The 57,671-nt window shown below is 34.6% G+C and carries 55 protein-coding genes (2 of these 55 running past the window's edge); 9 read left to right on the top strand and 46 right to left on the bottom strand.

The window, feature by feature from the left end; translation table 11 throughout:
• From Q0845_RS16495 to Q0845_RS16440, 12 genes are all read right to left on the bottom strand, one after another.
• Positions 1-301: the start of an alpha/beta hydrolase gene (locus Q0845_RS16495; protein ID WP_298515484.1), read on the bottom strand. The gene continues 542 nt to the left of window position 1, outside the view; only the first 301 of its 843 coding nucleotides appear in the window; the start codon lies at positions 299-301; the stop codon falls past the left edge of the window.
• Between the two features lie 494 nt (positions 302-795).
• Positions 796-1,656, bottom strand: a complete 861-nt coding sequence (atpG, locus tag Q0845_RS16490; protein WP_298515482.1) for an ATP synthase F1 subunit gamma — start codon at positions 1,654-1,656, stop codon at positions 796-798.
• A gap of 30 nt (positions 1,657-1,686) precedes the next feature.
• The gene (locus tag Q0845_RS16485; protein WP_298515480.1) at positions 1,687-2,022 is read right to left on the bottom strand and encodes a four helix bundle protein; all 336 of its coding nucleotides are present in this window, start codon (positions 2,020-2,022) and stop codon (positions 1,687-1,689) included.
• Positions 2,023-2,102: 80 nt separating this feature from the next.
• Positions 2,103-3,680 carry a F0F1 ATP synthase subunit alpha gene (gene atpA / locus Q0845_RS16480; protein ID WP_298515478.1) on the bottom strand — a complete coding sequence of 526 codons (1,578 nt, stop codon included), beginning with the start codon at positions 3,678-3,680 and terminating at the stop codon, positions 2,103-2,105.
• A gap of 12 nt (positions 3,681-3,692) precedes the next feature.
• On the bottom strand, positions 3,693-4,229 hold the full coding sequence (atpH, locus tag Q0845_RS16475) for an ATP synthase F1 subunit delta (RefSeq protein WP_298515476.1): 537 nt from the start codon (positions 4,227-4,229) through the stop codon (positions 3,693-3,695).
• Between the two features lie 10 nt (positions 4,230-4,239).
• Positions 4,240-4,734: a F0F1 ATP synthase subunit B gene (locus tag Q0845_RS16470; protein ID WP_298515474.1), complete on the bottom strand. Its 495-nt coding sequence runs from the start codon at positions 4,732-4,734 to the stop codon at positions 4,240-4,242.
• A 92-nt stretch (positions 4,735-4,826) separates the two neighbouring features.
• Positions 4,827-5,036: an ATP synthase F0 subunit C gene (gene atpE / locus Q0845_RS16465; RefSeq protein ID WP_114901988.1), complete on the bottom strand. Its 210-nt coding sequence runs from the start codon at positions 5,034-5,036 to the stop codon at positions 4,827-4,829.
• A gap of 52 nt (positions 5,037-5,088) precedes the next feature.
• Positions 5,089-6,156 (bottom strand): F0F1 ATP synthase subunit A, encoded by a 1,068-nt coding sequence (gene atpB, locus Q0845_RS16460; protein ID WP_298515469.1) that lies wholly within the window; start codon positions 6,154-6,156, stop codon positions 5,089-5,091.
• A gap of 137 nt (positions 6,157-6,293) precedes the next feature.
• Positions 6,294-6,680 carry a hypothetical protein gene (locus Q0845_RS16455; RefSeq protein ID WP_298515467.1) on the bottom strand — a complete coding sequence of 129 codons (387 nt, stop codon included), beginning with the start codon at positions 6,678-6,680 and terminating at the stop codon, positions 6,294-6,296.
• Positions 6,681-6,684: 4 nt separating this feature from the next.
• Complete coding sequence (locus Q0845_RS16450) at positions 6,685-6,909, bottom strand: AtpZ/AtpI family protein (RefSeq protein WP_298515465.1); 225 nt, start codon at positions 6,907-6,909, stop codon at positions 6,685-6,687.
• Positions 6,878-7,288: a polymer-forming cytoskeletal protein gene (locus Q0845_RS16445; RefSeq protein ID WP_298515462.1), complete on the bottom strand. Its 411-nt coding sequence runs from the start codon at positions 7,286-7,288 to the stop codon at positions 6,878-6,880. The genes Q0845_RS16450 and Q0845_RS16445 overlap by 32 nt, the downstream gene beginning before the upstream one ends.
• Positions 7,289-7,337: 49 nt before the next feature.
• Entirely contained in the window at positions 7,338-9,866 is a 2,529-nt protein-coding gene (locus Q0845_RS16440) for a hypothetical protein (protein ID WP_367180676.1), read from the bottom strand.
• Positions 9,867-9,940: 74 nt separating this feature from the next.
• On the opposite strand from Q0845_RS16440, the gene Q0845_RS16435 reads away from it, so the two are divergent.
• Positions 9,941-10,096, top strand: a complete 156-nt coding sequence (locus Q0845_RS16435; RefSeq protein WP_298515460.1) for a hypothetical protein — start codon at positions 9,941-9,943, stop codon at positions 10,094-10,096.
• A gap of 7 nt (positions 10,097-10,103) precedes the next feature.
• On the opposite strand, the gene Q0845_RS16430 is transcribed toward Q0845_RS16435, so the two are convergent.
• The 3 genes from Q0845_RS16430 to Q0845_RS16420 are packed head-to-tail and all read right to left on the bottom strand — an operon-like array spanning position 10,104 to position 10,554.
• Positions 10,104-10,226: a hypothetical protein gene (locus Q0845_RS16430; protein WP_298515458.1), complete on the bottom strand. Its 123-nt coding sequence runs from the start codon at positions 10,224-10,226 to the stop codon at positions 10,104-10,106.
• A gap of 41 nt (positions 10,227-10,267) precedes the next feature.
• The gene (locus Q0845_RS16425) at positions 10,268-10,390 is read right to left on the bottom strand and encodes a hypothetical protein (RefSeq protein ID WP_298515456.1); all 123 of its coding nucleotides are present in this window, start codon (positions 10,388-10,390) and stop codon (positions 10,268-10,270) included.
• Between the two features lie 41 nt (positions 10,391-10,431).
• Positions 10,432-10,554: a hypothetical protein gene (locus tag Q0845_RS16420; RefSeq protein ID WP_298515454.1), complete on the bottom strand. Its 123-nt coding sequence runs from the start codon at positions 10,552-10,554 to the stop codon at positions 10,432-10,434.
• 268 nt (positions 10,555-10,822) lie between these two features.
• Between Q0845_RS16420 and Q0845_RS16415 the strand changes: the two genes are divergently transcribed.
• The 5 genes from Q0845_RS16415 (at position 10,823) to Q0845_RS16395 (ending at position 15,262) form a co-directional block, all read left to right on the top strand.
• Positions 10,823-11,698 (top strand): LytTR family DNA-binding domain-containing protein, encoded by an 876-nt coding sequence (locus Q0845_RS16415; RefSeq protein ID WP_298515453.1) that lies wholly within the window; start codon positions 10,823-10,825, stop codon positions 11,696-11,698.
• A 105-nt stretch (positions 11,699-11,803) separates the two neighbouring features.
• A complete protein-coding gene (locus Q0845_RS16410; protein ID WP_298515452.1) occupies positions 11,804-12,475 on the top strand; it encodes a DUF2306 domain-containing protein in 672 nt (223 codons plus the stop codon).
• Between the two features lie 14 nt (positions 12,476-12,489).
• Complete coding sequence (locus Q0845_RS16405; protein ID WP_298515451.1) at positions 12,490-13,659, top strand: aspartyl protease family protein; 1,170 nt, start codon at positions 12,490-12,492, stop codon at positions 13,657-13,659.
• Entirely contained in the window at positions 13,656-14,681 is a 1,026-nt protein-coding gene (locus Q0845_RS16400) for an alpha/beta hydrolase (RefSeq protein ID WP_298515450.1), read from the top strand. The genes Q0845_RS16405 and Q0845_RS16400 overlap by 4 nt, the downstream gene beginning before the upstream one ends.
• A 92-nt stretch (positions 14,682-14,773) precedes the next feature.
• Positions 14,774-15,262: a hypothetical protein gene (locus tag Q0845_RS16395; protein ID WP_298515449.1), complete on the top strand. Its 489-nt coding sequence runs from the start codon at positions 14,774-14,776 to the stop codon at positions 15,260-15,262.
• Positions 15,263-15,419: 157 nt separating this feature from the next.
• On the opposite strand, the gene Q0845_RS16390 is transcribed toward Q0845_RS16395, so the two are convergent.
• Positions 15,420-16,142 (bottom strand): ABC transporter ATP-binding protein, encoded by a 723-nt coding sequence (locus tag Q0845_RS16390; RefSeq protein ID WP_298515448.1) that lies wholly within the window; start codon positions 16,140-16,142, stop codon positions 15,420-15,422.
• Between the two features lie 20 nt (positions 16,143-16,162).
• Positions 16,163-17,638, bottom strand: coding sequence for a DUF5687 family protein (locus Q0845_RS16385; protein ID WP_298515447.1), 1,476 nt, complete (start codon positions 17,636-17,638; stop codon positions 16,163-16,165).
• A gap of 217 nt (positions 17,639-17,855) precedes the next feature.
• Here Q0845_RS16385 and Q0845_RS16380 point away from each other — a divergent pair, with 217 nt between their 5' ends.
• Positions 17,856-18,827: a hypothetical protein gene (locus Q0845_RS16380; protein ID WP_298515446.1), complete on the top strand. Its 972-nt coding sequence runs from the start codon at positions 17,856-17,858 to the stop codon at positions 18,825-18,827.
• A gap of 22 nt (positions 18,828-18,849) precedes the next feature.
• Here Q0845_RS16380 and Q0845_RS16375 read toward each other — a convergent pair whose 3' ends face one another.
• Complete coding sequence (locus tag Q0845_RS16375; protein WP_298515445.1) at positions 18,850-19,626, bottom strand: hypothetical protein; 777 nt, start codon at positions 19,624-19,626, stop codon at positions 18,850-18,852.
• Between the two features lie 43 nt (positions 19,627-19,669).
• Entirely contained in the window at positions 19,670-20,008 is a 339-nt protein-coding gene (locus Q0845_RS16370; protein WP_298515497.1) for a PadR family transcriptional regulator, read from the bottom strand.
• Between the two features lie 146 nt (positions 20,009-20,154).
• Here Q0845_RS16370 and Q0845_RS16365 point away from each other — a divergent pair, with 146 nt between their 5' ends.
• Positions 20,155-21,195, top strand: coding sequence for a ferredoxin--NADP reductase (locus Q0845_RS16365; RefSeq protein ID WP_298515444.1), 1,041 nt, complete (start codon positions 20,155-20,157; stop codon positions 21,193-21,195).
• 86 nt (positions 21,196-21,281) lie between these two features.
• Here the strand turns inward: Q0845_RS16365 and Q0845_RS16360 are convergent, their stop codons facing one another.
• From Q0845_RS16360 to Q0845_RS27905, 6 genes are all read right to left on the bottom strand, one after another.
• Positions 21,282-21,812 carry a zinc ribbon domain-containing protein gene (locus Q0845_RS16360; protein ID WP_298515443.1) on the bottom strand — a complete coding sequence of 177 codons (531 nt, stop codon included), beginning with the start codon at positions 21,810-21,812 and terminating at the stop codon, positions 21,282-21,284.
• Between the two features lie 90 nt (positions 21,813-21,902).
• Positions 21,903-22,943 carry a glycosyltransferase family 9 protein gene (locus Q0845_RS16355; protein WP_298515442.1) on the bottom strand — a complete coding sequence of 347 codons (1,041 nt, stop codon included), beginning with the start codon at positions 22,941-22,943 and terminating at the stop codon, positions 21,903-21,905.
• Positions 22,944-22,971: 28 nt separating this feature from the next.
• The gene (locus Q0845_RS16350; RefSeq protein WP_298515441.1) at positions 22,972-23,577 is read right to left on the bottom strand and encodes a DUF4254 domain-containing protein; all 606 of its coding nucleotides are present in this window, start codon (positions 23,575-23,577) and stop codon (positions 22,972-22,974) included.
• A 111-nt stretch (positions 23,578-23,688) separates the two neighbouring features.
• A complete protein-coding gene (locus Q0845_RS16345; protein WP_298515440.1) occupies positions 23,689-26,586 on the bottom strand; it encodes an SdrD B-like domain-containing protein in 2,898 nt (965 codons plus the stop codon).
• 574 nt (positions 26,587-27,160) lie between these two features.
• Entirely contained in the window at positions 27,161-33,337 is a 6,177-nt protein-coding gene (locus tag Q0845_RS16340; RefSeq protein ID WP_298515439.1) for an SdrD B-like domain-containing protein, read from the bottom strand.
• A 239-nt stretch (positions 33,338-33,576) separates the two neighbouring features.
• Positions 33,577-34,500: a DUF6427 family protein gene (locus Q0845_RS27905; RefSeq protein WP_367180675.1), complete on the bottom strand. Its 924-nt coding sequence runs from the start codon at positions 34,498-34,500 to the stop codon at positions 33,577-33,579.
• A gap of 45 nt (positions 34,501-34,545) precedes the next feature.
• Here Q0845_RS27905 and Q0845_RS16335 point away from each other — a divergent pair, with 45 nt between their 5' ends.
• Positions 34,546-34,773: a uracil phosphoribosyltransferase gene (locus Q0845_RS16335; protein WP_298515437.1), complete on the top strand. Its 228-nt coding sequence runs from the start codon at positions 34,546-34,548 to the stop codon at positions 34,771-34,773.
• Here Q0845_RS16335 and purD read toward each other — a convergent pair.
• The 21 genes in view from purD to Q0845_RS16230 are tightly spaced (at most 57 nt apart) and all read right to left on the bottom strand, a layout consistent with a single transcriptional unit that may run on beyond the window.
• On the bottom strand, positions 34,768-36,039 hold the full coding sequence (gene purD / locus Q0845_RS16330; protein ID WP_298515434.1) for a phosphoribosylamine--glycine ligase: 1,272 nt from the start codon (positions 36,037-36,039) through the stop codon (positions 34,768-34,770). The genes Q0845_RS16335 and purD overlap by 6 nt on opposite strands.
• Positions 36,036-36,806, bottom strand: coding sequence for a glycosyltransferase (locus tag Q0845_RS16325; protein WP_298515431.1), 771 nt, complete (start codon positions 36,804-36,806; stop codon positions 36,036-36,038). Before Q0845_RS16325 ends, purD begins: the two co-directional genes overlap by 4 nt.
• Positions 36,807-36,808: 2 nt before the next feature.
• Positions 36,809-38,215 (bottom strand): undecaprenyl-phosphate glucose phosphotransferase, encoded by a 1,407-nt coding sequence (locus Q0845_RS16320; protein WP_298515427.1) that lies wholly within the window; start codon positions 38,213-38,215, stop codon positions 36,809-36,811.
• A gap of 3 nt (positions 38,216-38,218) precedes the next feature.
• The gene (locus tag Q0845_RS16315; RefSeq protein WP_298515424.1) at positions 38,219-39,205 is read right to left on the bottom strand and encodes a UDP-glucuronic acid decarboxylase family protein; all 987 of its coding nucleotides are present in this window, start codon (positions 39,203-39,205) and stop codon (positions 38,219-38,221) included.
• A gap of 20 nt (positions 39,206-39,225) precedes the next feature.
• On the bottom strand, positions 39,226-40,536 hold the full coding sequence (locus Q0845_RS16310) for a UDP-glucose/GDP-mannose dehydrogenase family protein (protein WP_298515422.1): 1,311 nt from the start codon (positions 40,534-40,536) through the stop codon (positions 39,226-39,228).
• 35 nt (positions 40,537-40,571) lie between these two features.
• Complete coding sequence (locus tag Q0845_RS16305; protein ID WP_298515420.1) at positions 40,572-42,605, bottom strand: nucleoside-diphosphate sugar epimerase/dehydratase; 2,034 nt, start codon at positions 42,603-42,605, stop codon at positions 40,572-40,574.
• Between the two features lie 57 nt (positions 42,606-42,662).
• Entirely contained in the window at positions 42,663-43,796 is a 1,134-nt protein-coding gene (locus Q0845_RS16300; RefSeq protein WP_298515416.1) for an aminotransferase class I/II-fold pyridoxal phosphate-dependent enzyme, read from the bottom strand.
• 2 nt (positions 43,797-43,798) lie between these two features.
• Positions 43,799-44,410, bottom strand: coding sequence for an acetyltransferase (locus tag Q0845_RS16295; RefSeq protein ID WP_298515413.1), 612 nt, complete (start codon positions 44,408-44,410; stop codon positions 43,799-43,801).
• Positions 44,411-44,462: 52 nt separating this feature from the next.
• A complete protein-coding gene (locus Q0845_RS16290) occupies positions 44,463-45,017 on the bottom strand; it encodes a sugar transferase (protein WP_298515411.1) in 555 nt (184 codons plus the stop codon).
• Positions 45,018-45,035: 18 nt separating this feature from the next.
• Complete coding sequence (locus Q0845_RS16285) at positions 45,036-45,713, bottom strand: PIG-L deacetylase family protein (RefSeq protein WP_298515408.1); 678 nt, start codon at positions 45,711-45,713, stop codon at positions 45,036-45,038.
• Positions 45,703-46,656, bottom strand: coding sequence for a formyltransferase family protein (locus Q0845_RS16280; RefSeq protein WP_298515404.1), 954 nt, complete (start codon positions 46,654-46,656; stop codon positions 45,703-45,705). The genes Q0845_RS16285 and Q0845_RS16280 overlap by 11 nt, the downstream gene beginning before the upstream one ends.
• Positions 46,649-47,233, bottom strand: coding sequence for a sugar transferase (locus tag Q0845_RS16275; protein WP_298515400.1), 585 nt, complete (start codon positions 47,231-47,233; stop codon positions 46,649-46,651). The genes Q0845_RS16280 and Q0845_RS16275 overlap by 8 nt, the downstream gene beginning before the upstream one ends.
• Positions 47,234-47,237: 4 nt before the next feature.
• A complete protein-coding gene (locus Q0845_RS16270) occupies positions 47,238-48,479 on the bottom strand; it encodes a glycosyltransferase family 4 protein (protein ID WP_298515398.1) in 1,242 nt (413 codons plus the stop codon).
• Between the two features lie 3 nt (positions 48,480-48,482).
• Positions 48,483-50,360 (bottom strand): alginate lyase family protein, encoded by a 1,878-nt coding sequence (locus tag Q0845_RS16265; protein WP_298515395.1) that lies wholly within the window; start codon positions 50,358-50,360, stop codon positions 48,483-48,485.
• 27 nt (positions 50,361-50,387) lie between these two features.
• Positions 50,388-51,191 (bottom strand): formyltransferase family protein, encoded by an 804-nt coding sequence (locus Q0845_RS16260; RefSeq protein WP_298515392.1) that lies wholly within the window; start codon positions 51,189-51,191, stop codon positions 50,388-50,390.
• 10 nt (positions 51,192-51,201) lie between these two features.
• Positions 51,202-51,729, bottom strand: coding sequence for a hypothetical protein (locus tag Q0845_RS16255; RefSeq protein WP_298515389.1), 528 nt, complete (start codon positions 51,727-51,729; stop codon positions 51,202-51,204).
• Entirely contained in the window at positions 51,722-52,753 is a 1,032-nt protein-coding gene (locus Q0845_RS16250) for a hypothetical protein (protein WP_298515387.1), read from the bottom strand. The genes Q0845_RS16255 and Q0845_RS16250 overlap by 8 nt, the downstream gene beginning before the upstream one ends.
• Positions 52,754-52,756: 3 nt before the next feature.
• Complete coding sequence (locus tag Q0845_RS16245) at positions 52,757-54,883, bottom strand: bi-domain-containing oxidoreductase (RefSeq protein WP_298515385.1); 2,127 nt, start codon at positions 54,881-54,883, stop codon at positions 52,757-52,759.
• The gene (locus tag Q0845_RS16240) at positions 54,880-56,229 is read right to left on the bottom strand and encodes an O-antigen polymerase (RefSeq protein ID WP_298515382.1); all 1,350 of its coding nucleotides are present in this window, start codon (positions 56,227-56,229) and stop codon (positions 54,880-54,882) included. Before Q0845_RS16240 ends, Q0845_RS16245 begins: the two co-directional genes overlap by 4 nt.
• Before the next feature lie 9 nt (positions 56,230-56,238).
• The gene (locus Q0845_RS16235; RefSeq protein ID WP_298515380.1) at positions 56,239-56,769 is read right to left on the bottom strand and encodes an acyltransferase; all 531 of its coding nucleotides are present in this window, start codon (positions 56,767-56,769) and stop codon (positions 56,239-56,241) included.
• Positions 56,753-57,671: the 3' portion of a hypothetical protein gene (locus Q0845_RS16230; RefSeq protein WP_298515377.1), read on the bottom strand. Its footprint extends 209 nt past the window's final position; the window shows 919 of its 1,128 coding nt (coding positions 210-1,128); its start codon lies off the right edge, out of view; it ends in the stop codon at positions 56,753-56,755. Before Q0845_RS16230 ends, Q0845_RS16235 begins: the two co-directional genes overlap by 17 nt.

Genomic DNA, 57,671 nt, shown 5'->3' with positions numbered 1-57,671 from the left:
GTTTTTGTAGTTTTTTACGAGCTACATATGTTGAGATATCGTTTTTAATCGTTTCCAACCATGGTGCTTTAATTGCTGGAACATTTCCGAATCCTGCAAAGGTGAATACATGACATTCATGCGTTTTGGAGAGTTCTTTTACCGTTTCGTTCCAAACATCGCCTGTACAACTGAATCCTGGAAATAATAATACAGGATTTCCTTTTCCTATAACTTCTACTTGAAATGCAGTTTCTTGTGATTGCGCTGTGTAACTCACTAAAATGGTTAGAATAATGAGGATTTTTCTAAAGGTTTTCATACTGTTTGTTTTTTTGATTTTCCCTTTAGATGCAGTTTTTTGAAAATGTTACAGAAAAAGTTTTTTAACTTTTTCAGATTGCTTCGCTATTAGATGTTAGACCGCTTTGCTGTTAGATGTTAGTTTTTGTTGATTTGCTTTTATTTCTGATCGTCACTTCGAGTGAATTTGCAAAGCATATTTGTATCGAGAAGTGCTTTGAAGTAATAGGTTTTCATAGTGCTTCTCGATATAAAATTTTATACTAAAATTTCACTCGATCTGACGGTTGGGAAACTATTTGAAACGTCATTGCGAGAATTTCATAGAAATTTGTGGCAATCTGTTGGTTTCAAACACTAGTTTAAGGTATGATTTTGGCAGATTGCTTCACTGCGTTCGCAATGACGTTTCACACAATAATGAAAACAAAAAACCTCATGTTTCCATGAGGTTTTGTATGATATGATCATCTCGACTACGCTCTATGTGACACGCAGAAAAGAATGTGGATATTAGTTATTCAACGCTTCTGCTCCACCAACGATTTCTAAGATTTCGTTTGTAATAGCTGCCTGACGTGCTTTGTTGTATGTCAACGTTAATGAGTCTCTCAATTCTCCCGCATTGTCAGTTGCTTTGTGCATTGCTGTCATACGCGCTCCGTGCTCACTTGCAAAAGAGTCTCTGATTGCTTTGTACAATTGTGTTTTTAATGACTTCGGAATCAATCCTTCAACGATTTCTTCTTTTGATGGCTCAAAAATGTAATCTAGTTGAACATTTTCATCTGATTCAGCTGGTACAATTGGTAAAAATTGTTCCGTCATTACAATTTGTGTCGCAGCATTTTTGAATTTATTGTATACAAGCTCGATTTTATCATACGATCCTGCTTCAAATAATTCCATCAATTTATTAGCGATTTCTGCAACATTATCAAACGTTAATTCATCAAAAACATCACTACGATTTTCAATAATCGTGCTTGTTTTAGATAAGATATCGTTTCCTTTTTTACCTATCGTCAATACATCTACTTGCTTTCCAGCATATGCAGTATTGATGAGGTTGTTTGATTGCTTGATAATGTTAGAGTTAAATGCTCCACACAATCCTCTATTAGATGTAATAGCTACTAATAATACTTTGTTTACTTCGCGTTGTTCTGCAAATTTACTTCCGCTATCTGCATCTAAGGTTGCGCTTAAACTTTGTAGTAATTCTGTAAGTTTGTTTGCATACGGACGCATCGCTGTGATAGCGTCTTGTGCTTTTTTCAACTTTGCAGCCGATACCATTTTCATAGCACTCGTAATCTGCATTGTTGATTTTACAGAACTAATTCTATTACGTATTTCTTTTAAGTTTGCCATTTCTTCAAGTTATGAGTGTAAAGTACTGAGTTATGAGTTTTTTACTATCGCTACTAAAATTCTAATTAACTCTTCGCACTTATTCATCATTTCTTTTGGTACTTCTCTTCCTGTAGCTTCTAATATTTCCAACCAGTATTTGGTTTCGTCAGCTTCTTTAAGAGCTATTCCAAATTTATGTTTAAAATCTTTTTTACTAACTCCTCTTTGTGCTTCTCTAGTATTTGCTCCAATACTGGTTCCGCTTCTGAGCAGTTGTGAGGCTAGTTCGTAGTCTTTTTTTGCTTTTAATTGATCACAATATTTAACAATATTACAAGCAAATTCAAAACTCTTTTTTCGTATCGGACTGTCCTCTAATGACATTTATATTATTGTCAGTCGGAGTTTAGAATTTGTGTTTGAAATAAACTCTAAACTCCTAACTTTTAACTGTTAACTATATCTTAGTTATATTTCGCAGACATCTCTTTACAAACCGTTGTTAACGTATCTGTAACTTCGTCTGTTAATTTTCCTGATTTTAACGTATCTAAAACACCTCTGTGCTTCGCGTTTAAGAACTCGATGAAATCTCTTTCGAATTCTTTTACTTTGTTAACAGGAACGTCTTTTAATAAGTTCTTAGAGCCTGCGTAGATAATAGCAACCTGATCTTCTACTGTGTATGGATCGTTTTGTGCTTGCTTTAAGATTTCTACGTTACGCTTTCCTTTTTCAATTACGTTTAATGTAGCTGCATCTAAGTCAGAACCAAATTTCGCGAATGCTTCTAATTCACGGAACTGTGCTTGGTCAAGCTTTAATGTACCTGCTACTTTCTTCATTGATTTAATTTGAGCCGAACCTCCTACACGCGATACCGAGATACCTACGTTAATTGCAGGACGCACACCTGAGTTGAATAAATCAGACTCTAAGAAAATCTGTCCATCCGTAATCGAAATTACGTTTGTTGGAATATATGCTGATACGTCACCTGCTTGTGTTTCAATGATTGGTAACGCTGTTAACGATCCACCACCTTTTACGATTGGCTTTAATGATTCTGGTAAATCATTCATGTCTTTTGCAAGATCATCATCAGCAATAACTTTAGCCGCACGCTCTAATAAACGAGAGTGAAGGTAGAAAACGTCTCCAGGATACGCCTCACGTCCTGGTGGACGACGTAATAATAACGATACCTCACGGTATGCAACCGCTTGTTTTGATAAATCATCATACACGATTAATGCAGGACGACCTGTATCACGGAAATATTCTCCAATTGCTGCTCCAGCGAATGGTGCATATACCTGCATTGGTGCAGGATCTGATGCGTTAGCTGCTACAATTACTGTATAAGCTAAAGCTCCTTTTTCTTCTAATGTTTTTGCGATCGCTGCAACTGTTGACGCTTTTTGTCCAATAGCTACATAGATACAAAATACAGGTACACCAGCATCATAGAATTCTTTCTGGTTCAAAATTGTATCTAAACATACAGTGGTTTTACCTGTTTGACGGTCACCAATTACCAACTCACGTTGTCCTCTACCTACTGGAATCATTGCGTCAATAGACTTAATTCCTGTTTGTAATGGCTCGTTTACTGGTTGACGGAAAATTACTCCAGGTGCTTTACGCTCTAAAGGCATTTCATATAAATCGCCTCCGATTGGTCCTTTTCCATCAATTGGGTTACCTAACGTATCAACTACACGTCCTACCATTTCTTCTCCTACCTTAATAGAAGCAATACGTTGTGTACGTTTTACAATAGCACCTTCTTTAATTTCTTTAGAAGGTCCTAATAATACCACACCAACATTGTCTTCTTCAAGGTTCAATACGATACCTTCCATTCCTGTTTCGAATTCTACTAATTCTCCATATTGAGCGTTAGCTAATCCGTAAACACGAGCGATACCATCACCTACTTGTAGTACAGTTCCAACTTCGTCAAGAGAAGCAGTTGCTTCAAATCCTGAAAGTTGTTTTTTTAATATTGCTGATACCTCAGCAGCTTTTACTTCTGCCATTTTATTTAGTATTTAATTTTGAGAGAAAGTTCGTTTTAATGTATTCAACTGGTTTGCGATGCTTGCGTTGTATTGCAAATCGCCCACACGTAAAATGAATCCACCGATAATACTTTCGTCGATTTTGTTTTCTATTGTTACTTCGTTATTCGTAAGATCTTTCACCTTAGCTAGTACTTTGTCTCTTAAATCATCTGTTAAAGGAATTGCTGTCGTTACTACGGCAACTTGTTTTCCTTGCAATTGATCATATAAGTGACAATATTGAACAGCTATGTTGTCTAATAAGTTAATTCGTTTGTTAGACACTAACATATCTATTACTCCTTCAGAGATTGAATGCATTCCTGTAAAGATTTCTTGTAAAACTGTTTTTTTAGTTTCAGACTTTACAATAGGACTATTTAGCATTAATCGTAAATCTTTGCTGTTTTCAACAGTTTTTACGATGCCATCCATGTCTTCCGCTACAGCTTCTCCTGCATTTTGCTCTTGTGCTAATGCTAAGATAGCTTTTGCATAACGTATTGCTGCTCTAGATCCTGCCATTGTATTTTGATTAGTTTAATGTAACATCACCAAGCATTTTATCAACTAATGATAATTGCTTGTCTTTGTCTGCTAATTCTTGACGCACTACTTTTTCTGCAATTTCTACAGAAATGTTTGCTACTTGATTTTTCAATTCAGCTAAAGCAGATTGTTTTTCGCTTCGGATACTTTCTTGTGCTTGTGCAATCATTTTATTTGCTTGCTCTTGCGCTTCTCCTTTAGCATCGGCGATCATTTTTTCTTTGATCTCACGAGCTTCTTTAAGCATTGCTTCTCTTTCTGCACGTGCTTCTTTTAATAACTTTTCGTTATCAGCGTGCAAGTTTTGCATTTCCTTTTTTGCATTCTCTGCTGCTTCTAAAGCATTTTTGATAGAGTCTTCTCTATCTTTTACAGCTCCTAAGATTGGCTTCCATGCTGCAGTTCTTAGAATTACAACTAACGCTAAGAAAGCAAGTGCTACCCAAAATACCAATCCAATTGCAGGTGTAATTAAATCCATAGTACTTTATTATTTATCTTTTTTTTTAAATTTTAATGGTAATAACTCTTGTAGTACCAACCGTACTACAAGAGTTATGTTTTTCAGTTAGATTATCTAAGACCTAATAATGATACTACGATACCAAACATTCCCGCACCTTCGATAAATACTGCAGCAATAATCATTGCTGTTTGTATTTTACCTGCTGCTTCTGGTTGTCTAGCCATAGCTTCCATTGCTTGTCCACCAACTTTTCCGATACCAAGACCAACTCCTAATACTGCAAGTCCGGCTCCTAATGCTGCGATACTACCAATCATAATAATAAAATTTAAAAATTAATTCTTTATGTTTTTGTTTCTTATATTCTTTCTAGTGATGTGCTTCTTCTACAGCCATTCCAATGAATAATGCTGTTAAGAAGGTAAATATGTATGCTTGTACAAAGGCTACCACGAATTCTAATATCATAATAAATATTGCCAATAGCATAGATGGTGTTCCTGCCCATTGGAAGATAAATATTAATGATACTAAACTTAAGATGATAATGTGTCCTGCAGTAATGTTTGCAAATAAACGAATCATTAATGCGAACGGCTTTGTAAAGATTCCAATAAATTCAATTGGTGCTAAAATTAACTTCATTGGCGTTGGAACACCTGGCATCCAAAAGATGTGTTTCCAGTAATGTGCGTTACCGCTAAAGTTTACAATTAATAGCGTTAATACTGCCAATACCATTGTTGTAGCAATATTCCCTGTAAGGTTTGCTCCTGTTGGTACTAAACCTAATAAGTTGTTTACCCAAATAAAGAAGAACAAGGTTAATAAGTACGGTACATACTTCATGTACTTTTTCTCATTAATTAATGACTTCGCTATGTCATCTCTTACGAAAAGAATTAGCGGCTCCATTAATCCTGTAAATCCTGTTGGAACTTTTGATTTTTTGTATGATCTAGCGATTCTGATGAATATGAATAATATCAAGATAATTGATATAAACATTGACGCTACGTTTTTAGTGATAGAGAAATCTAGTGGCTTTACACCATTTAAGATGTGCTTTTCGTCATCTAACTTCACAGAAGTTTCACCGGCATTTAATTGGTAAATTTTTCCGTGATTTCTAACGAAATTCATTCCGTTTCTTGTCACAATCTCTTTACCTGAATCATCGTGATGAAATGCACTAGACATGAAAGTTACGAGACCATTGTCTGTATATAATATTACTGGTAGCGGAATTGATACTGAATCATCACCTTCTCCCCATAAATGCCATTCGTGCGAATCAGCAATATGATGCATGATCATTTCTACTACATTAAATTCTTTTTCTTCTCCCTCTTTTGTACTTCCACTTGCTGTTGCGAATAGTGGTAGTGCAAAAAGCACTGCTAGAATTAAATTCTTGATAGATTTTTTAGCTATCATATTTATTGTATTATATATAAATATATGGTTCCTAAATTTCGGTGCAAAGGTAAGTTTTTAATTAACAATACAACGTTAATAACTATTTTTTTTTCGATTCCCTGAAAAGTTTTTTTTAAACAATCTTAAGAAGCCCTTTATTTTTGGTTTATGAGCTTTAATACGTAGTATGCTTCAAAGGCAAGGTATAAGAAGTACGGGATAAAAAAGGCCAATACATTTTCAATATTAAAGTAGTCTTTGTTCTTGAAATAAGGCACTAAAAATAAAATCCCTGCGAGCATTTTTAGAAAGCTTCCTCCTAAGAATGCTAATGCCGCTTTTTCTGCAAAAATGGTTTTTATATATGCTACTCCAACATATAAAATAAATGTGATTAGAAATAAAAAGAGATGTATAGCCCAAGGAGCATAATAAAATGTTTTTTCAGGCAGTACAAATGAGTGCAATAATTGATGTATCGCGAAAAGCGAAATTGCAAATATGGAAAAGTGTGTAAGAAATTTGAGTACGTTTTGTTTCACCCTTTTAGTCTTTATTAAATTTTTTGAGCTGTCGTATGACTTGCCACATGGACAAACTTACGAATACTAAAGAACATACAACGGTAAAAAGTTGGTGCTTGTTAGGATATTTTTCATCAAGCCACATTCCTAAATACACGCCAAGTCCAATGACAACCGCCATTTGAAATGCAATTCCCGTGAATTTTACGTAGCTTTTAAGCGGTTTTATCGGCTTTTTTTTCGTCACTTGTTTTGAGTTCTTTGATTCCTGTTTTCATCGCACAGGTAGCATTAAATGTAGCTCCTGGCTCTATGGATAACTTACTAACGGTAACATCTCCTTCTATAATTGCAGAACTTTTTAGTGTAAGTAGGTTTGTTACTACCAATTCTCCTTCAAAACGTCCTTGAATGTCTGCATTGGCACAGGTTACTTTTCCTGTAATAACTCCACTTGGACCAATGACAATTTTCCCAGTAGTTTCTACACTACCTTCAAGTTTTCCATCAATTCTAAAATCTGCTTTTGAGACGACTTCACCTTTGATACTTGTCGATTTTCCAATTCGATTTGACTGTCCGCGTGTGGTTTCGTTATTGCGACCTTTTTTTGATTCTGAAAACATGGCTTGGTTAGTTTGAGGGATTATATGTTAGTTTATAATTGTTGGGCTATTATTTGATTTCGTCTATGTTTTTGTGAATTTGTACTGTTTGATAGTTTTGAGCAGACATGATGATATTTGGCTTTTCAACTTTGTACGGCAATCCTGTTTCCAATAAATCCTCCACAGTAACCGCAGCTAATTTGGTTTTGAAACCATGAATTACCACAAATTGCTGACTTCTACTATATACATCTCTAGAAATAGACAGCGAATTGTACCCTTTGTCTTCCATCATTTTATTGATGGTTTTTTCGAGCGCATCCATAGCTTCCGATTCATTTTTTTGAAATGTATAAATGATTTTGAAACTCGTAGACTCATCATCTTTCGCAACTGCTTTGTTGGCTATTTTGGGCAAAGAAGTATTGATGATTTGTTGAGCACGTTTTCCTTCGTCATTGTTTGGGTAATTCAGCGCTACATAGTTTAGTGCATCTTTGTAAGCGTTAAAACCATCTAATCGTGCAATGATGACAGCTTTGAGCATTTCAAATTTTGGCACTATTTCTTCTCCAGTAAATTGCTGAATGTATTTTTCAGTATCGTTTAACGCGCCTTCAAAGTCTTGTGTTGCAAACTTTTTATAGGTGTTTGCGTATAGACTTTCTGGACTGTTTTCGTCAGAGGCAATGACATCTTGCGGATTGCGTAAGATTTGTGCATAACGACTATCTCCATGATTGCTTAGGATATCATTTTTCCATTGGTTTGCCTTAGTTGGTTGCTCTAAAAGCGTGTAAATTTTATACAGATTGTACTTTGATGGAAGAATTAATTTTTCTTCAGGTTTGTTCTGTAATAATTGCTCCAATCGGTTCGCAGCCAATTCGTATTCTTTGAATTTTTCTTTATAGATCAATCCTAATTGGTAATATGCAAAGTTGCGTTCTTTCCCGATACTGTCAATTACCTTTTCATCAGTTGGAATTCTATCTGTATACAGTGCTACTGAGTAAATGTCTGCTTCTTTTACTGCGCTTCCTCCTTCTGCTGTTGCAGATTCTGCACTTGTTTTCACAACCACATTTTTATTATACAAACGCCAGTTGTCTTCTAAAGCACGATCGCCCCAACGTTTACGGAATTCGTTTTTACCATAAGCAACCGTTGTTTGATTGTAAAAGTAAAATTCATCATTCCCGTTTCTTGGACCTTTGCCACTTCTGCTTGATGCAAATTCGTTATCTGCAAAGCTTTGTTTTTGTTCTTCCAGCTTTTTCTTTTCTTCTTCGGCAGCTTTTAACTTGTCAATATAGTCTTGAAAATATGTAATGCGTTCTTCTTCAGAGAAATTTACCAGCGTGAGAATACTATCATTCACTTTTGCCACATCTTCGTATGCAATTACATCTTCAAGATTGGCTCTTTTCTTTTCAATTCTTCTGAATTTGCGCGTATTCTTTTTTAAATTCAACAAGGTACTATCGTAATATTTTCCTGCGTCTTTGTAATTGGCTTCATCAAAACGTAAAGCAGCAATATTTTCATAATCTAATGCTTTTAGATGTCTGTCTGTTTTTACTTTACGAACTGATTTATTGAAATATTCTTCAGCCAATTTTAAAGAATCTTGCGATAAGTGATATTCCCCTAATTGACGATAAATTTTATCTAAAAATGGTCTGTTTTCACGATCTTCCGCTAAGTCGTTTAGCATTTCTAAAAACTCTTCTTTGTTTCCTGTTTCTAGGTCAAAGTTTCTCGCTTTTTCAATTTTCGCATTGATCATGTACACGCGTGGCGATTTCCTATTCAACGCAATAACTTTATCAAAAGCAATATTTGCGCTGTCTTTGTGTCCTAATTGGTTGAACAATTGCCCAATGATATAGTTGTAACGCCCTTGTTCTTCTCGAATTTTAGTAGAAGCTGCTGCACGTTTTAAAACTTGTACGGCACTGTCTTTATGTTTTAGATTGATATATGCCTGACCTAATACTGCATTGGCATCTGCATATTCTTGATCTTCTAATTTTTCAAACTTTAACAATCGTTTCAAATTGGCAATGGCAAATTCTTCATTTTCCAAACGAAGGTGTGTCTTTTCGCGCCAAATTTTTGTTTGATTCATTTTATCACTATCCGGATATTCGCCTATGGTATAGTTGAAAGCTTCTAAAGCAGGAATAAATCGCTGATCAAAATAACGTGCCTTTCCAAGTAATAAATATGCTTCGTCCATTTGCGGATTGCGCTGACGACCTTTGATATCCATGGAATGTTTCTGAATGGCTTTTACTGCTTTTTCTTCCGCTTTTTCGAAGTTCGGATTTTTTCCACCTTGTCCCGGAAGCGTTAAATCATCCAGTATTTCCATGCGTTCTATAGGAAGAATTTCCCAGTAATTATCAATATACGCATTCATCAATGCTTCTCTTCCTTCTTCAAAGGCAACTTTTCCATTGAATAATACATTGTATTTTGTAGTGACAGAATGGAAATTTCTGTTGATGAATGTATCTTTTTTGGTAGAACAGCTAAAGAGTAAAATCCCTAGTACTGATACTATTACCGATGTATATAATGCTTTTCTCAAGGTGATTTATTTAGTAATTGTAAAACTAAAATTTAACGTGTTTAGTATACAGGAAGGTAAAAATACATTTCTTTTTGAAAAATTTAGTAAAATCTGCGATAAACTCGCGTTTTTTGGGTATTCAAACCATAGAAAATGCTACAAAAGAAAAAAGATTGCCTTTTTTAGAGCAATCTTTTTATTTTTTTGAAAGCAATTATCTTTTAAATATCATGCTTTCACCAATGTAATACGACATTAATCCATATCACCTGTACCATCGTTTTGTTGCACAGCTGTAATAAGATCGCCGCCTGTAATTTTAGCAGTTAGTGTTTCCGCTACTTCATAATGATCTTTTAATGCTTTTAATGTTTTCATAGTTTATAGTTTTAAAATTTGTGTGATATATAAACCTACTGTTAATCTAAATCGTCAGATCCATCATCTTTTTGGAGTCCTCTTATAAGATCGCCGCCTGTAATTTTTGCTATTTGTTTTTTATTTAATTCGTGATCCTTTTTTAATTGCTCTAATGTTTTCATAGTTTATAGTTTTAATGTTTGTGTAATGCATAAACCTACTGTTAATCTAAGTCGCCAGATCCATCATCTTTTTGGAGTTCTCGTACAAGATCGCCGCCTGTAATCATTATTGTTAATTTAGTATTTACTTCATACTGTCCTTTTAACTCTTGTAGTGTTTTCATAATTGCTTTTGATGTTTGTGTGATTTATAAACTTACGATTAATCTAAATCATCTTCCTCTTCATTATTGACAAGTCCTCTTATAAGATCGCCACCTGTAATGAGTGTTGCAAACTTAGTTTCTATTTCATATTGGTTTAATTTCTGTAGTGTTTTCATAATTGTCATGTTTTAATTTCTTTAATTAATGAAGTTTTAGGCATATATATTGTGTTAAGACTGATAATTTTTTGATAAAAAACCATCTTCTTGGCTAACTTTACCAACAGATGCAAAATTTTCTTAAAAAACCACACCCGTTTATCTTTAACACCTATAGTGTTGCTATTCCTGGTATGGCTAGTTTTTTGATTATTTTATTGTTAGCTCCGCTAGATTTTAAAGAGATTGAACTTACAGAACGAATTGTGTATGCGCTTTGCATTGCCAGTTTTGTGTCTATTATTATTTTTTTGACGGTGAAATTGCTACAAAAACTGTTTCCATCATTTACTCAAGAAGATACTTGGACGATTGGGCGTGAAATTTTGCTATTTTTAATTGTGATTTTACTAATTATTCTTGGAATTTTCCTAAGTATATTCACTTTATATGGCGCCAATCAATCTGCTTGGCAAGTGTTCGCAAAAACAACATTTATTTCTTTGTCTATTAGCTTCTTCCCTATTATAGTTTTGGTATTGTTTGAACAATATCGTCAGCAAAAAATACAATTTGCTTATGCGCAACAATTGACACAATCGCTCAAAGCTGAAAATAAAAAGCTGCAAACGGCAACACAAAAAACAAGTCCTTCCAATCCGGTATTTCAACTAAAAGAAGAAAATGGAAAAGTAGCATTGTTATTACACGCTTCAGAAATTGTTTGCCTACAATCCGACGGAAATTATGTTGAAGTTTTTTATGAAGAGCATCAAATCATTACCAAAAAACTCATCCGAAATCGACTAAAAAACCTAGAAGAACAATTGCCCAAAACGATTTTTTTTAGATGTCATAATCGCTTTGTAGTCAATGGAAATTATATTCTTCATATCGAAGGAAATGCTAGAAATTTAGAACTGAGTTTGCGCGGACTTGCTATAAAAATTCCTGTATCGCGTAGCAAGGCAAAACAAATTTCAGCGTTCATTCAAGCTTTGTAATCACCATTCTTCCCAAATACGTCCCAAACGCACCAAAGTCAGTATATAAAAGACTTTGTTCTTGGTTTAGTTTGCACATTTGTCACATCAAAAAAACAACAAACCATGGAAAAAGCAATTCAATATATACTGTATTTGCACATTTTAGTTGGCAGCATTTCCCTTATTTCTGGCGCCATCTCTATTTTTAGTACGAAAGGAAAAACATGGCATCGCCAATCGGGTAAACTTTATTTTTACGCCATGACCGCTGTCTTTGTAACAGGAATTGTGATTGCTGGTTATAAGATGAATCACTTTTTGTTTTTAATCGCGTTTTTAAGTTACTACAGTGTTTTTTGTGGTGTGCGAAGTTTGAAACTGAAAAAACTTCACAAAACACAGTTGCCAAAATGGTACGATTGGTTTGCTGGAATTGTAAACACCTTGGCAAACGCTATATTTTTAGGTTTGGGCTTGTATTACCTACTTTCTGAAACGGTTTCCACAGGCGCTGCCTTGCTTACTATTGGTTTTGGAATTGGCGGCTTGGTCATTTCCTATACCAATTTGAAACCGTTTATCATTCGTCCAAAAGAAGCTTATCATTGGTATATGTCGCATATCGGAAATATGATGGGCGGTTATATTGCCACTTTTACCGCATTTCTATCTACAATTGTAACACGCTACGATTTAATGAATCCGTTTTTAGCTTTTGCATTGCCTTCATTGATTGGAATTCCACTGTTGATTTTTTGGCAGAAAAAGGTGGAAAAATCATTTACCAAACGCTAAAATTCTACCTCATCATGAAGTTTTATTATTATTATTTCCTTTTCGGGATATTTCTCTTATTGATGAATTGTAGTGCATATCGTCAATTGCGATTGGAATCAGGTGCAGCGCTACAAACAGATAAAGACATCCATCAAATTCCATTTGATTATGTCAAAGGATTGATCGTCGTAGAAGCCAATCTTCAAGAAAAAACAACTACACATCGGTTCATTTTTGACACAGGTGCTTTTAATAGTAAAGTGGAAGATGGTTTGGCGGAAGATTTACAGCTTCCTACAAAATCCAAACAATTAAACGGAACAGCACAAGGAATTCGCCAGACTATTGAAATGACTGTTGTAGATTCTATTTTGTTAGAAGATTTGACTTTTTATGGAATTGCCGCTGGAAAATTAAAATATGCGTCAACATCGTACAGTCCGTGTATTGCTGAAAATGGAATTATTGGTGCCAATCTTATTAAGTTGGCCAATTGGAAAATTGAGTATCAAAATAAACTCTTATTTGCTTCAAAGAACACCTTGTTTCCTCCTGAAAACACAAAGCATCATAGTCTGGATTTTAAAACTTCCTTTTTGTCTGGAATTCCTAAAATAAATATCATGATTGAAGGAAAACTGATCAAAAATGTACTATTTGATGTTGGTTATAATGGCGGATTGGTCATTCCGAAAAAATATGCAGCGTTGTTCCCAAATGTAACTTCCAATCTCTATATTGATCAATCTACTTCGGGCATTTTTGGAAGCAATCGCGATACTTTACTTGTAAAAGAATTGAATGTGCAACTTTCAGATTTTGAGACTCATATTCCTGTACAGTTTTCTTCGCTGAATAAAGCGTTGTTGGGCAATGATTTTCTAGAACATTTTACCGTTTATCTCAATTATGCTGAAAACAAAATTGTGCTACAACCTATTGAAAATGTCAAAATTGAAAAAGAACGCAACTTTATTCCAGGCATCCTTAACGATTCCCTTTGGATTGTGAATAGAACCGTTCCGAATTCGGCATTACATATGGGCGATACTTTAAAAACCATCAATGGATACATTCCCAAAAATCTATTTGCATCACATTGTGATTACTTTTTAAATATTTCAAAACTACTCAACCAAAACACACTATTTATTGAAACAAATCATCAAAAAATTATTCATCTTAATCAATCAAAAAAATGAAACGAATTTTATTAATGTATGTACTTCTACTCGTCAATCAATTTGTATTTGCGCAAAAAGTAAAAGACTTTTTTTATGTTGAACCAGAAGCCAAGAATCTTCCTGTATTTGTAAGAGGAAATTTGAACAATGAAACCATTTTACTATTTGTTCAAGGTGGAACCGCAGAAAATGGTATTGATTTTGGACGATCGGATTATCCGCGATGGAAAACATCTTTGGAAACTAAGATTGCCATTGCATATTTTGATCAACGCGGTTTAAATAAGTCTGTAAAAAAGATTGATACGACCATGATCAATTCGACACAAGTTGCCAAAGATATCATTGCGATTGCAAAAGAATTACAACAAAGATATCAAGCAAATATCTATTTGTTTGGACATAGTACTGGCGGACAAGATGTACTAGATTGTTTGGCAAAATTTCCAAAGGAAACACAGTTTATAAAAGCGGGTATTGCATTTAATGCACCTATTACAAGCGATTTTTCTCCAGAACGGTACACGATATATCGTCCTCAATATTTAAAAAATATAGCCGCCGATTTTATTTCACGTGATCAACATACCGAATATTGGAAAGAAGCATTGGATTGGATGACGAAAACAGATTCTATTCATAATCCTGACATTTCAAAACGATGGAATACGTATGTTGATGCTGCATTTACAGAAACCAAACGTAAAACGGGATTGGGAATGGCTTTGAAGGTTATTTTTTCACGACCCTACAATCCGATTAAATATTTGAATGAAAAAGACAATAAACTTGTTGGAGACATTTTGTGGGAAGCACAACGCAATGTAAACCGTTGGAAATTGATTCCGCAAATAGAACACAGAGTTTTGCTACTTACTGGAAAATTTGATGCAATTGCTGTACCTGAAGAATTGATGGAAGCACAAAAATTAATGAAAAAGGTCGAAGTAATTATTTTGCCTAATTGTGGACATCGCTCGTTTTTAGATCAGCCAGAGCTTTTTGAAAATGAAGTTTTAAAGTTTATAGGTATCAATTGATTTTTTAACACTTACACAATGTATGCTATTCCCATAACTATTTGATTTTTAGATTATTTAACTTAGAACATTAACCTAAAAAACCAAAAGTCATGAAAAAACTTAGTTACTTATTTGTGTTATTATTCTTTGTATCGGCATGCCAGACGGATACTACGGATACTGAAGCTATTGAAAACGAAAGTATTGAACTGAAAAGTATTCAAAACGAAAAATCAATTATGGAATTGCTCCAAAATATTCCTGAAAATTTTAAAGAAAATCCAGAAGAATATTTGATACAACAGCTAAACACTATGACGAAGAGTAGTGATAGTGATAATGATGATGATAGATATGGCTGCGTAACTATTAGTGGTGGAATTGCAATTATAGACGATGGTTGCACAATTACAAGTGGTATTCCTGAAAATTTTAAAGATTGCGATCGAAAAGGCGTACGATATTTAGCATGTGGAGTTAATATCGACAATCCATTGTGTATTATTTGTGCTGTAAAGTTTATTATGGAATGTGATGGCCGTTTATTTGATGTTTACGGATATAATATTATTTGTTTCCCTGGTCAAGAACCTGTTTGAGAAATTTGACTTCACTAAACAGTGTACTTCGACTGCGCTCTTTTTCGATTTGGATTCCTGCCTGCGCAGGAATGACAAAGTAGAAAAACACCAAACCTGCATATTGAGGAAACTCGAAATGCAGGTTTGATGTTTTTTTGTTGTGAGAACGCTCTAGCTATTCCTCCTCTGTAGTAACTACTGCAGAACCCGAAAAGAACATTTCAAGCTCTTTTAGCGTTTCTTCTGAGGTTACAATGTCTTTGACAACTTCGCCTTTGTTGAGCACCACAATTCGGTCTGAAACTTCGGTAACGTGCATTAAATCATGACTTGATACTAATACTGTTACTTGGTTGTCTTCCGATAGTTTTTTGATGATTCCTTTGAGTCGAATTTGCGTTGTTGGATCTAAGTTTGCAAAAGGTTCATCTAAGATGATGATTTCAGGATTTCCGATAAAAGATGCTACAATTCCTGCCTTTTTTTGATTTCCTTTACTAAGATCGCGCAGGTATTTTTTCTGATTGAGAATTTCACCGTGAAAGAAATCTTCAAATTGTGATAATAAAGCATCTACATCTGCTTTGTTTTGTCCGCGCAAGTCACCAATAAAGTAAAAATATTCTTCTGCCGTAAGGTATCCAATTAGGAAACTTTCGTCAATAAATGATGATGTATATGGTTTCCAAGCTTCACTTTCATGTACTTTGATTCCGTTGCTATCAATGTATCCTGTTGTAGGCTGAATTAAATCTAATAATAGACTGAAAAGCGTTGTTTTTCCGGCTCCATTGTTTCCAACCAAGCCAAAACTTTGCCCTTTTGGAATTTCTAGCGAATCTATTTTAAGTACTGTATTTTGTCCGTATGTTTTTGATATATCTTGTATTGTGATCATTTTCGTAAGTTTAGTTGTTATTATTTTTCGTCAAACGCTGCAACGGTTTTGTATTTTCCTTTTTGGTATACTTTTTCTATTTGTGTTAGGAAATAGTTTTTGAACGCTAATCCTACAAAACCACTAACTGCAAGTGTAATGATTCCTGCATTTAGATTGTAATCTGTAAAGTAATACGGAATGTAAAAGAGTAATACTGGTAAGAGCATTTTTGGTAATGCAATGAGCAATTGTGTCGGATTGAAACCTTGCGTATTGCTGAATGCTTTTGCTTTTTCGTTGAGTTTTATAGGAACTCTGTTGAGCGCACCACCAAATAATGTGACAAACGTGTTGATTCCGATATTGAACGAAGCTCCTGCGGCAATCATAGCATATTTGTCCCAACCAAAGTAAATGTATGGTGTACTTAATATAAATGAAATGACTACAGCAATTACCATAAGATACCATTTGGATTCTAGGTATTGTCTGTATGGAATGTTTTGACTCATCATCATTTTGTAGTGTTCACTATCCCAAGAAGGTACTAATTGACCAAACGAGAATAAAAATCCTGCCGTAACAAAGATGGACGCAAAGGCGATAAACCCTGGCATGTCATTGTATGTTTTTTGTGTAAAGAATATAACGCCATAAAACAGGAAGAAACCAGACATTAATAGTACTTGTCTTGGACGCTTGTTTCTCCAAATCATACGTACATCATTTTTTAAGAAGGTTGCTAAAGCTCCAAAACGATTCAACCATGAAAGATCGGAAGTATTGACTTCTTTTACTTTTTTAGAAACGGCACCATCTAAGTAGAAATGACTGTTTAGATATTTGAAATTCAAATAATATAAGAATGCCAGAATTGCAATTGGCACTAAAATATAGATTGGGTTTTCATAAAGTGCTCTAAACATCGCTCCAGCGGGTCTTGTAATATCGTATATATTAAAATACCACATTGCCAATGAGGATATTAAAGCAGTTGCTATGATATAAAACACCGTATTACTTTTGTTTACAAGAATGTTTAAAAAGTTGAGCGACAATGTAATCGTAATGATAGAAAGCAACCATAATAGTACTTTAAACGGTGGATATCCTTGTATCAATAGTGTTATACAGTAAGGTATAAATACCAATAAAGGCAACAGATTGAAGAATGAAAACACTGTTTTCCCCAGCAAAAAGTGAATGATTGTTTTTTGTTTTATTGGAATAATCATCAATGGTTTGATGTTCATTACCGGCATTTGCTGCATAAAATAGCGCAATAGCATATCGGCAAAAAACCAAAAGATGATAAAACTATTTACGATAATCATTGGATCAATACCTGGAATCAGTTTTTTGATTCCGAAAAATAATCCCATACCTGCAAGTACTGCCATAACGCCAATGTAGGCTGCTGCTATAAAAAGCAATATTTTAATGGCGACTCCTTTTTGGAAAGAGGAAGAACGAATAAATTCTTTCCATTGAAAGCTTATGAATTTTTTAATCATTGTAGTAAGTTAATTAGTTGTTATGGTTAGTATCGGTTTTTGGGATTTGTTACAAGTTAGGGGCTTTTTTCTTCATTTATAAGCTTCTAATAAGGAATATATTTCGTTATAATTCAAAAGTATTCATAAAGAAAAAGTCCATTATATTCGCATAAAATAGTTTCCTAAACGCAACCTTTTCTATATTTTGGAATCTCTAAAAAAATAGCCGTAAGTAATGACCAAAAAAACTATTTTATTTTTAATACTAACCTCAGTATTATTTTCGTCGTGTTCTACGATATTAAAAAGTAAAACATATACATTAAAAGTTACTTCTGACTTAGAAAATGCAAAAGTTAAAACCAAGGATAGCATTTATGAATTGCCAAGCTATATCAAAGTAGAGCGATCAAAAAATGATTTAAATTTAACGCTAGTTTCAGACACATTATCATTAGATTATGCCGTTAAATCATCGCCACATCAAACTTTTGTTTTTTGGAACTTGATAGGAACTATTGTTGCTCCTTTATATTACGCTATTGATCTTACGAATGATAAAAGATTTCATTACGGCGATCATGTGTATTTGAACTCAAAAGATACGATAAGAGTTTTAAAACCGCCTTTTTTAAAGTCCTGGAAAGATTTTTTTGCAGAAAAACATCCACGAAGTAAAGGTGATTTTAATGTATCAATTTCGATTCCTTATGTGAATTCTTTTAGCTATAATTTGGACGGCTTTGGCAACAGAAGCAGCACAGGTTTTTTTGGCGCTTCTGCTGGACTCGAATATTTCTACAAATCCAACAAATATATTGGTGTTAAATATGCAGGTGCCATAGATTTTTTTGTTCCCATACCTGTATCACCAGGCGGAGAAACAAGAGAACGTTTTAGCACAACATTTTTTGAGGTAACTGATAATTTCAAGTTTGGACGGTTGAATGTAGGATATGGTCTTAATTATACTCACAATACTTGGCGCTTTAAAGAAGAAATAGACACAGAAAATGAATTTGATGTCATACGTAAAAGCAAAAGTTTCGGCATTACCGCCAATACTTATTTTCAGTTAGGAAGATCCTTTTTTATCGGAGTTATTTATAGACCTACTTTTTATACCATAAAACCTACAACAGGTTTTCAATACGAACATCTAATCAGTCTTGATTTTGCTTGGAAGATACCATTGCGAAAAAAATAAGGTCTGTAGTTTTATGCGTAAATCATTTTAAAAGTTCGTATTCTGGATAGGTTTCCGTTAGCAACTCTTCTGCTTTTTCTGGCACTACAATTATATGTATATATGTTAGTATTGATACTAATACTATAGTTGTAGCTATTACCAATTGCACCCAATAATGATTGTATATGAATGGTGGAACTATTGATGAAGATACATCATCTATTAAAGTTCCTATTGTAACTGGAATTATTATTATAATAAAGTCAAATATTTTACGCTTCGTACTTCTCTGCTGCTTCTCATATCCTATGTAACTATGAAAAATCATATCTTCCAATTTCCATTGCTTTCCACTTTTTTTGACTTTTCTTTTATAAATTATTTTATTATTTAGGGTTGATAAAACATGTGTCGCAGCTATAATAAAGAAAAAAACCATAACTGTAAATATTGATGTAACAAAAGGTTCTCTTGCTAAAAATCGAAGGCAATAAAATATGATTGCAATACTAGTAATTGTTCCTATTATTTTAGGCAGCTTAAAGTATTCCATAAAGAATCCTGAAATAATTTTTTTGTATTTTTTTGATAATGCATCATCATGTTTTTTAATTACATCTGAAAAACCTGCTGCGCCAAATTTTTGAAATTCTTGCGCTTTCACTTCTTCAAAGGATTTTTCTGGATGAATTTTCCAGTATTCCTCTATTCCATTAGCTAAATGATCTACCAATTCTGTTTGCAAGTCATAATGCTTTACACCTTTGGCAGCTACAAATTGATATAGTTCTTGTATTTGTTCTTTTGTTAACTTCATTTTTCTGCTTTTTTTATCACAAATGCGGAAATTTTATTGTTCATTATTCAATACTCCATTTCGGATTTACCAAAACTTGCATGTTTCTAATGTACTGCTCTAATTCTTTTAGTTTGTTTACTGTTTCTATGCTTCCTTTTTCAGTAAGCTTGTAATATTTTCGCATTCGATTGTCCACTTTTGCTACTTCTACATCTAATAAGTCTTCAGATTCCAGTTTATGTAACGCAGGATATAAAGCGCCTTCGGTAATTTGCAACTCTCCTTTGGTTATTTCTTTTACTTTTTGTGTAATTTCATATCCGTACATTTTTCCATTTTCTTCTAAGAGTTTTAGAATAATGGTATGTAAGCTTCCTTTATATAGTTTTGAATTGCCCATGACTTGCTGATATACTTCAAATATATACATAATTTTCTTATGCATAAGATTTCTATGTATATTATTATCTTAAAATCTATGTAAAAACATTTCTGTTTTGCTATTTTTGCCAAAAAAATTAGCATCACTTTTAATACAATTGTTTAATGTCAGATTTTCGTCAGTTAGAAGTACGTCATATTCATAGAGAAACTCCAAGCGCTGTAAGCGTTGAATTTCATGTTCCAGAGGCGTTACAACCTTCATTTTCTTTTAAAGCAGGACAGTATGTTACCTTAAAAACTACTATTAATGGTGAAGAAGTTCGCAGAGCGTATTCGTTGTGTGCAGCACCAAAAGAAAATAAACTCCGTGTAGCTATTAAGGAAGTTGAAGGCGGTTTGTTTTCTACCTATGCCAATAGAGAATTAACGGAAGGTACTGTGTTAGATGTACATTCGCCAGAAGGAAATTTTGTGTATACACCTTCTACGCATGCTGGAGCTATTGCACTTTTTGCTGCAGGAAGCGGAATTACACCTATGATGAGCATTTTGAAAACTGCATTGGATTATGGAAATACAGTAGCTTTGTTATACGGAAATAAATCTCCAGAAGAAACTATTTTTCATGACGAATTGATTGCATTGACTGAAAAGCATCCTAATTTTTACTTGAAGTTTGTATATAGTCAAGCGCGTGCCGAAAATGCTTTGCCAGGACGTATTGATAGTACTGCCGTAAATTATGTGATTAAGAATCAGATGAAAGATGCTGATTTTAAGCATTATTATATTTGTGGTCCTGAAGCAATGATTCAAACCGTTTCTGAAACCTTGCAAAATAACGACATTTCGAAAGATGCTATTTATTTTGAATTGTTTACTGCTTCTTCTGAAAGCAATTCGGAAGCAGAAGAAGTTTCTGGAAAATCAACCATTTCTATTACGGTTGATGATGAAGATTTTACTTTTGAAATGGATGCCAGCGAAACAATTTTAGATGCGGCATTGAAACAAAAGATTGACGCACCATATTCTTGCCAAGGTGGTATTTGCAGTAGTTGTATTTGTAGAGTTATCGAAGGAAAAGCGGTGATGGAGAAGAATCAGATTTTAACGGATAGCGAAATTGAAGAAGGTATGATTCTTGCGTGTCAGGCACATCCAACTACAGCTACAATTGTGGTTGATTTTGATGATATTTAATTGGTGTTGATTTGTTTTTTTGTGAATTTGTCTATTTGTTGATTTCACTCACAACTTAAGTAGCATTTTTTCAATCGATTCTTGGATCATTTAAAAAATAATATGACTGTAAAAGTTACTAAACCAAATAATAGTATAGTTAATAGACAACTAGCGTTTTCATTTTTCTTAAATCCAAAATAAATCAATATTAAAGGTATAATAATTGGTCCTATTAGTTCAGCTATAAAGCCAGAAAAGAAAGTTGATATAGAAAAAGAGTTTTTTAAATATCTATTGTATACAGATTCAATCACAAAGTCTTCTCCAGTAATTATTGGCTGAATAACCATTATAAATAATACAATTACACCTATACTTGCTGAAATTTTCAGAAGTATATTGCCCACTCTACTTATTGAATTATCAATTTTATTAACTCTGTTTTTTTGAGATAAAGTTTTACTACACTTTTCACAAAATTTGATATTTGATAAGATTATTTTACCACACCCATTACAAGATGTTGATTTTTTATTTTGTGTTTTTTGTTCTACCCTATTAAAGGTAGTTTTACAAGACGGGCAAAATTTATAAGTGTTTTTTACTTCAAAATCACACCTAGGACATTTCTTCATTGAGATTAACTGTTTACCTAAACCTATTTTATAGATTAATATTTTTAAAAGACAAGTAAAGTTTCAGCTAAAGTTAAATAAAGAAATAGTTTAATCCTTAACCACTTCCACAATTTTCTCAAAAACAGCTTCTGGAGTAATGGTTTGCATGATATTTTCGTAACCCGCTGGATATTTATTGCCGTAGATAGATGTTGGCAGTAGTGGATATTGTGCTCTGTCTGCTAGTAATGCATTTTCTTTAGGTTGTCCAAACGGATAAAATCCTGCATATGGATGTGTAATTCCCCAAATAGTAACTACTTTTCTACCAAACATCGCTGCTAAATGCGCATTTCCAGAATCCATAGAAAGCATGACATCTAGGTTGGAGATTAGGTTTAATTCTTCTTCAAAAGAAAATAAACCTGCGCCATTGACTACATTTTTATATTTGGTTTCCCAAGCAACCAATTGTTTCTTATCGGCTGGCCCGCCAAATAAGACAACTTTGTATTGTTCTGTTTCACTCAATTTGGAAATTACTGCTTCCATTTGTGAAACAGGATAGGTTTTTCCGTCAAAAGCGGCAAATGGTGCAATTCCGATTAATTTTTTCTTTGTTTTCCCAATGAACAAAGCCACCTTTTGAGCAATTTTTAGCTGCGGTAATACATCTTCTTTGCTTACATCTATGTGATGTCCTAATTGACTAAAAACATCCGCATAACGCTTATGTGTGGTTTTGAGTTGCTGAAAGACTTTATCCTTTGTTTGTGTCAACGCTTTTTTGGCAGCTCTTCCTTTGTCTATTTTACAAATTTTATATCCGCCAAGTTTAAAATATGTACATAGAATATTGGATCGCAATACATTGTGAAGGTCTGCAATAAGATCAATATCTAATGTTTTGAGTTCTTTGTAGAGTTTGTATAATCCGCGGACTCCTTTGTGTCTTCCTTTTACATCAGCAGCATAAAAAGATACATTGGAAATGTCTTGAAAGATGGGTTTAAAAAATGCGCGTGAAACTACAGTGATTTTCACATTGGGATAAGTCCGTACCATTGCTTTTATGACTGGTACAGTCATAGCAACGTCTCCCATGGCAGAGAGACGCATGACTAAAATATGTTTGGAAGCTTGTTCCATAGTTTGGAATACCTATGTGAGACTTCTGTTATTTGTTTTTGTTGTACAATACAGGATTTAGATCATCGTCATTGTACATTTTCATTTGCTTGTAGACTTTCATGTATTTGTCGCCACTTTCAATATCGGCAATTAGTTGATCTATTGCAGAAGAAAGATCTACACGTTGTTCTAATAAAATATCTAGTTTGGTTTGGCATTTTGCTTTGTGTGCTTCCGAAGCATCTTTACGATCTACTTCTTCTTGCATGTGGTATATTTTTAAGGCTAAAATTGACAAACGATCTATTGCCCACGCAGGGCTTTCAGAATTAATTGTTGCTGAATCTTTTACTTGAACATTGCTATATTTTTGAAGAAAATAGCTGTCTACATATTCTACCGTGTCCGTTCTATCTTGGTTAGAAGCATCAATCAATCTTTTTAATTTTAATGCTCCAACAGGATCAATGTTTGGATCTCTAATAATGTCTTCGTAATGCCATTGTACCGTATCTATCCAGTTTTTTCTATACAATAAATGTTCTACTTTATCTTTTGGATATGGATTTTCAAATGGTTGGTCTACATCATCAATGATATGATATTTTTCGATGCTATCTTGAAATATTTTATTCGCTAGATCACTAAACATAATTCTATTATTTTGATGCAAATATACGCTAATATTTCAGTTTACTATAGGAAATAAGAAAAGCCACTTTTCAGCAGCTTTTCTTGGGATTGTAAGGGTGATTGCGATTCATTATTTTTTCACAAATTTCTTGCTAGCCACTTTGTTTCTTGATTGGAATTTAGCATAATACATTCCTGGAGCTAATCTTTCAACTCCTATTTTGTATTCGCTTCCAAATTGACTTACTGTTGTAGATATTACTTTGTAACCGCTATCATTGTAAATTTCAACATTTACATCTCCTGAGAACTCTTCAGCGTTGATTGCAATTTCTTTAACTGTTGGGTTTGGATATAATCTTAATCTTTCTGATATATCTTCTGGAGCTTCACTAATTGCACTTCCGTTTGTAAAGATTACATCTCCAGTTTCGGCTCTTAATATTGAGTTTGTATTTGTATACTTAACTCCAAAATCAATATTGAATAAGTCGCCTTCCATAACTGTTTTATAGATTCCATCAGGATTTGCTGTTCCAGAATCTGGATCGTATGTATTTGTATAGGTTTCAAAAATGGTATCTTCCGGCAGTATTATTACAACAAATATATCTCCTGGAGGCACATCATCTACTAAATAATTTGGGTCTAAGAATCCAAAACCTCCGTTTGATGTTTGTGTAAATGCTACTAAAGCATCTATATTAGGATCTAAAAATCCGTCTTCGTCGCTATCAGCATAAATCTCCACTGGCAATCCGTTGAGAGATTCTTCTTCAGGATCTGCAATACCATTTTCATTTCGATCGTTAAATACAACTCCTGTTACTTGGTAAAAAATATCGGTGACTCTCATTCCAAAGTCTACATCAACTATATTTGTATTGATGCTAGATATTACTCTGTTATTTAGTGTTGTAAACGTTCCGTTTGCTGGCAATGTTGGTATCACCAGTACATTTCTTATGTTTACATTAGAAAACTGGTATGCTCCAGTTGCAGAAGTAGTAATTGTACTTACTGGTATATCATCTGCATCTAAGATTCCGTCTATATTTACATCTTCAAAAAGTGATACTACAATTCCTGATAATCTATCTTCCATTGAATCTTTGATTTGATCAGCGTTTTGATCGTCCCAAATAACTCCTGAAATATTATATAAAATTACGGTCGTTCTTAAAATTCCAAAATGAACAGTTGTTGAATTTCTCGTATTTAATGCTACACTTACGGGTGTTGTGGAAGCATAGGTAAAGTCTGCTGTATTTGATGGAACTAAGATTTGAATTATTACATTTGATGGTATAATTCCAGTAAATTGATAGTTTCCATTTCTATCTGAAACCGTTGCCTCAATTAATGGTTCTCCTCTATCAATTCTTCCGTTTCCATTTAGATCTTCATACATATTTACAGTTATTCCTTGCAAACCTCCTTCTACTACATCATTGTTAGCATCTCCATTTTCATCGTTGAATACATTTCCTGAAACTGAATATGAAATAATTTCCCTGCGCATACCAAAGTCAACATTTGTTACATCAGTATTTATAGCATTTATAGTTACTATTTCATCTGTGGTTAACGTATAAGTATAGTCCGTTGTAGTTTGCGGCACTGTGATTTTAACTAACGTATTTTCAATTGTTATATTCAGGAATGAATATGTTCCGTCTGCACCTGTCACCACAGTCTCAATGATTGTATCTACACTATCAAGTATTCCATTGGTATTATGATCAGCATATAATGTAAGTGTAATGTTCTGCAATGCGCCTTCTCCGAAATCTATAGTGCTATTAGCATTGGTGTCATCAAAAACATTTCCTGAAATATTATAATTTGTGGTTTGTGTTTTATCAATTCCAAAGTTAACATCCATGATATTTTGATTCAACATCGTAATTGCTTCTTGTACATCATTTGTTGCAATGTATTCAAATGCTCCTGTATTTCTAGGTTTAACTACTTCTACAACAACATGCGTGAGCATCACCTGTGTAAACATGTAGGCTCCATTAGTATCTGTATTTGTTGTTGCTATTAATTGCTCATTGTCATCTAACGTTCCGTTTGCGTTTGCGTCATCATACATTTTTACTTCTACAGCAGCTAAACCAACTTCTCCTTCATATATTCCATTTTGATTATTATCATCGTATACAATTCCTGAAATATTATAAAAAACGTTTTGTGTTCTTTTGATTCCAAAATCAATATTTGTAACATCATCTGCGGTCAAAAATATTGAAGTTGTTAAGGCTGTGGTAGCTTCATAAGAATAATCTGTTGTATTTGATGGTAGTTCTGCTTCAACAATTACATGTAATGCCGTGGTGCTTGAAAAAATATAACCACCAACTCCATCTGTAATTTGAGTTTCTAGTAATGCATCACCACTATCTATGATTCCATTGGCATTCGCATCATCATATAAGTTGACTTGAACTTCTGAAAGAAATCCTTCTACACCATCTATAACACCATTTGAGTTAGTATCATTAAATACCGTTCCAGAAATAGCATTCGTTAAAGGTGTTGTTGGTCCTTGAATAATACCGTGAAATAGCTTTCTTCCAGCTTTATATCCAAAGTCAACAGCTCCTACTTCATATCTGCCATCTAATGTAAATGAAAATGTTTTCATTCCTCCATTTTTGTTTACGGATGAATCCCATTTAATACCGTAATATTGAAAATGAGGATCTACATGTACTTCCCATGTATTCGGAGAAGAAGATATAACATTGTGTTCGTCTAATAATTTAAGTTTCCAGTGTGATAAATTTCTTCTTGCTCCATTTCCTGTGACTTTGTAAGTCCAAGTTGAAGTTCCATCAAGATTATAGTGTACTCCTAAAAATTCAAATAAAAAACCATTGAGATCTACCGATGCAGAAGCATTTTCTTCCGTGTTGGTTATTTCAATTGAAGTGTCGAGGGTTTTGTTTGCTGAAAAGTTGAATGCGTTCAGCGTTAGGCATGCAAATAACAGTGTCATTGCACTTAGGGTAAGTGTTTTCATTAAGTGATTGGTTTTTTGGGTAATTATTATGCATTTTTCATACATAATAAGAATAGGTTAATAATGGATTTCGGGGTGATTTTTATTTCTCAAACACAAAATTATTAAGCTTTATCTTACATCCTTGCATAATTTAGATGAATAAACAAAAATGAGCGATGAAGACTTGATTTTTGTAGTTTTTAGACTACTTGATTGCGACTAAAAAACACTGTTTTGATCAATTAATTCATGTTTTATATTAAAAATATGATCAATTAAAACTGTATTAACTTACATTTTTTACAATTAACAAAATGATATTTTCTCTTGATGATTACAAAGTATAAGTATCTAGAAAAAGTTTACTATGAAACAAAGAAAAGAACCAAAAGCTGAATTTTTGCTTAGTAAGTTCTTATGAAAGATTGTGAAGAAAGTTCCTTTTATGTAAACTTAGAATTATTTTCAATGTAATGTGTTTACAAACTTTAATCGTTTACTAACGAGTGAAGTCTAAAGGCATTAAATATAGGGAATAAAAAAAGCCGCTTTTCAGCGGCTTTTCTTAAGGTTATAGGGTACTTGCTATTAATTATTGTTTGATAAACTTCTTACTAGCACGTTTGTTTCCTGCTTCAAATTGAGCATAGTACATTCCTGGTGCTAATCTTTCAACACCTATTTTGTACTCACCTGCAAATTGACTTACAGTAGTAGACATTACTTTGTAACCTCTATCATTGTAAATTTCAACGTTAACGTCTCCTGAGAACTCTTCAGCGTTGATTGCGATTTGTCTAACCGTTGGGTTTGGATATAATCTTAATCTTTCTGATACATCTTCTGGAGCTTCGCTAATTGCGCTTCCATTTGTAAACATTACATCACCGTTGTTAGCTCTTGAAGTAGAGTTTGTATTTTCATACTTAACTCCGAAGTCAATGTTAAATAAGTCAGCTACCATTACAGTTCTGTAAATTCCGTCAGGACTAGCTGTTCCTGAATCTGGGTCATACGTATTAGTATATGTTTCAAAGATTGTATCTTCTGGAAGAACTACTACGATGAATACTTCTCCTGGAGGAATATCATCTACAAGGTAGTTAGGATCTAAGAATCCGAATCCACCATTTGATGTTTGTGTAAATGCTACTAAGGCATCTAAGTTAGGATCAAATACTCCATCACTATCAGAATCTGCATAGATCTCAACTGGTAATCCGTTAAGAGACTCTTCTCCTGGATCTGCAACACCATTTTCGTTTTGATCGTTGAATACAACTCCTGTTACTTGGTATAATGTATTTGCAATTCTAATACCGAAGTCAACATCAACAGCATCTGTATTGATACTAGAGATAGCTCTGTTATCTGGTGTTGTAAACGTTCCGTCTGCTGGTAACGTAGGTACAACTAATACATTTCTAAGGTTTACGTTAGAGAATTGGTATCCTCCAGTTGTAGAAGTAGTGATTGTACTTAATGATCTATCACCTGCATCTAATGCACCATCTGCATTTACATCTTCGAAAAGAGTTACTCCAATTCCAACTAATCTAGTTTCGCTTGGATCTTTTACTTGGTCAGAATTTTGATCATCCCAAATAACTCCTGAAATGTTGTATAAAATTACTACTGTTCTTTGGATACCGAAATCAACTGTTGTTGAAACTCCTCCAGTTAATACTACATTTACTGGTGTTGTTGCACTGAATGTGAAATCTGCAGTGTTCGATGGTACAACTACTTGAACAATTACGTTTGTAGCAGTAATTCCAGAGAACTGGTAGTTTCCACTTCTATCAGAAGCTGTTGTAGCGATAAGTGGCTCACCTCTATCAATTCTTCCGTTTCCGTTTACATCTTCGTATAAGTTAACAGTTACTCCTCTTAATCCTGCCTCAGTTGAAGCATTAGCTCCATCTCCGTTTTCATCGTTGAATACGTTTCCTGAAACTGTGTATGTAGTAGCTACTTTATTAACTCCAAAGTCTTGGTTAGTTACGTCTGTATTTACTGAACTAATATTTAATCTAGCATCTGTAGTTAATGTAAAGATATAGTCAGCTGTATTTTGTGGAATTGTAATCGCAACCACAGTGTTTTCAACCGTTACATTAAGGAAAGAATATGTTCCATCTGCTGCAGAAGTTGTAGTCTCAATAACTGTATCTCCGCTACCTAATCTTCCATCAGCATCATCATCAACATATAATGTTAATGTTACGTTTTCTAGTCTTCCTGCTTCAGTGCTGTCAAGATTTGCATTTTCGTTGTCATCATCATAAACAGTTCCGAAGATGTTATAGTTTACGATAGCAGCTCTATCAATTCCAAAGTCTTGGTTATTTACATCAGTAATTGTTGAGCTTATTGCTAAAGTTCCTGATGTTGTTAACGTGTAAGTAAATGTTGCAGTATCTGTTGGTACTGTTACCGCTACTAACGTATTTCTAACTGTTACACCTGTAAAGTTATAAGCTCCTGACATTGTGCTTGTAGTCGTTGTTCCGATTACAGTATCAGCTGCACCAAGTCTTCCGTTTCCGTCAACATCATTATATAAAGTAAGTGTTACTGCTCCGATAAATCCTTCACCAGTTTCTCTAACTCCACTTGCATCATCATCATCAAATACAGTTCCTGAGATATTGTATAAGATAATTTCTTCACGATTCACTCCAAAATCAACATTGTTTACATCTGCAGTTGTTGAACTAGTGTTCGCAGAAGCAGCAGTTGTTAATGTGTATGTAAGTTCTGGTGTGTTAGCAGGTACTGTGATAGCAACTACTGTTCTTTCTACAGTTACATTTGAGAAGCTGTATGTTCCGTCGTTAGCAGAAGTTGTTGTAGAGATTACTGTATCAGCTCCTCCAACTCTTCCGTTTCCGTCGTTATCAGCATATAATGTTAATGTAACATTTTCTAATGCACGCTCACCTGCATCAATAGCAGTGTTTTGGTTATCATCATCAAATACATTTCCTGAGATGTTGTAGTTGATAATTTGAACTTTATTGATTCCAAAGTCTTGGTCAGTTACATCAGTAATTGTTGAACTAACTCCTAACTTCACAGCTGTTGTAGCTGTGTATGTAAAGTCTGTAGTGTTTGCAGGTACTTCAACTCCAACTAGTGTAAACTGAGTTGTAACATTTGTAAAGCTATATGTTCCGTCTGTTGCAGTTGCAGCAATTTCTAAAAGTCCGTCACCAGCAGTTAATGTTCCACTAGCATCGTTATCAGAATATAATTTAACTGTGATAGCATCTAATCCAGCTTCTGTATCATTTACTCCGTTAGCGTTATCATCATCGTATACAGTTCCTGAGATATTGTAATCGATTACTAAGTTTTCGTTTACTCCAAAGTCTAAACCATTTACATCTGTAATTAATGAACTTACAGCTTGCGTATTTGATGTTGTTAATACATATGTGAATGTTGCAGTGTTTCCTGGTACAGTTACTACTGCTAATACATTTTCTGTTGTAATGTTTGAGAAACTGTATGCTCCGTTAGTACCTGTTGTAGTTGAAGTAAGTGTTGTATCAGCTACATCTAAGTTTCCATCAGCATTGTTATCAGCATATAATGTTACTGTGATTCCGTCTAATGTTCCTTCTCCAGCATCTTGTGTTCCATTCTCATTGTCATCATCAAATACAGTTCCTGATATACTATAATCGATCACTTGCTCTTCGTTAACTCCAAAGTTTACATCAGTTACATCTGTTGTTGTTCCTGTAACAGCAACTACTTCTGGAGTTGTTGCTCTGTATGTAAAGTTTGGTGAGTTCCCTGGAATTGTAAATTCTACTAAAGTATTTCTGTTAGTTACATTGCTAAATTGGTATGTACCATCTGAACCTGTAGCTGTTGTAGCTAATTGATTGTCATTAGTATCTAAATTACCGTCAGCGTTAACATCCTCATATAATCTTACAACTACATTTTGAATTCTTCCCTCAGATGGGTTAATATCTCCACTATCGTTATCATCATCAAATACAACTCCTGAGATGTTGTAGTCAATAACTTCTACTTCATTGATTCCAAAGTTTACATTGTCAACATTTACGTTTGTAGAGCTAGTGTTTATTTCTCCAGCTGTTGTTAATGTGTATGTGAAATCTGCAGTGTTTCCTGGTACTGTTACAGCTACTACTGTATTTTGTACTGTTACTCCTGCAAAGCTATATGTTCCGTCTACTGCAGTTGTTGCTGTTGCGATTACTGCTTCTCCAGCATCAACAGCTCCGTTTGCGTTACTGTCATCATATAAAGTTACTGTGATAGCATCTAAGTTATCTTCTCCAGCATCTTGTGCTCCACTTTCATCGTTATCATCGTATACATTTCCTGAGATTGCATAGTTGATTACTTGCTCTTCGTTGATACCGAAGTTTACATTGTCAACATTTACGTTTGTAGAACTTGTATTTACTTCACCAGCTGTAGTTAATACATATGTGAAATCTGCAGTGTTTCCTGGTACTGTTACAGCTACTACTGTATTTTGTACTGTTACTCCTGCAAAGCTATATGTTCCGTCTACTGCAGTTGTTGCTGTTGCGATTACTGCTTCTCCAGCATCAACAGCTCCGTTTGCGTTACTGTCATTATATAAAGTTACTGTGATAGCGTCTAAGTTATCTTCTCCAGCATCTTGTGCTCCACTTTCGTCGTTATCATCGTATACATTTCCTGAGATAGCATAGCTAATTACTTGCTCTTCGTTAACTCCGAAGTCAACTCCTGTTACATCAGTGTTGATTGCATCAATCGCTTGCGTTCCTGCAGTTGTTAATGTGTATGTAAAGTCTCCAGTATTTGTTGGAACTGTTACCGCTACAATTGTATTTTGAACACATACGTGTAAGAAGCTATATGAACCATCTGTTCCTGAAGTAGTCGTAGCAATTAATGTATCAGTAGTATCTAATACTCCATCAGCATTTGTATCGTTATATAATGTTAATGTAACGTTTGCTAATCCAGCTTCTCCGTTATCAAATACTGCATCTTCGTTGTTGTCATCATAAACAGTTCCGAAAACATCGTAGTTTACTGGAATTAATGCTTCGTTGATTCCGAAATCAACAGTTACATCATTTGTACCACCTGCTACAGCTACAACTTCTGGAGTTGTTGATGTGTAGGTAGTTGTAGTTGTATTGTTTGGTACAGTTACTTGAACTAATGTGTTTGCAACATCAATATTGTTGAAAACATAAGCTCCGTTTGCATCAGTAGCTTGAGAATCGATTACTGTATCTCCAGAATCTAAAGCACCATCATTGTTGTTATCAGCATATAATGTTACTGTAACTCCTGATGTTAAAGTTTCTCCTTGTCCTCCGTTAAAGTTTCCGTTCTCGTTGTTATCATCGTATACGATACCTTTCACTTTGTAAGATACAGGTGGCGTTAAGTTAACATAATCTGATGCATCTGTAATTTGACCAACATCTTCTGGGTTCAAACCAGTAATTTCATTTAATGCACCTAATTGGATGTTATTATAAGTTCTTAAGCTAGATGGTGCAGTATATTTTTGCACATAACTTTTTGTAACGTATGAATTTTGAGGACATCCATAGTAGTAATACGTAGTGTATGTTCTCTTGTTCTTTAATAACTGTAAGTTACTGTGCTTATCTTTTGCCATTTGAGCATAAATATCTTCGTTGTTAGCCCAGTCATATCTGTTGCTATTGAAGTTATATGCTTGTACTTGATAAGAAGTAGCAGCGTACATTTGACCATTGTCACCTACAACGATATCTCCAAGTTCTCCTTTGTAAAGGAAACTAGAGTACCACCAGTTGTCATATACAGGTGTTCCGTTAGCTACAGAAGTAGTTTGTCCAGAAATATCAGATAATCCATTGAAAGAAATTTCCAATAAGTAGATATTGTTGTTGTATGAACTGTGGTAGTAGTTGTAAGAGTATGATTCTGATTGATAAGAATTTCTATCTCCTCTTTGTTGTAATGCTTCATCCGGATTTTGTCCTTCTGTCTCTGCATCTGGCAACTCCTCTTCAGGAATGTAGTCATTTACATTGTCATTTGCAGCGTTTGCTTCTTCAGCTTCGATAACTACGAAATCTGCTGGAGTTTCTCCGTTTCCGTCTCTTCCTCCGTTGTCAGTTTCGTCAGCTTCCGTAGATGAATTTCTAGAGTCTGTTCCTCTAGTAAACATTCCAGTTGACACTGTTCCTGCCGATCTTGGATTGTTATCTAATTCATCTTTAGGATTAGAATTGCTTGTTGTTCTTCTTCCGTCTCTGTAGTAGTAGCAATAAACAGGATATTCCATTGCGAAATATAATTTCCCGTTATAGAAAGTTGCTCCACCAGAAGCTAGACCTCTAGAAGAATACGCGTGACCAGAACTTGTAAAAAAGTTTCTTACTGATCCAAAGTTTTTGTGTACGTTTGAATGTACATTGTAACCATAAACCGTCCAGTTGTAGCTAGAGATGTGGTTAGAAACGTAAAAAAACCATCCCGTGCTCGCATCAGTAGCGATAGAGTTGATTTCGTTTACATAAGGTGATGTTGCCAACAACGTAGCGTTGTACGTGTTCATGTCGAGTGAGTAAATTCTTTTTCCTGCGGATATGATGATAAGGTTATCATCTGCAGTAGTCATCATTTCATTCTCGACAACATTTTCGCTTGTGGGCATTGAATTAGCGAAAACAGTCGTTAGTCCTAATAAGGCTGTTAGGACCAAAAGAGTAATTTTAGTCTTCATTGATTTGCTGTTTAGTTAACTATTATATGTACCATCGTACACTAATAGGTTTTGTTTAAAATAAGTTTGGGGTGAGCGGCTTAATTCTCGAACACAAAAATATTTGGAATAATTCTAAAATGCCGATAACGGGTTTTCTTTTAGATAAAACGTCATTAAAATCGAGAAAAAGCATTTTTTGTAAGGAAGAAGCTACAACTTTGTAGGTTATTACCTTATTGATGTTACGGTTTCTCTATTTATTTTGGATAAATATTGAAGATAAAACTAACAATCATTAGTAAAAGTAGCAAAATATCGCTGATCCTTTTGTTTTCAAGATTTTCTAGAAGATTTGCCATAAAAATTGCTAATGGAAATAGCAGTAAAAGCTCGGTATTCTGCGTGATGTTTTTAGCGAATAGCACATATGTAATACCCATAAAAAACAGTACTTTACTTAGTAAAAAAGATAATTTTTTTTGAGAAGAATACGTTTTGTATTTTAGAAAAAATATTACAAAATTTATGCTAAAAAGCAAGGTTATTACCAAATGTAGCGCAATTCTTCTATAACTTGTGGTGGAATAATCAATTTTAAGGTCAAACTGAAATAATGGATTTGTAAGAATGTCTTGTTGGGCAAGATATAGGTATACTATATATAAACCCAAAACGACCGTTGACCCAATAATAGGAACCAACCAGTTTTTATAATCACCCGACACATAAACTAAGATTCCTATATATATAACGACAAAATACAGTACAATCCATGAGTCAAATAGTACTGCCAGACTTATAAATAAGGATGCATCAAATATTTTCTGCTTTATACTCCGCAAAGATCCCAAAGTAATGATGCGTCTGAATGCAAAAAGTATCAATAAGTGTATGCAAACAATCTTTATATTGTCAAAAATAGAAGGAAATAATCCTATAAAAATGGTTACAATTAAGAGTGCAAAATCGTTTTGCTGGGTTAAATCGTTCTTCTTTATGATAAAATTCATCACAAATAAAGAAAATAATAGCAAAAATAGCACTGGAATCTCCAATGATAACATTTCATGACTCAGCACCTTATTTGTTGAAAATAAGTGAATTACAAAGTACACAAGAAGAATTCCTATGCAGAGAATAAAATTTATTGGTTTTGATTTCCCAAAAACGCTTGTTATCATTTTAGGTTTTTATATTTTTGTAGTGTAAATATAAACGATTTATCGATGAAAAGTTTTTTTGAAGGAATTGCATACCTATTTGAGGAAATATTATTTATTCCTTTTGACGCAATGCGTAATTTAGAATTAGAAAGTTGGACATTAGCCAATGGAATCAACTGGATTTTTATGATTGTTTGTGCTGCTGCAATTACCTATTGGGTAAAGCAATTGAAAAAATTCGATGCCAATAATGAAGAACGTAAAGATGTAACGTCACATTCTTATTTATAAGTCAAAGCCGATATCTTTTCTATAATACATCTTATCAAAACGTAATTTTTGTATGTTTTGATAAGATTTTTTTATGGCTTCTTCGTACGTAGCTGCGTATGATGTAATGGCAATGACTCTTCCGCCATTGGTAAGCACCTTATCTCCATCTAACTTTGTTCCTGCATGAAACACGATAGAATCTTCTATAGTTTCTACGCCCGTAATTTCTTTTCCTTTTTCATACGCTTCAGGATATCCACCAGAAACCACCATGATTGTAGTTGCTGCTTCTTCTTTGATTTGTATATCAATCTGATCTAACGATTGTGTTCCTACAGCTTCTAATACTGTTGCCAAATCGTTTTCCAGTCGCGGAATTACCACTTCTGTTTCCGGATCGCCCATTCGTACATTGTATTCTATTACAAACGGATCGTTTCCAACTTTGATTAATCCGATAAAGACAAAACCTTTGTACGGTAAGTTATCTTTTTGAAAACCTGCTACTGTTGGCTTGATTATGCGCGTTTCTATTTTTTCCATAAATTCCGCATCTGCAAACGGAACTGGCGATACTGCGCCCATTCCTCCTGTATTTAATCCAGTATCTCCTTCGCCAATACGCTTGTAGTCTTTTGCTGTTGGTAAGGTTACATAGTTTTTTCCATCCGTAATGACAAAACAGCTTAATTCTATTCCGTCTAAGAATTCTTCAATAACTACTTTGGTACTTGCGTCTCCAAATTTGGCATCTACCAACATTTCACGCAAAGCATCTTGTGCTTCTTGTAAGTCTTTTATAATTAAAACTCCTTTTCCTGCGGCCAAACCATCTGCTTTTAATACATATGGTGATTTTAATGTCGTTAAAAATTCGCAACCAGCTTCTACAGTATCTTTGGTAAAACTTTCGTATGCCGCTGTTGGAATGTTATGACGCATCATAAATTTTTTGGCAAATTCTTTACTTCCTTCCAACTCGGCAGCTTCTTTTTGCGGACCAATCACGTGAATTCCTTTCAAAGCATCATCATTCAAAAAATAATCGTGAATTCCACGTACAAGCGGATCTTCTGGACCTACCACAACCATATCAATGTTGTTTTCGATGGAAAATGTACCAATCGCATCAAAATCATTTACATTCATGGCTACATTTTCTGCAATCGCAGCCGTTCCTGCATTTCCTGGCGCTACAAATAGTTTTGTTACGCGTGGACTTTGTGCTAATTTCCATGCAAATGTATGTTCTCTTCCTCCTGATCCTAAAACAAGAATGTTCATAGTTGTATTGTTTGTTGTGGTTTTATAAAGAAATGTTCTATTAAAAATCGAATTAAATATAAACTCGATTTGAAAGCCCCAAATTTAAGCGCCTTTCTGTAAATAGTATAATTGTATTTTAATAAATTTAGTTTATTGGACGAAATAGAGTTTTCGCGCACGCGATATTTTGCTAAAGGTTCTTCTAAACTATACGCAAAACCTACTTTTTTGATGAGTGTGAGCCATAAAGCCCAATCTTGACGCTTGCGAATGTTTGGCATATATACTTTGCCTAATTTCTCCGCATTGTAGATTCCGGTAAGGTTTCCAACATAGTTACTTTTGAGCATTTTGGAGAAATTTACTTTTGGCAAGGCTTTGATCATTTTTCCGAGCGATTTTCCTTGCTCATCCATCAATTCATAACTAGAAAAACAAACGGCAATGTCTTTTTCTTGCATGAATGCGATTTGTTTGGTGAGCTTTTCAGGCTTCCACAAGTCGTCTGCGTCTAAAAATGCAATATAATCTCCAGAAGCGTTTTCTATGGCTGTATTTCGTGCGATGGCAGCTCCTGAGTTCGTTTCTAGTATATGTACTTTAATACGACTGTCTGAAGCGGCATATTTTTTAAGAATGTCCACGGTTGCATCCGAAGATGCATCGTCAACAATAACCATTTCCCAATTGGTATAGCTTTGCGCACGAACAGAATCAATGGTTTCCGAAATGAAAGCTTCGGTATTGTAGGTTGGTGTAATGACAGAAACTAATGGTTCATGCATGATTAGTATGCCTTTTTTTCTCCTTTGACGATGTTAACAACGGTTTCAAAGATAATTTTTATGTCCAAGAATAACGACCAATTTTCAATGTAAAAAATATCATATTTGATACGATTGATAATGTCTTCATCATTTTTTATTTCTCCTCGATATCCTTTGACTTGTGCCAAACCAGAAATCCCAGGTTTTACACTATGGCGAAATACAAAGTTGTACTTGTCAATTTTTTTAGCATATTCTTTTGTGTACGGAATCATATGTGGTCTTGGTCCTATGACAGACATATCGCCTTTAAGAACATTGAAAAACTGTGGCAACTCATCGAGACTTGTTTTTCTGATAAAACGTCCTACTCTCGTTACCCGTGAATCTTGCTCAGTAACATGATCGTATTTGTTATCATTATTATGTGTAAGCGACCGAAATTTATAACAGGTAAACTCCTTGTAATTAAGTCCGTTACGAATATGTTTGTAGAAAACAGGTCCTTTAGATTCTAGTTTTATTAGAATTGCCATGAGTGGAATGAGCCATGAAAGCACACATACCATAATGATCAATGAAAAAACAATGTCAAAGGCTCTTTTGACAAATCGGTTGATGTTGTTATTGAGTGAAACTTCTTGAATAGAAAGTACGGGCAAATAGTTGTAATAATCCGTTTTGAGTCGCTTGGTAATCAGCTTTTTTGTATTTGGAATAAATTTAATGTTGATCATGTTTAAGCTTGCGTATTTCACATAATCATTCACATGTTTTTCCGAAACCTCATCAATGGCACAGTAAATTTCGTCGATTCCTGTTTCTTTTTCTATAAATTCAAAACTATCTTCAATGGTTCCTGTAATACCATCGCTATTTTTATCACTAAAAACACCTAAAAGCTTGTATCCTAATTCTTTTTTATTTCTAAATAACCGTTCTAATTCTTGTGCTCCAGCACTAAATCCAATAATGATGACTCTACGAATATTTCCATCTAAAACGGCGCGGTATTTTTTCAGTCCATAATACCCAATTATTTTACCCAAACCGATAATTCCGAAACTCAGCATCAAGTATTTAAACGTTACAAATGCAGAAACGTTGATACTTCTAAAAATTCCAATAAACGCATACATAATAAGCGTATACGCTAGCAATTGTTTAATAAGTAAGGATAAAATATGCGGTACCGACGTGAATCGATATACATTATAGAATTTTAAAAAGAAAGCAGATAACGGCCAAAAAATGATCGTATATATAATGAATAATAAGTGCTTATTATTCCAAAAACTCGATTCAAAAAAGTATAAATCTTGCTCGTTGAAACTAAAAAAGAAGAAGACAAGAATATTTATGACGCACAAGTCGAACAATACGAAAGATGGTCGCAATAGCCATGAATATCTTCCTTTTACATGCATCGGCTACATTCTTGTATAGGTTGAAAAATCTTTGTGTTCTTTTTTGAACAATTCGCTTTCTGGTAGTGATTTAAAGTATTCGTACGTACGTCGCATTCCTTCACTACGACCTACTTTTGGTTCCCAATTTAGGATTTCTTTTGCTTTACGAATGTCTGGTTTTCGCTGTAGCGGATCGTCAACTGGCAATTCTTTATAAATTACCTTTTGGGTAGTTCCTGTCAGCTTAATGATTTCTTCGGCAAATTCTCCAATAGTGATTTCATGCGGATTTCCAATGTTTATTGGCTCTACATAATCACTCATTAGCAACCTAAAAATTCCTTCTACTTGATCGGTGATATAGCAGAATGATCGTGTTTGCGTTCCATCACCAAAAACCGTTAAATCTTCACCGCGCAATGCTTGTCCTATGAATGCAGGAATTACACGTCCGTCATTCAGTCGCATTCTTGGTCCGTAGGTATTAAATATACGCACAATGCGTGTTTCCAATCCGTGAAAACGGTGATATGCCATGGTAATGGATTCTTGGAAACGCTTGGCTTCGTCGTATACACCACGTGGTCCAATCGTGTTTACATTTCCGTAGTATTCTTCATGCTGCGGATGCACTAACGGATCTCCATAAACTTCAGAAGTAGAAGCAATTAAGATACGTGCCTTTTTTTCTTTGGCCAATCCTAAGAGATTGTGCGTTCCTAACGAACCTACTTTTAAGGTTTGAATCGGAATTTTAAGATAATCTATCGGACTTGCTGGCGAAGCAAAGTGTAAAATATAGTCTAGTTTTCCCGGCACGTGTACAAACTTTGTAACATCGTGATGGTAAAACTGAAATTCTTTCAAGTGAAATAAATGTTCTATGTTACGAATGTCTCCCGTAATAAGATTGTCCATCCCAATAACGTGATAGCCTTCATTAATAAAGCGATCACATAAGTGTGAACCTAAAAATCCCGCGGCTCCCGTGATTAGAATTCGTTGCATAGTATTGGTTGGTTTAGGTATTATAAAACTTCTTTGCGTCCTATAGAAAAATAAGCAAATCCTTCTCTTTCCATTTCTGCAACGTCGTATAGATTTCTACCGTCAAAAATGATCGGTTGGTTTAGGTTTTCTCTTAGTTTGTTGAAATTTGGTGTTCTAAATATGCTCCATTCTGTACAAATGATTAAAGCATCTGTATTTTCAATAGCGCCATACATGCTGTCTGCATATTCTAGTTTGTCACCTAATTTCTTTTTGACATTGTCCATCGCTTCTGGATCAAATACTTTCAATTTTGCTCCTTTTGCTAGTAATTCATCAATAATGTATAAAGATGGTGCTTCACGAATATCATCGGTTTCTGGCTTAAATGCCAATCCCCATAAAGCAATCGTTTTCCCAGATAAATCTTCACCTAAGTGACTCACTACTTTCGGAATTAACGCTGTTTTTTGTTTATTATTTACGTTGATGACTGCATCTAAAATTTGGAAATTGTATTGATTGTCTTTTCCTGATTTGTGTAATGCTTTTACATCTTTTGGAAAACACGATCCTCCATATCCAATTCCGGGAAATAAGAAACGTTTTCCAATACGAGAATCTGTTCCCATTCCAATACGTACTTTATCTACATCTGCGCCCACTTTTTCACAGAAGTTGGCAATCTCATTCATAAAGGTAATTTTCGCTGCTAAAAACGAGTTAGATGCGTATTTCGTTAGTTCCGCCGACTTTTCATCCATGATTAGGATTGGATTTCCTGAACGTACGAACGGCTTGTACAAACGCTCCATTAATTTCGTAGCTCTTTCCGAGCTTGAACCAATGACAATACGTTCTGGCTTCATGAAATCGTCTACGGCAAATCCTTCACGTAAAAATTCTGGATTTGACACTACATCAAAATCAACCGTAGCATTTTTGGCAACTACTGCTGTTACTTTTGCTGCAGTTCCTACTGGCACCGTACTTTTATCTACAATGACTTTATATTCTGTCATGAGTTTACCAATGTCTTCAGCAACGCCTAATACATAGGATAAATCTGCCGAACCATCTTCATCTTCTGGTGTTGGCAATGCTAAGAATATAATTTGTCCGTGTGTAAGTCCTTCTTCTAGTGAAGTGGTAAATTTTAAACGACCTGCGTTTATGTTTCTATCAAAAAGTATATCTAAATGAGGTTCGTAAATAGGAACCTCGCCGTTTTGCATTCGTGCTACTTTGTTTTTGTCAATATCAACACAAAGTACATCATTTCCTGTTTCAGCTAGACACGTTCCTGTGACTAGTCCTACATATCCTGTTCCTACAACAGTTATTTTCATCTATTAATTTTTAGCGCTTTTTATTTATGTATTGGTTATGATACTTTTTTGCCTGGTAATGTTTTGACGGTAGTATCTTTTCCTTTTTTGTCTAATTCTTCGTAGGAAGAATTCATACTTTTATATTCAGGAACCAATGCTTTCATTCTTTTTACTACTTCTACTTTGTCAAAAAGTGATGCAGAACTAATTAATTCAGCAATATTGCTGTTTATTTCTTCGTAATCATACATTTCTGCACGTGCAATCATAATTTTTTCATTGTACGTTGGCAGCGTTGTTGATTTGTCATTCAGTAATTCTTCGTACAGTTTTTCACCTGGACGCAATCCGATGATTTTGATATCAATGTCTTTGTTTGGTACAAAGCCTGCTAATTTGATGATTTTCTTCGCCAAATCAATAATTTTTACAGCTTCTCCCATATCAAATATGTAGATTTCTCCACCATTCCCCATGGCACCAGCTTCAAGTACGAGTTGACAAGCTTCTGGAATGGTCATGAAATATCGGATGATATCTGGATGTGTAATTGTTAATGGTCCACCTTCTGCTATTTGACGCTTAAATAAAGGTACTACAGAACCATTGGAACCTAATACATTTCCAAAACGTGTTGTTACATAATTTGTTACATAACGATTGTCATTTTTGAAGGCTTCTTGTAAGGTTTGCACATAGATTTCCGCAATACGTTTCGATGCTCCCATTACATTACTTGGGTTTACCGCTTTGTCTGTAGAAACCAGTACAAATTTGTCTGTTTTGAATTTTAATGCCGTATCTGCCACATTTTTAGTTCCCATCACATTCACAAAAATGGCTTGTGACGGATTGTCTTCCATTAACGGTACATGTTTGTACGCCGCCGCATGATAGACTACTTGTGGCTTGTAGAGATCAAAAATATTTTCTAGTTTTTCTTTGTCGCGTACATCTGCAATGACTGCTTCAAAATCTAGATCTGGAAAGTTTGATCTGATTTCCATTTGTATTTGGTACAAAGGCGTTTCTGCCTGATCGACAATGATCAATTTTTGCGGATTGTAATTCGCTACTTGTCGTGCAATTTCACTACCAATAGAACCTGCGCCACCTGTAACTAAAATTCTACGATCGTATAATTCTTTTGCAATTAACTTATTGTTTAAAACAATCGGTTCTCTTTCGAGTAAATCTTCAATTTGAACATTTTGAATTTGTTGCGCTAAGTTTACATTTTCCTTGTCTTCCATATCGGAAACAATCGGCGCTCTAAATACTTTAATGTTGTGCTCTAAACACTCATCTACAATTTTAATACGTTCTTCTTGCGTGATGGATTTATCGGCTAGTATGATAGCATTGGCTCCATGTGCTCGCAAGATAACTGCTAGTTTTCTTTTGAGATGAATGATGGGCAATCCTAGAATTTCTTTACTTTGATTTTTTCCTTTTTTGTCTACAAAACCAATCAATTTGTAACGTACTGGACGTTCTACTTTGAGTGCATTTGAAATTGCAATCGCGTTGGAATCGATTCCGTAAATCATCACCGTAATTTGATCGTCTTTGGCAGCATAATCAAAATACGCTTCAAAGACTTGCTTTACCAAGACTCGGAAGAGTAGTAATGACGAAAACGACATGGCAAAATAGATGAACAATCCTGGAATTAAGAACAGATTTTTTCCTCTAAAAATGTAATGCGAATAGCTTACTACTAATAATGTGATTAAGGTTGCTAACGATGCTAGGAAAAATTTAATCGCATCAATAAACGTAGAGTGGCGAATTAATCCTGCATAGGTTCTAAAAAAGATAAAGAATAATAAGTTGGTAATTAAGATCAGTCCTGACCTCGGAGAAAATCCGAAGATTGGTTCCGAAGGTAAACTTAAGTCGCTAATATTAATGTTATTGACAATGACACTTGTCAGAATCACTGCTACACAACAAATAAACATATCAAAGCATAAAATAAGCCATCTAGGTAAATAGCCTATATTCTTGAAATCAATGCGTTTTTTGCTTGACTTAAGGACTTGTTTTATTGCTTCTTTTATGTTTCTTGAATTCAATACCTTCATTTTCTCAAAAAAACAGATTCTTTATTTAACGATACAAATTACTTAATTTATTTGTTTCTATGCTAGAAAAGAAGCTATAAGTTGTGCAATACGTTCTTTTTCTTGTGTTGTTAGGTTCGATCCTGATGGTAAACACAGACCTGTGTTGAATAAATTTTCACAAACATTTGTTCCGTAATACGGGTATTTTTCAAAGATTGGCTGTAAATGCATGGGTTTCCAAAGTGGTCTGGACTCAATATTGTCTTCCCATAATGCCAAACGCAACTCTTCGCGCGTAAAGTTGGCTTTGCTTTCATCGACTGTAATACAACTTAACCAATGGTTTGAGAAATAGTCGTCATTTGGTTCTTCAAATACGGTTACGGCTTCTACATCTTTGAAAATTTCTTTGTAGAATGCATTCATATCTCTTCGAAGTCCAATGTGTTTTTCTAAAACTTCCATTTGTCCTCTTCCAATTCCCGCAACAATATTACTCATGCGATAATTGTATCCAATTTCCGAATGTTGATAGTGTGGTGCATTGTCTCTAGCTTGTGTTGCTAAAAAGATCGCTTTCTTTTTGGCTTCATCATCATTGCACACAATAGCGCCACCGCCAGAAGTTGTAATGATTTTGTTTCCATTGAATGATAAAGCTGCATATTCCCCGAAAGTTCCACAGTTTTGTCCTTTATACGTTGAGCCTAATGATTCTGCGGCATCTTCTATGATGGCAATTTCATATTTGTTTGCAATGGCTACAATTTCATCAATTTTTGCGGGCATTCCGTATAAGTGGACAGGAATGATTGCTTTCGGTTTTTTTCCTTTGGCGATTCTATCCTTAATAGCGGCTTCTAAATGATTGGGACACATGTTCCATGTTTCTGGTTCACTATCAATAAATACAGGTGTTGCTCCTTGATACAGAATCGGATTCGCGGAAGCGGAAAAAGTCATACTCTGACAAATAACTTCATCACCGGCCGTTACACCTGCTAGAATCAATCCTAAGTGAATTGCGGCTGTTCCGGAAGCCAATGCGCCAACTTCTTTTTGAGTATTTAGAAATTGCTTTAAATCATCTTCAAATCCTGTTACATTAGGTCCTAATGGAGCAATCCAATTGGTGTCAAATGCTTCGTGAATGTATTTTAATTCGTTTCCGCCCATATGCGGAGATGAAAGCCAAATTCTTGAGTTCATAGTTATTCTTTGTTGTACTTTTTTATTATTCCTGGATTTCCTACAACAACTGCATAGTCAGGAATATCCTTTATAATTACTGCGCCTGCACCAATGGTTGCCCATTTTCCAATTTTTATGTTCGGAATGACAATTGCGCCTGCACCAATGTGTGAACCTTCGCCAATACTCACATTTCCTGTAATGGTTGCATTTGGCGAAATATGCGCAAAATCACCAATATTGCAATCGTGTTCTATCACTGCTGCAGTATTGATAATTACATGCTTTCCTATTGTAGCATCTGCATTGATGTTGGTGCCGTTCATCACAACCGTGCCTTCTTCAATCGTTGCCGACGGAGAAATAATTGCTGTTTTGTGAATGAGCGTTGTAAAGTCGGTTTTTAGTTTTTGACTAATTACTTTACGAATTTTATTGTTCCCAATACTGATTAGAAATTTGTTTCCAGCATATGTTGCCATTTCCGCAGATGTCACAACTGGAATTTCATGAAGAAATTCACTTTTTGGATAATCGTCAACAAAGGCTTCCACCACAATATTTGTGCTTGTTGCCACATCTTTGACCACTTTTCCATGTCCGCTTGCGCCAAATAGACAGATGTTACTCATTTCTTGTAAATTTTAACGTAGTTGCTGGGTTTTTAGTGTTAATTTCTAGGAATCAGACTAGTTTTTGTATTGTTTTTAATAGTATTTTCAAATCTACTAAAAAACTTCTAGTGTGATAGTAATATAGGTTCATTTTAATTTTATCAGGGAAAATTACCTGATCATTGTATTGTTTTGGATTTTCTTGTGAAGCTAGTAATTGTTCTTCGCTTATGTATTTTAACGCTGCTTCAGAAGTAATTCCTGGTTTTAGCTTGAGTATTTTTCTATTTTCTCCTTCAAGTATATCGTAATAGCCTGGCACATCTGGTCGTGGCCCTACAAAACTCATGTTCCCTTTGAGAATGTTGATTAGCTGTGGTAATTCGTCAATTTTAGTTTTCCGCAGAAATGCGCCCCATTTTGAGGTTTTTTGTGAGCTTTCAAAAAGTGTTTTGTATTTGTATATGGTAAATGGTTTGCCATGTTGTCCTATTCTGGTTTGCAGAAAGAATCCATTTGACTGAAATGATATTGAGGTTACTATCCACAGTATGCAGATAGGCAAAAACAGTATTACGAGTAATACGAAAGAAAGTACTACGTCAAAAATACGTTTTCCAATCATTACATATAGCTTTATAGTTTATTTGGTAATAATCCTTTCTACAATAAAGCTTTCCGCTCTTTTTACACCAACTGTTGCGCCTCTGAATTTTGCTAATGCTTCAAAAGTTTCTGTAGATCGTGTGTGTGGAAATTCTTTGATTTGCGATTTAAAGAATCGCATTGCTTCTAGTTTTTGCTCAAAGAAATCTGATATGTCATTAAACATGTTTGGTATGAATGCTTTTTCTTGGTACGGCGCCCATTCTGTTTCGGATAGTGTTTCGTAACAGTAAATTTGTTCTATAGTATATGCTCCTTGCGGTCTGGCTGCGACCAAACTTGCGCGATATACTGCTTTGTGATCTTGATGTAAATCACCTGGATGCGGCAAATACAAGATGTTTGGTTGTACTTCGTTGAATATTTTAGAAAGCGCCACAGAAACTTTATATTCTGGAAAAGCATTCAATGCTGGCGCAGGAAAGTCTAAGAAAAATGTTTTTGTAACACCCAAATATTCGTGTGCTTTTAAGGCTTCTCCGCGAACTTTTGTAATGGCTTCTTCATTGAATAATTCTGGCGCACCAACATTGGCATTGGTTGCTATGATAATATATACTTCGTCTCCTTGACTGATTGCTTTGGCAATAGTTCCGCCACAACCTATAATTTCATCATCGGCGTGTGGTGCTACCACTATAATTTTATTCTTCATTTTTCAACCCTTTTTTGATCTTGTATATTTCGTCTTCTATATTGTATCCTAGCTTGTCTCCTACTTTTAGTTCTGCATCAGATTCGAGTTCTGTTTGTTGAATCCAAAGCAATCCTTCTCCACATTGTATTAAGTGTCCTTTTTCTTCATCTATTAAAAGTACACGTCCCACAACACCTTTGATATTGATGTCATTTTCTATTTGCGACTTCCATATGATGATTTTGTCATCTTTAAAGTACGAATATGCTCCCGGATGCGGCGCGCTGCTTGCTTTGATGAGTCTGTTAAGATAGTTTGCCGTATTATTCCAATTGATCCAACCATCTTCTGGACCTCTTTTTCCGTACCAACTTGCCAAAGAATAATCTTGCGGTTCTGGATTCCAATGTCCTTTTTTTAGCTCTGGCAGCCAATTATCTAACGCTTTGTGAATGTGAATTCTTATTTTTTCTTCTACACTTCCTGCATCGTCATTTTCTTCGACTTCAAAGAGTGATTGCGAAAATATTGGACCATCATCGGCACCTTTCCCCATGAGGAAAAAACTTGCTGATCCCATTTCTTTTTCTAAAGTAACCCAAGCAATTGGCGCTCTTCCTCTACCTTTTGGAAGTTTGGTAGGATGAAACCCAATACAACCCAATGTTGGCATTTGCAACCATACATCGTGTAATAATTGTGAAAAACCAACTGCAAAAATGATGTCTGGTTTTTTCTCAGTTGCCCAATTTACATGTGTTTCATGATTGATTCCTTTGAAAGCTCGGAAGTCTAAGTTATGTTTTGCTGCAACGGATCTTAAATCTGACAAACCTGAAACACGTGCTGCATTTTTAGGTTCGTGTCCTAATACACCAACAATATTGAATTGATGCTCCACTAGTTTTTCAATTGTGACTGCGGTTGTTTGTACAGCTCCTATGACAAGTATGTTATGCATCTGGTTTTTTTAAGAATTTTTCTTCTCCCATAAAAACAATAAGTACTGTTTTGAAAAGGATTTTTACATCTAGTAGAAAGTTTACATTTTCTACATAGTATCTATCGTATTTCCAACGTTCTGGCCAAGAAAGATATATGTTTCCATTGGTTTGCGCAAGTCCCGTTAATCCTGGACTTATTTTGATTCTTTCTCTACCATCTTCATTGAATTCTTCTTGCAAAGCTGGCATACACGGTCTAGGTCCAACAAATGACATATCGCCTTTTAGAATGTTGATAATCTGTGGTAATTCGTCTATTTTTAGTCTGCGTAAGATGGCTCCAACTTTGGTAACTTCTGCATTTCCTCTAAGAATTTCTTGACTCGTTTCTCTAGGTTTATCGGTCATCGTTCTTATTTTGAACACTTTGAAGGTTTTTCCATTTTTCCCCAATCGTTCTTGAAAGAAGAAGAAACTTCCTTTAGAGTCTAGCTTTACCGCAATGTATACAATGATAAATACTGGTACTAGTAGTAGACAAATGATTGCTGATACTAGGAAGTCGAAAAATCTTTTTATGATGCTTCTATACATGATTTTATAGAATTGTGTTGATTTTTTCTACATAGGTTTTCGCCAGAAGTTCTCTGTCAAAATGTGTTTTTGCATGTGCATAACCATCTTCACCCATTTGTTGAATTTCGGCAGCACTTTTACTCGCTAATTCTTTTGCTCCTCTTACGATGTCATCACTGTTTTCTGGTTCTACATAGACTCCGCATTTTGCATCGTTTACCAATTCGCGCGATACACCATCAATTGCTAATAAAATTGGGCGTTTGCACGACATATAATCAAACGTTTTGTTTGAATAAATGGTTTTAAAGGTATCTACTTTTTTGAGTACAGAAGCTCCAGCATCGGAAGCAAGTATGTATTTGAATACTTCTTGTTTGGATACAGGATCTCTGAAGATAACATTGGATAGATTTCGCTTTTTTGCTTCTTCTATTAAAGATTCTTTACGCATTCCGGCGCCAATGAGTTGAAAGACAATGTTGGTATCTGTGAGTTTTTCTGCGGCTTCTACCAATTGAATTAAATGATTTGCCACACCATGCGCACCTACGTAGGTAATGACAAATTTGTCTTTTAAACCTAATTCTTCTTTAAAAGCAGCAGCATCAAAGTTTTCTTGTACTTTTTCTGCCAAGGTAAAATCGGCAGCATTTGGAATGAAGATTATTTTTTCGGCAGGTACTTTTTTGTTTTGAATGAGTTTGTCTCGAAACGCTGGCGTTAATACATTGATTAATTTTGCTCTTTTGTAGATGAATTTTTCAAACCAATAGGCAAATTTTATCATGATGCCACTTTTTAAAACGCCTGTGTCAATTGCTGATTCTGGCCATAAGTCTCTAATTTCAAAGACAAATGGTGTGCGTTTTAATTTGGACAAAATATACGCTGTAATTCCCACAAATAACGGTGGTGATGTCACTACAATGACATCATATTTTCCTTTTGCTTTAAATAATCCTGCATAGATACTAGAGAACACAAAAGAGAAATACGCCCATAGTCTTCCTAGAAAACTTACATTGTAGCTTTCGGATACATGACAACGTACAACATCTACTTTTTCATAGAATTGTTCGTCTTTGAAGGTAAATTTTCCTTTGTAACGATCTGCTTTTTTTCCGGTGGCATAGTGCACCATTCCTGCAAGCACCGTAATGTCATGACCTTGATTTGCCCATACTTGCGTCATTTCGTTAAAACGCGATCCGCCGCCATCTCCTTTTTCTAAGAAATACTGATGAATTAGTAATATTCTCATCTGTTATTTGATACGTATTGTAGTGTTAAACACATTCTTTTCGCTTGCAAATGTAAGCCTTATTGCCTTTTCTTTTACACCATAATACCCAGAAAACCATTTTTCTTCTGTTAACGGTTCTATAGGATTCCCATTTTCGTCGGTTGTGGTGATTTCAATAGCATCTACATGATCGGGATGTAAGTGCCAGTATTGGTATATTTTTCTGTTTCCTTTGTTTTGAATGGTATCGGTAACTTCCCAGGTATTTTTTCCTTGAGGTTTGGTTACTTTTCGCGTGTGTTGTATGTTGTTTCCAAGCTGTTTGAACGCGTGAATTGTTCCTTCAAATTTATACGTGTCGTTTTCTTTTTTCAGGCTCGCTTTTGCTTTGTTCACCCAATAAAACCATATGAATCGTCCGCCTTTTAGCATTTGATCTGCTTTGTCAACACTCACCGTATTATGACCTTCTGCGCCGTTGAAATAGTTGACATCGTCTAAGCCTGCATTGTATTTATATGAACCTGTATCTCTTAGGTAGTTGATTCCATTTACCCAAATATCTAAATGTAAATTGTCTGATTGAAAAGGTCTGTCTTTGTGAACACCGCAACGAATAAATGTTTTTGTATTTCCATCTTGCGAAATGTAATACCCGCTTTTTTCAAACGTGCTAATTTCTGGCAATGCTTCTTGCGGTTGTTTTTTAGGCTGAATTCCATACCAAAGCACACTATTGGATTCAAAATGTGTGTATCCGTGTAAAACGGCACGCAAATCGTCTAGTTGCGATCGGTATAATCGGTAATCATCATCTGTAAGCTTGAAGAATAGTGCACCATCGTTAGAACCGTAGTTTGGCAGTTTTCCTGTGATCGGATCTGTACAAGCATCTAGAAAATCGAGTGATTTTTGAGCGCGATCGTAGACTACATCACTAAATTTTTCATTGTTGAGTTTTGCCAACTGAATTCCCAAAGTAAATAATTGAATAACGACTCTATGATAGTTCATCGAGAATTGCAAAAAGGTACCATCTTCATAGATTTGATAGGCGATTTCTTGCTCGAACCATTTTTTCCCTTTTTTACTCCACTTTTCTACATTAGGCATAAACGGAAAGAGTTTTGCCGAAAGGTATAACATTAAAGTTTCGGTAATGGCGTGATTGTTACGCACTGTGATACGCGAGAAATTAATGTTGTGATATATGTGATGTAGTTTCCAGTAGATGTTGTGCATTATTTTTTGAAATAACGCATCTGTTAGGTTGGGCGAATCTTTGTAATAGTATAGTGCAAACATCCAGTTCATGATGCGCAGACTTGCTTCTTGGCTACATTTGTAGTTAGGTCCTTGATTGATTGGATTTTTTTCGATGAAGTCTTCTATTTCAGAAAATACAAATTCCGATTGATCGTCTTCAAAATGATAGTCATAACGAACTAAATCGTATATGTACGAGAAACGTGCTTTTTCCCATACGTATTTGATGTCGCCAGCTTCTTTGGATAAGTCTTCTACTTCAGACCAGTGTTTGTTAATGTTGTAACGATATCCTGTAGATGGATTGACTAACCAATTGTATTCTTTTCCAAGTTTTATTTTGGTTTTATTGAAGAAGGTAAAGATTCCTTTTTGAATTTCCTCATAGGTTTTTACAAGTGCTTCTTCTTTTTGTTTTGGTAGGTTTGGAATGTCTTTTCCGTAAAAGAAAAATGGCGGCAAGTTGTTTTTCCAATCTTCTAAAGAAATGTATTTTTTCTCCTTGGGATTTGTTGGAAATACTTTTTTCTGCCAGCCGAGTTTTGATTTTATCGTATAAAAGATTCTAAAAAAAAGGTAGCGTGCACCCATGTTTGAGATAAAGTTGCCTATCCTTTTTATTTTTTGAATCATCGGTATTTATTTTTGTGTTTTATGCTCTTATTTTGATCGTGTCTGCTGCTGTAAGTATTGGTCGCCAATTTCATTGAGATGTTTGTCTATAATGTAATATTGTCTTCCGTCTTCTTCTGCTTGCGGTTTGCGCTCTATTTCTCCTTTTAAGAAACCTATGATGGTTTCTACAAAGCTTTGCGTCATGATAGGCTCAAAACGTGCTCGTAATGATTTTATGGTTTCGTTTTCGATGAGTTTTACATCAAATACCTTTAAGATATCTCCTGTATCGACACCTTTGTCCATAAAATGCACCGTGAAACCTATATTGTCAAGGTCTTTTTTGAATACAGGCCATTCTACCACATCCATTCCTCGATATTCTGGCAGTTTTCCCATGTGACAGTTTAGTACACCAGCACCAGCATTGTCCAAAATATTTTTTCGGATTAATCCGCCGCCAGTAAATACCGTAACATCTACTTGTTTTTCTTTGAGTTTGTTTTCTACAAGTTTGCTGTTTAGGTCATCTACAAAACATACTTCAACACCTTTAGCTTCTAGTTCTTTGATGTTTTTTAGCGTAATGTTTTGTTTCTTTCGGTAGTCAACGATCGTTTCTATATTCGCAAATGCGTCGTACGCTTTGTTTTTTAGCACGAGTTTTTTCCAGATTTTTTTCAATAGACGTACGCCGTCTCTAGAAAATTCATCTTTAAACCTTGATAGGGTAAATTTTTTCACAAAAACCACCTCAATTTTTACATCATTTCGCATCAATAATTCACTCACCGATGTAGAATATAAACTTGCTGGATTTGGAGAGATTAAAGCAACTTTTTTTTGCATCTTGATCGTTTTATAAATTCTTGATTAACTTGTGTACTACTACAATGTTGTACGAATATTGCACATTGCATTGACTATTGAGAAAGCCTTGTTTTGCAAGCGGTTTTTTTCGCAATATTTTTAACGCAAGACTTAAGTAGCGACTGTCGTTTGTAACAGTATAATATTCTAACAATAGTGTTACTACATTTTGAATAAACGTGATTCTTTCTTCCTTTTTTGCGTAGTTTTTTTGAATACGTTCTTCAATACTACTTAATCGGAATTCTAAGAAACGGTATATTTTTTTGCACCAAAATAGATGGTCTTTATTCGTAGCATCCAAATTTGCTCGCAAGTTTACAATGTCTTCAAGTGTAATGGTTTTGAAGTATTTGTATTTTGGCAATGTTGCATTGGTTGAAGCCGTATTTTTACATACAATATCGTTGTATCCAATTTTTGTATGGAAAGCTTCATTGCAATATGCGAGCTGCGCCTGATTTTTTTTCAGATTTGCTTGATGTGCTGCAAGTTTTGAGAATAATGTATCAGTCATTGATCTTGTATGTATACGATTTTCCATCTACTTTGTTGAGCGCTTCAAAGAATAGCGGAAAGCTATCACTGCTTTGTTCGCCATCTGCAAAGGCAATAACGCCCCATTTAAAGTAGCGCATTGGTAATATGTCTTTTTTAAATTTGGCAAGTTCTGTCCAAGTTTCTAAATCTTTTGAAACAAATAAGTGTGCATAATTGTCAAATACACCATCGCCAATTTCTACACTAGAAGCTGCCATAAAATAACCATCCGATAGTTCTTTTACATACCAAACTGGTCCAGGAAAGCCTTCTTTTTTAGTGATTTCATACGACTTTCTATCCATTTCATAATGATAGCTTCTTTCAATCGGAGAATCCATAATCCAATGTACCGCATCTTTTTGGAAAATGATACTTACCGTACGATAGGTTTGACTTCCGTCACCAATTCGCTCAGGATCTGTAAAATTGGCATCCGATTTCATTACGATATTCTCGTTTTCAAAATCGCCCGTAAGCGTCCATATTTTATCTTCATACTTATCGTAATAGCAACCGTGAATGTGTTTTATTTCTCCTGCTTTGAATTGATAGATCACTTCCCACGATTGTCCGTTATCGGTACTTTTATACACATTTACAGGTTTACGATCACCGTTGTTTCCATATTCACCAAAAAACAATTCTCCTTGTTTGTTAGTACATAAGGATTGATGCAATATGTTTCTACAGTTTTTTAGTGTCAGCGTTTCTTTGAGTTCGTTGGTTTCAAGATTGTAACTATACACTTTGTACTTTCTGATAAGTACTAAAAATTTTCCTGATGTAAATACATTGCATTTGTCTAATCGCAACGCACGTCTAGACAAACGGAAAAGTCCAAACACATTTTCTACAAGTCCCGATGGTAATTTTACCGTACAATTGTAGTTGTTGTATTTTACTTTTACCTTATTAAATTTACTCGTAATAATATCATTTCCACTATAATAGTGTACAACTTCCGAGCTTGGTAGTTTTTTTATTCTCTCAAGATTCATGGCTTATTCTGTCACGTTGACCCATTGCTTTGTTTTAAGACTTTCTATAGCCGCAAAACTAGCTTTGGTAGCATTTATCACATCTTCAAATGGCATTATTGGATCGCCACCTTCATTTAAAAAGGTCATCAATTTACTGAACTGATTTTTATGTCCTTTGTTTAGCTTTGTTTTCATTTTTTTGAAACCTTTGATGTTGTATCCTTTGGTTTCTCTGAAATTATCCATGATAAGCGTACTGTTGTTAAAGTATACTTCTAAACGTTCTTTAGAGTAACTTTTAGCTCCGTTTGAGAAGTAGTTTACAACACCTGTTGATCCGTTTTCGTATTTTAATAGGATACTTGCATTATCTGTATTTTCTGCTGGATTTTCGCCCATTGCATTCATCATTACAGATTTTACCTTGCTTCCTGTTAAGTACGAGATTAAATCAATATAGTGTACTCCTTCTGCAATAATTCTTCCGCCGTTAACATCCATGTCATGGAACCAAGTATCATACGGAATATGTCCTGCGTTCATAGTCGCAACTACATTCAACACATTGTTTCCTACTAAGCTTTTCATTTTTTCAATATGCGGAGAAAAACGTCTGTTAAATCCAACTGTGATTGATTTCGTATTGTCCTTTGCATTGTAAGCATCAATAACTGCTTGTAATCCTTCTGGATTGATTGCTAATGGTTTTTCAACGAATACATGCTTGTCATGTTTCAATACGTCTAATACCATTGGTACGTGCTGGTTTGGACGCGTGGTAATCATCACCATATTTACATTGTCATCTGTCAACATTTCTTTGTAGTCAGTAACACTGTATTCAATATTGTGTTTCTTGGCAAGTCCAGTTCCATTTACGCCTCCTGAAGAAGCCACATATTTTAAATCGGCTGCAGAACCTTTTAATGCAGGAAGCAACGTCATTTTTGTGAAGTTTCCAGCACCAATGATTCCTATGGTACTTTTAGAACCACCAAATGTTTTTTCGTTTACTTTTAGCTTTCTGTTAGGAACTCTATCTCCTTCTTTATATTTGATTAATGAAGCAATAGATTTTGAGCTTCCTATAGAGCCATATATTTTATCGTAGTCTTCTAAGTCAACTACTTCAGAGATTAACTCTTGTACTTTTAATTTTCCTGTAGAAATCAGGTTTAAAACCGCTTCAAAGTTTCGCTTTTCTGTCCAACGTACAAATGGTAACGGGTAATCTTTTCCATTAAATTCGTATTCGTCATCGTATCTTCCTGGTCCGTATGAACAAGATACTTGGAAGCTTAATTCTTTTTCATAGAAATCTGGTCTAGAGATATTAAGTCCTATGATTCCTACCAATACAATTCTACCTCGTTTACGGCTCATATTTGCCGCATCTTTGATGATTGCATTATTTTTTGCAGAAGCTGTAATGATTACCGCATCTGCTCCTACTTGATTTGTAGCATTCATTACAAAGTTTACAGGATCGTTTCCTTTTATCGGATTGAACGCCGTAATTCCTTTGCTATTGGCAATGGCTACTTTGTTATCATCAAGATCGTATCCAATTACATTACAACCGTTTGCGACTAACATTTCGGCAGTTAATAATCCTACCAAACCTAATCCGACTACAACAATAGTTTCTCCTAATGTTGGTTTTGTTAAGCGAATTCCTTGCAAACCAATAGATCCAATGACAGCAAATACAGCTTCTTCATCACTAATATTGTCTGGAATGTGTGCGACTAAGTTTTTAGGTACAGAAACAAATTCTGCATGTTGTCCATTAGAAACAACTCTATCTCCTACTTTAAAATCTGTAACGCCAGCACCTACATCGATCACTTTACCTACATTACAATATCCTAATGGTAATGGTTGCTCTAGTTTGCTAAAAACAGCTTCTAGCGTTGGCATTAATCCTTCAGATTTGATTTTATCCAATACCATTTTCACTTTATCTGGTTGCTGTCTTGCCTTTTGGATAAGGGAAGCTTTTCCAAATTCAACTAGCATTCTTTCCGTTCCTAGTGAAACTAAACTTCTAGTCGTTTGAATGAGCACCTGACCTCCTTTTACCTTTGGAGCCGGTAGTTCTGCTAATTCAGTAACTCCAGTTTTAAAAGACTGTAATATTTGTTTCATGAAGATATTGTATTTAATTTAGTATTAGATTTTTTTAATTTGAATCGTATACCTACAAAGAAGTATATGATGAAAAATGGTATTATTGATATGAAGAATCTTGAGTAAAACCCAAGAAATTCTGCGTAATAAAACATGGTTGCAAACATGATGGCGGTAAAGAACGAGGTCATTCTGACAATGATGTATTTTGACCTGTTTAATCGTTTCAACAGGAAGCCAATGAGAATTGCAATTCCTATTGGAAAAGCAACCATTCCTACGACGCCATAATTCATTTGCAGCTCGGTAAAAAATCCTGTAGTCAATGATGAGTTTCTTTGTCCTCCAATTACATAACTACCTGGATCAATAAAGTTTTTTAATTTTGGTCCTGCTCCTAAGGGTTTGTTTGGCCACATACTTCTAGGAACAAGGTTGGTAAATCCTGCTACGTAAGTTTGTCCCCATAGTTTTTCATGATCGTTTTCAAGAAGCCACATGATATTTTCATGATTTCCAAAAGCTCCATTGAGCGATTTTACCAATGAGTATTTGAACTCTTTATGTCTAGACGCATATAAAGCATAGCGTTCTTTTCCAATATTAAAGAACAATGTAAATGCAATGATCAGCGCAAAAGAGATTGCTCCTATTATTTTTGCTTGCTTTTTATTTAGTTTGGTATTGAGCATTTTATTATTGATGAGCCAAGCGCCGCCAATAATGAGTAACATGGTAAATATGGAGTTTCTGTTACTGTTAAGCGTATAATACGTAACACTTACAAGGATAGAAATTATGGTAAAGAAAAGTGCTCTTCGTTTGAGTTTTTTCCTTGTTGCTAAAAAGTAACAGAAGATAAATATAAATGCAGAAAGGTAAGACCAGTGTGCAAATAATATTTGTATTCCTTTTCCTTGTCCGTGACTGATACGGTCTCTTAGATATTCGGTAACTCCGATAGAAAGAATTACAGATAAGTTTTTATAGGAGAAATAAGCTCCTACTAAGAAAATAAATATGTTTATGTTTAAGATTCTTCGAACCTCTTTGTTTCGTCCTTTTACGTCTTTGAATACTTGATAGTAATCCAATTTGAATCTGGAGAAAAAGACCATGAAGACCAATTGTCCAACAACGACAAGTATGATGGAAACTAGTATGGTGATGATGCTGTATTCCTCCTGATATCGAAAATAATCAGAGTTTATCTGCATTAAGGGCAATAGCAAGTGAATGATACCAAAGAATAGTGTACCCAAAACAAGAGGATTAGAATAAATTGCTCCAATCCCTCTTTGAATGATAAAATAGGCCGTAAAGCCTAATACCAAGATTAATAATATTGCTAAGAATATAATCACGTTATTTCCCTACTCGTTAAATCCAGGAATATCTACCTCTGGAAATTTTGATTTTAAAAATTTTCTTGAGTCACCTACAATTTTCCCTGGACTTCCTATGTAAATACTAAAGTCAGGAATATTACCTCTTACTACAGTTCCTGCACCGATGATGCAGCCTTTTCCAATTTTACAACCAGGCATGAGTATGGTTCCTGTACCTACAAAGGCAAAATCACCAATTTCAACTCCTTTTAAAATTCCTAAAGGTTTTGGTTGTGGAATGTCAAATGCTTTTGCTACAGTGTGCGGAGACCAATCGTGTGTTAATACACGGATATAACTAGACATAGTAGCTTCTTTTCCTATAGAAATTAAGCTGTAGTCAGTTCCATCAAACCAAATTTTTGAAGAAATGTAGTTCGGTTTTCCATTAAACTTCATTCCCCATTTTTTGAAGAATTTATACTGAATATTGGTCGCTCTTCTTGGACTAAAATTGGAAACCATCTTTACCAAGATGAAGAAATATATTTTTTCTAATTTACCTGGTTTCTTCATTGTTTATTTTTTTAAAAAGTTCTTTTAATTGATCTTCATAATACGGCATAATATACGAATATTGTTTCGCATTCGATTTCAATTCTACTAGTTTAGATGTATCTGTCAATAGTTTCTGAACTTCATTCACTAATGCATCTATATCATTGTAAGGAACAATAATTCCAAGGTTGTTTTCTTTTATAAATTTTGCCGACTTTACTTCTTCATTTACAATGATGCCTATTCCTGTTTTGATAGCATCTCCCCATTTATTAGATTCAGCATATTGATTGATCTCTAATTTTGGATCGTAATACGTAAGTACCAAATCAGATATAAAATAGTTTGCCAGCGTTTCAGCGTTTGATAGTTTGCCTCTGTATATTACATTTTTGTGTTCTGCCAATTGATTTGCAGCATCACAATCTAGCTTTCCTATGAGCAATACTTTTAGATCTTCTTTTTCTAGTCGATTTACAAGCATTAACGCTTCATTCATTCCACGACCTGATCCAAGCCAACCGTTAATATTTATGACAAAGCTAGCAGGTTTTTCTAAATTCTCACTGATTTGTTTGGCTTTTTCTAATTGACTTTCGCTCGGTGTATTTTTTAATACATAAAATTTCTTCGATTCAAATTGATATCGAGCGTCACCAGGCACTACATGATAGGTTACATTGCGCGAAGTTTTCTTCTCTAAAAACTTAAGTATTTTATCAATAATTGACGGAAATTTGAAGAGCATCGAAAAACGATCAGCATCATCAAATACAACTTTGAATCTTTTAATTTTAGAAGCTAGCATTACTGGAAATGCACTTTCAAAACCTAGTGCCCAAACGATATCGTTTTTTCCAAATTTAAAACAGTAAAAGAAGGTTTTTATCATCCACATGAAATACAACCATTTTACTTTT

Origin of the sequence: uncultured Kordia sp., from assembly GCF_947489565.1 — a bacterium.
Taxonomy (GTDB): Bacteria; Bacteroidota; Bacteroidia; order Flavobacteriales; family Flavobacteriaceae; genus Kordia.
The sequence above is the reverse complement of the archived record's forward strand: the minus strand, read 5'-3'. Positions and strand labels throughout refer to the sequence as shown.

What these genes read in the sequence shown, in the direction of transcription:
- Q0845_RS16420 (WP_298515454.1), bottom strand. Translation starts at nt 10,554, where the DNA reads ATGAAAACACTACAAGAGTTAAAAGGACAGTATGAAGTAAATACTAAA.
- Q0845_RS16320 (WP_298515427.1), bottom strand. Translation starts at nt 38,215, where the DNA reads ATGCATGTAAAAGGAAGATATTCATGGCTATTGCGACCATCTTTCGTA.
- Q0845_RS16340 (WP_298515439.1), bottom strand. Translation starts at nt 33,337, where the DNA reads ATGAAGACTAAAATTACTCTTTTGGTCCTAACAGCCTTATTAGGACTA.
- Q0845_RS16370 (WP_298515497.1), bottom strand. Translation starts at nt 20,008, where the DNA reads ATGGGCAATTCAAAACTATATAAAGGAAGCTTACATACCATTATTCTA.
- Q0845_RS16415 (WP_298515453.1), top strand. Translation starts at nt 10,823, where the DNA reads ATGCAAAATTTTCTTAAAAAACCACACCCGTTTATCTTTAACACCTAT.
- Q0845_RS16380 (WP_298515446.1), top strand. Translation starts at nt 17,856, where the DNA reads ATGACCAAAAAAACTATTTTATTTTTAATACTAACCTCAGTATTATTT.
- Q0845_RS16280 (WP_298515404.1), bottom strand. Translation starts at nt 46,656, where the DNA reads ATGCATAACATACTTGTCATAGGAGCTGTACAAACAACCGCAGTCACA.
- Q0845_RS16430 (WP_298515458.1), bottom strand. Translation starts at nt 10,226, where the DNA reads ATGAAAACATTAAAAGCATTAAAAGATCATTATGAAGTAGCGGAAACA.
- Q0845_RS16305 (WP_298515420.1), bottom strand. Translation starts at nt 42,605, where the DNA reads ATGAAGGTATTGAATTCAAGAAACATAAAAGAAGCAATAAAACAAGTC.
- Q0845_RS16250 (WP_298515387.1), bottom strand. Translation starts at nt 52,753, where the DNA reads ATGAATCTTGAGAGAATAAAAAAACTACCAAGCTCGGAAGTTGTACAC.
- atpE (WP_114901988.1), bottom strand. Translation starts at nt 5,036, where the DNA reads ATGATTGGTAGTATCGCAGCATTAGGAGCCGGACTTGCAGTATTAGGA.
- atpA (WP_298515478.1), bottom strand. Translation starts at nt 3,680, where the DNA reads ATGGCAGAAGTAAAAGCTGCTGAGGTATCAGCAATATTAAAAAAACAA.
- Q0845_RS16360 (WP_298515443.1), bottom strand. Translation starts at nt 21,812, where the DNA reads ATGAAGAAATGTCCTAGGTGTGATTTTGAAGTAAAAAACACTTATAAA.
- atpG (WP_298515482.1), bottom strand. Translation starts at nt 1,656, where the DNA reads ATGGCAAACTTAAAAGAAATACGTAATAGAATTAGTTCTGTAAAATCA.
- purD (WP_298515434.1), bottom strand. Translation starts at nt 36,039, where the DNA reads ATGAACATTCTTGTTTTAGGATCAGGAGGAAGAGAACATACATTTGCA.
- Q0845_RS16275 (WP_298515400.1), bottom strand. Translation starts at nt 47,233, where the DNA reads ATGTATAGAAGCATCATAAAAAGATTTTTCGACTTCCTAGTATCAGCA.
- Q0845_RS16410 (WP_298515452.1), top strand. Translation starts at nt 11,804, where the DNA reads ATGGAAAAAGCAATTCAATATATACTGTATTTGCACATTTTAGTTGGC.
- Q0845_RS16390 (WP_298515448.1), bottom strand. Translation starts at nt 16,142, where the DNA reads ATGATCACAATACAAGATATATCAAAAACATACGGACAAAATACAGTA.
- Q0845_RS16365 (WP_298515444.1), top strand. Translation starts at nt 20,155, where the DNA reads ATGTCAGATTTTCGTCAGTTAGAAGTACGTCATATTCATAGAGAAACT.
- Q0845_RS16290 (WP_298515411.1), bottom strand. Translation starts at nt 45,017, where the DNA reads ATGATTGGAAAACGTATTTTTGACGTAGTACTTTCTTTCGTATTACTC.
- Q0845_RS16350 (WP_298515441.1), bottom strand. Translation starts at nt 23,577, where the DNA reads ATGTTTAGTGATCTAGCGAATAAAATATTTCAAGATAGCATCGAAAAA.
- Q0845_RS16300 (WP_298515416.1), bottom strand. Translation starts at nt 43,796, where the DNA reads ATGAACTCAAGAATTTGGCTTTCATCTCCGCATATGGGCGGAAACGAA.
- Q0845_RS16270 (WP_298515398.1), bottom strand. Translation starts at nt 48,479, where the DNA reads ATGAGAATATTACTAATTCATCAGTATTTCTTAGAAAAAGGAGATGGC.
- Q0845_RS27905 (WP_367180675.1), bottom strand. Translation starts at nt 34,500, where the DNA reads ATGATAACAAGCGTTTTTGGGAAATCAAAACCAATAAATTTTATTCTC.
- Q0845_RS16405 (WP_298515451.1), top strand. Translation starts at nt 12,490, where the DNA reads ATGAAGTTTTATTATTATTATTTCCTTTTCGGGATATTTCTCTTATTG.
- Q0845_RS16395 (WP_298515449.1), top strand. Translation starts at nt 14,774, where the DNA reads ATGAAAAAACTTAGTTACTTATTTGTGTTATTATTCTTTGTATCGGCA.
- Q0845_RS16265 (WP_298515395.1), bottom strand. Translation starts at nt 50,360, where the DNA reads ATGATTCAAAAAATAAAAAGGATAGGCAACTTTATCTCAAACATGGGT.
- Q0845_RS16315 (WP_298515424.1), bottom strand. Translation starts at nt 39,205, where the DNA reads ATGCAACGAATTCTAATCACGGGAGCCGCGGGATTTTTAGGTTCACAC.
- Q0845_RS16310 (WP_298515422.1), bottom strand. Translation starts at nt 40,536, where the DNA reads ATGAAAATAACTGTTGTAGGAACAGGATATGTAGGACTAGTCACAGGA.
- Q0845_RS16355 (WP_298515442.1), bottom strand. Translation starts at nt 22,943, where the DNA reads ATGGAACAAGCTTCCAAACATATTTTAGTCATGCGTCTCTCTGCCATG.
- atpB (WP_298515469.1), bottom strand. Translation starts at nt 6,156, where the DNA reads ATGATAGCTAAAAAATCTATCAAGAATTTAATTCTAGCAGTGCTTTTT.
- Q0845_RS16235 (WP_298515380.1), bottom strand. Translation starts at nt 56,769, where the DNA reads ATGAAGAAACCAGGTAAATTAGAAAAAATATATTTCTTCATCTTGGTA.
- Q0845_RS16445 (WP_298515462.1), bottom strand. Translation starts at nt 7,288, where the DNA reads ATGTTTTCAGAATCAAAAAAAGGTCGCAATAACGAAACCACACGCGGA.
- Q0845_RS16245 (WP_298515385.1), bottom strand. Translation starts at nt 54,883, where the DNA reads ATGAAACAAATATTACAGTCTTTTAAAACTGGAGTTACTGAATTAGCA.
- Q0845_RS16335 (WP_298515437.1), top strand. Translation starts at nt 34,546, where the DNA reads ATGAAAAGTTTTTTTGAAGGAATTGCATACCTATTTGAGGAAATATTA.
- Q0845_RS16345 (WP_298515440.1), bottom strand. Translation starts at nt 26,586, where the DNA reads ATGAAAACACTTACCCTAAGTGCAATGACACTGTTATTTGCATGCCTA.
- Q0845_RS16485 (WP_298515480.1), bottom strand. Translation starts at nt 2,022, where the DNA reads ATGTCATTAGAGGACAGTCCGATACGAAAAAAGAGTTTTGAATTTGCT.
- Q0845_RS16285 (WP_298515408.1), bottom strand. Translation starts at nt 45,713, where the DNA reads ATGAAGAATAAAATTATAGTGGTAGCACCACACGCCGATGATGAAATT.
- atpH (WP_298515476.1), bottom strand. Translation starts at nt 4,229, where the DNA reads ATGGCAGGATCTAGAGCAGCAATACGTTATGCAAAAGCTATCTTAGCA.
- Q0845_RS16295 (WP_298515413.1), bottom strand. Translation starts at nt 44,410, where the DNA reads ATGAGTAACATCTGTCTATTTGGCGCAAGCGGACATGGAAAAGTGGTC.
- Q0845_RS16260 (WP_298515392.1), bottom strand. Translation starts at nt 51,191, where the DNA reads ATGCAAAAAAAAGTTGCTTTAATCTCTCCAAATCCAGCAAGTTTATAT.
- Q0845_RS16400 (WP_298515450.1), top strand. Translation starts at nt 13,656, where the DNA reads ATGAAACGAATTTTATTAATGTATGTACTTCTACTCGTCAATCAATTT.
- Q0845_RS16385 (WP_298515447.1), bottom strand. Translation starts at nt 17,638, where the DNA reads ATGATTAAAAAATTCATAAGCTTTCAATGGAAAGAATTTATTCGTTCT.
- Q0845_RS16375 (WP_298515445.1), bottom strand. Translation starts at nt 19,626, where the DNA reads ATGAAGTTAACAAAAGAACAAATACAAGAACTATATCAATTTGTAGCT.
- Q0845_RS16255 (WP_298515389.1), bottom strand. Translation starts at nt 51,729, where the DNA reads ATGACTGATACATTATTCTCAAAACTTGCAGCACATCAAGCAAATCTG.
- Q0845_RS16425 (WP_298515456.1), bottom strand. Translation starts at nt 10,390, where the DNA reads ATGAAAACATTAGAGCAATTAAAAAAGGATCACGAATTAAATAAAAAA.
- Q0845_RS16325 (WP_298515431.1), bottom strand. Translation starts at nt 36,806, where the DNA reads ATGCATGAACCATTAGTTTCTGTCATTACACCAACCTACAATACCGAA.
- Q0845_RS16470 (WP_298515474.1), bottom strand. Translation starts at nt 4,734, where the DNA reads ATGGATTTAATTACACCTGCAATTGGATTGGTATTTTGGGTAGCACTT.